The sequence below is a fragment of the Streptomyces sp. NPDC059740 genome, assembly GCF_042733155.1.
Taxonomy (GTDB): domain Bacteria; phylum Actinomycetota; class Actinomycetes; order Streptomycetales; family Streptomycetaceae; genus Streptomyces.
Window position 1 is genome coordinate 57,672 of sequence record NZ_JBHWGP010000020.1, and the last position, 53,645, is coordinate 111,316.

Sequence of the window (53,645 nt, forward strand, 5' to 3'; positions counted from 1 at the left end):
CCGAAGCCCGGCCGGGTGAGCCGACTGCCCCAAGCCCCGCCCGGAGTCCGGGACTTCGTCCTCAACACCCGGGTCGGCGACGACTGGAGCGGGGAGCGCTACCGGCTGCGCAAGTCCGGCGACTTCCTCGCCACCTGGGTGGTCACCGACCCGGACCCCGCCGCCCTGGAACGACGGCTCGACGCCACCTGCCGCCTGGTCGGCGCCGGCTTCGGCTGGGAGGAGACCGAACCGCCCGCTCCGGTCCCGGCCGTCGCCGGCCCGGCCGAAGGAGGGACACGATGACCACGACCACGACGGCGGCCACCGGGCAGCACGGCGCGCTCACGGCCCGGCTGCTCCCGCCCGGCCACCACCGGGCACACCACCGGAGCACCGGCCGGGACGCTCCCGAACTCGTCTGGGACGACCCACGCTGGCTGCGCTTCACGGCACGGACCGACCTCCACGACACACGAGTCCTCCAAGTCCTCGAAGCCGACCGGCCGGTGGCCCTGGCCACACTGCTGATCACCCGCGAACCCGGCGGGCTGCTCTTCTACGACGCCCCGCGGCTGGCCGGCACCCCCTCGCCCATGGCCGAGCCCGACCTCCTCGACGAGACCGAGCGTGCACAGTGGGACCGGCTCACGGCCGCCCTGTCCGAGGGCCGCGCCGACCACTACCCCTCCCTGGCCCTCGCGACCTTCGGCAACCACCACGGCGTGGCCCACGCCCCCGGACGCTCCCCGGAGCAGCGCCGGACGGTCATGGCCGCACTGCCCGCCCTCCTCCAGCAGACGGCGGTCGAACTGGGCTGCCGCAGCACGGCCTTGCTGTACGTGGGCGAGCCGGAGGCGGAGGCGGTGGACGCCGCCGCCACCCGCGACGGCTACCAGGCGACGCTCCTGGGAGCCGAGGCGGTGCACCGGTTGCCCGCGGCCGACTGGGAAGGGTACGTGGCCGGGCTCAGCAGCCGCCGCCGCAGAGGACTGCGCAAGGAGGTCGCCGCGTACGAGCAGGGCGGCTTCCGCACCGTGGCCACCACCGGACCGGCGGCCCTGGACGACAGGGTGACCGCCCTCCAGGTGGCCCACCGGGCGAAGTACGGGCTGCCCGGCGGCCAGGAGCGCGTCCGCCGCGACTTCGCCGCCCTGCGCGAGGAGATCGGCGAGTCCTGCGTCGTCCTCGGCGCCGTCCGCGAGGACCGCCTACTCGGCTTCGCGCTGTACCTCAGGGCGGGCGACTCCCTCTTCCTGCGCACCGTGGGCTTCGCCCCCGAGGCCGACGGCTGCTACCTCGCCCTCACCTACCACGAGTCCACCCGCTGGGCACTGGAGAACGGCATCCGCCGCATCCACTACGGACTCGCCACCTACGAGGCCAAGTTCCAGCGCGGCTGCACGCTGCACCCGCGCTGGGGCTGGTTCGCCTTCCACGGCCCGGACACCGCGGCCTTCCGCGAGGTGCTGGACCTCCAGTCCCGCAGCATCGAACGCCGGCTGGAGCGCGTCGGCGCCCCGGCCACCCCGCTCACCTCCCGCGTCCCCCCGTCCGCACCCACCGTTCACGGAGCCGCACGATGAAGCTCACCCCCACCAGCGACATCTGGATGGACGGCAAGTTCGTCCCCTGGGACCAGGCACAGGTACACGTGCTCACCCCCAGCCTCCACTACGGCTGGGGTGTCTACGAAGGCATCCGCGCCTACCCGACGGACCGCGGCCCGGCCGTCTTCCGGCTGCGCGAACACCTCCAGCGCCTCCACGACTCGGCACGCGTCTACCTGATGGACCCCGGCCACAGCGTCGACGAACTCGTCGAGGCGAGCCTGGAACTGCTGCGCCGCACCGGCCTGGAGGGCGGCTACCTGCGCCCCCTGGTCTACCTGGAGTACGGCACCATGGGTGTCGCCCCGCGCCTGGACAGCGCGCGGGTCGCCATCGCGGCCTGGCCCTGGGGCTCGTACCTGGGGGAGAAGGCCGACCAGGAGGGCTGCCGGCTGATGGTCAGCAGCTGGCAGCGCAACGGCGTGCACGCGGTGCCGCCGCTGGCCAAGGCCACCGGCGCGTACGTCAACTCCGCGCTGGCCAAGGTCGCCGCGATCCGGGCCGGCTACGACGACGCCCTGATGCTCACCCCCGGCGGCCATGTGTCCGAGGCCTCCGCCGCCAACGTCTTCGCGGTGCGCGACGGCGTGATCACCACCCCGCCGGTCAGCGACAACATCCTGCCCGGCATCACCCGGGACACCGTCATCACCCTCGCCCGCGACCTGGGCCACCAGGTGCGGGAGCAGAGCCTGACCCGCAGCGAGCTCTACGTCGCCGACGAGGCGTTCCTCACCGGCACCGCCGCCGAGATCGTCCCCGTGGCCTCCGTCGACGACCGCCCCGTCGCCGAGGCGGGCAGCGGTCCGGTCACCCGGCAACTGCGGCAGGCCTTCCAGGACGTGGTGCACGGCCGGACGGCCGACCCCCACGGCTGGCTCACCCTTCCGTGAACGTCCCCGCCAGCCCCCACCCCGCGAGGTCCACCCGCATGTCCGAGCACGTCCTGGTCATCGGCAGCGGCCGAGACCTGCCCACCCGGCTGCGCCGCGCCCGGGCCGGCACCCGCACCACCGTCATCTGCCGGCTGGACTACCTCTCCAAGCTCCGCGAGACCACCGAACACACCCGGGTCATCGGGGTGAGCCCCGGGGCGCCGGACGCCGAATGGCTCGCACTCGCCGAAGCCGTGCACGCCCGGCAGCCGTTCACCGCGATCGTGGCCTTCGGCGAGCGCGACCAGGACAAGTGCGCCCTCCTCGGGCAGGCGCTGGGCCTGGCCGCGCACACCCCGCGCACCGCGGCCCTCGTCCACGACAAGCACGCCATGCGGGCCCGGCTGCGGGAGGCCGGCATCGACTCCACGGCCTCCGCCGAGGTCGCCGACGTCGACGCACTGCGGGCGTTCCTCGCCGCACACGGCACCCCCTGCATCGTGAAACCGGGCGGCGGCTCCTTCAGCAAGGGCGTCACCCTGGTCCGCGACGCCGGCGAGGCGGCAGCCGCCTTCGCCCGGGCCGGCGGCGAACTCGGGGACGGCTGCGGCGATTCGGTGCTCGTGGAGCAGTTCCACGAGGGCCCGCAGTTCAGCGTGGAGGCGTTCTCGGAGGACGGCGACCACCAGGTCGTCGCGGTCACCCGCAAGTACTCGGACCCGGTGCACTTCGTCGAACTAGGCCACGTCAGCCCCGCACCCCTCACCCCCGCCCAGCACAAGCAGGTCCACGACCACGTCGAACGGATCCTGGACGCCCTCGGCATCACCTCCGGCGCCACCCACACCGAGATCGTCCTCGGCGCGTCGGGACCGCAGGTGATCGAGACGCACGTCCGGATGGGCGGCGACGAGATCCCGGCCCTCGCCCACGACGTGACCGGTGTCGACATCGCCGACTGCCTCATCCGCCACACCCTCGGCGAGAAGGTCCTGCCCGGCATCCGCGCCACCCTCGCCGCACCGCGCACGCCCCGCAGTTCGGCGATCTGGTTCGCCGCCCTGCCCGCCTCCGGAGTGCTCGCCGGGACCACCGGACTGGACGAGGCCCGGGCCGTCCCCGGGGTGACCGAGGTGCAGCTGCTGGTCCCGGCGGAGGCGGCCGTCGGCACCCTGGAGTCCTCCGCCTCGCGGGTCGCCCACGCCCGGGCCGTCGCGCCGAGCGCCGAGCAGGCACTGGGCGCCGCCCGGGAGGCGATCGGCCGCCTCACCTTCCACCTGCGCGTACACGCCGCCGACCAGGAGGCACTGTGACGAGCCCGCCGTTGTCCGGTGCCCCGCCGCACCCCCCGCGCATCACCCTGGCCGACTTCCACGAGGCGGCCCGGGAGGTGCTGCCCACCGCCGTCCTGGACTATCTGGACGGCGGCGCGGCGGACGAGCGGACCGTGCGCTGGAACGCCGAGGCGTACCAGCGGCTGGCCCTGCTGCCCCGGGTCCTCACCGGCACCGCAGGCGTCGACACCCGCTGCACCCTCTACGGCACGGACCTGCCCGCACCGGTGCTGCTGGCCCCGACCGCTGCGCACGGCCTGTTCCACCCCGAGGCGGAAGCGGCGACCCTACAGGGGGCCGCAGCCGCGGGAGCCCTCACCACGGTGAGCACCTTCTCCACCCTGACGCTGGAGGAGATCGGCGCCGCGGCCACCGGTCCGTGGTGGTTCCAGCTGTACGTGCAGCGGGACCGGGCCCTCACCGAGGACCTGGTGCTCCGGGCCCGGGCGGCCGGCGCCACCGCCCTGGTCGTCACCGTCGACACCCCGGTGACCGGCCTGCGGGAACGGGACCTGCGCAACGGGTTCGCGCTCCCCTCCCACGGCATGCCCGCCAACCTGGCCGGCGGCGCCGCGGCACCGGGCCGGAACCCGTCCGAGCCCGCACACGGCGGCATCCACGACCCGCGGATCGACCCCGCGGTCAGCTGGTCCGACCTCGAACGGCTGCGCTCGGTCTGCGGGTTGCCGGTACTGGCGAAGGGCGTCGTACGCGCCGACGACGCCCGCCGGGCCGCCGAGTCCGGGATCGGCGTCTGGATGTCCAACCACGGGGGCCGCAACCTGGACACCGCCGTTGCCCCGCTCACCGCCCTGCCCGCCGTCGCCGCGGCAGTGGACGGCCGGGTCCCGGTCCTCGTCGACGGAGGGGTGCGGCGCGGCACCGACGTGGTGAAGGCCCTCGCGCTCGGCGCGGACGCCGTGGCCGTCGGGCGCCCCTACGTCTGGGGGCTGGCCGCGGACGGCGCCGAGGGTGTCACCGCCGCCCTGAGCGCCCTGCACCGGGAGACCGAACTCGCACTGGCCCTGCTCGGCGTCCCCGACCTGACCGCCCTCACCCCGGACCTCGTCGGCCCGGCCTGGTGAGGTGCCCGCGGACGCCGGGCTGCCGTGCCGGCGGCCGCCTGGACGGCAGGCGTCCCGGCTCGGGCCTCAGCCGCCGGGGGCCGGGCCCGGCCCGGCCCCGGAGGGGGTGCCGTGGCGGACGACGCGGGTGGGGACGGTGACGCGTCGGGAGGCCGGCGGCGCCGTGTCGTGGTGCCCGAGGCGGTCGATCAGCAGACGTGCGGCCCGGCGGCCGATCTCGTCGGCGTCGTAGGAGACGAGAGTCAGCGGCAGACCGAGGATGTCGGACAGGTCGAAGTCGTCGAAACCGGCGACGGGAAGGGTGGTTCCGGCTCGGTACAGGGCCCGGATCGCGCCCTGGCTGATGCGGTTGTTGGTGCAGAAGAGCGCGGTGGGGCGGTGGGCCTGCCCGAGGAGTTCGCCCGTCGCCTGCTCTGCCGTGGCGGAGTCGACCAGGCCCTGGCGGATGAGGGCGTTGTCCGGCTCGATGCCGACTTCTTCGTGCGCTGCCCAGAAGCCGCGCAGCCGTTCGGCGCCGGTGTAGAGCGCCGGCGGGTTGCCGAGGAAGGCGACGCGGGTGTGCCCGTCGGCCAGGAGGCAGGCGGTGGCTTCCCGCGCGCCGTGGAAGTCCTCGACCAGTACGCAGTCGGTGTCGAGTCCGGCGGGCGGTCGCGCGGCGAGAACGACCGGGACGTGCCGCATGGCGTCGGCCAGGTGCTGCTGCCGGCTGCCCGCCGGGACGACGATCAGCCCTTCGACCTGGTGGTCGACGAGTCCGTCGACGAGTTCCGGTTCCCGGTCGGCCTGCTCGCCGGAGTTGCTGAGCAGCATCCGGAACCCGTACTCCGTCGCCACTTCCTGCACGCCCAGCGCGAGGCGTGAGTAGAAGGGGTTGGCGAGGTTGGTGACCACGAGGCCGATCATCCCGCTGCCCCCGAGGCGGAGACTGCGCGCGGTCTGGTTGCGGCGGTAGCCAAGTCGGTCGACCGCCGCGAAGACCCGCTCGCGGGTCGCTTCCGACACGCCGGGGTCGTTCTTCAGTACGCGGGAGACGGTCATGGCGCTGACCTGCGCGAGCTTGCCGACGTCGTGCATGGTCGGCCCGCTGCCCCGGCGAGCGGTCATGGCCCTGTCCCTTCCTCTGGCTGCCTGCATCGGTGCCTGGCCCTCACGGGGCATCCGCCATGCCCCGTGCCCAGCGGGCGACCCCGATCAGGGGCGCCTCCTCGGGCTGCCGGGCGGGCAGGACGGGTACCTCCGCTCTGCCGGCCGCAGCCAGCCCTGCGCTGAGCGCCGGGTGGACCAGGTCCCACGACTTGGCCATGGAGCCGCCGATGACCACCGCGGTGGCCTCGAAGCGGCCGGTCCACGGGGCCAGGGCCTGGCCGAGTGCGTCGAAAGCGTAGCGGAAGGCCTGTGCCGCCGCGGTGTCGCCCTTCTTGGCGCGTGCGGCGATCTCACGGACGTCGGGCAGGGTCTGCTCGCCCGCCGCCGGGGAGAGGCGGGCGTAGTGGGCGCGGATGCCGCGACGCGAGACGGTGTCCTCCAACGGCCGGCCGTGCACCGTCAGGTGGTGCACGTGGCCGCTCGGCGGAACCAGGGGGCCGGAGTGGACAGGGCGGCCGCCGGACAGGAACGAGGACCCGACACCCGTGCCCAGGGTCAGGCAGACGACGCGGTGGTGGCCCGCGGCGGCACCGGAGCCGTACTCGCCCACGGCGAAGGCGTCGGCGTCGTTGAGGAAGCACAGCCGCTCGCACCGGCCGGACAGCCGACTGCGCAGCCCGGCCCCGACGTCGACGTCGCAGAGGGACTCGAACTTCCCCACGGCTGCGAAGCGGCCGATGCCGGTGGTGTAGTCGAAGGGGCCGGGCATCGCCACACCCCAGCCCAGGCCGTGCCCGGTCGGCAGCGCCAGGGCGGCGGAGGCGATGGCGTCGAGGATGTCGTCGGCTTCCGCGTGGGGCTCCAGGGACTCGCGGATCACCGTGGAGGGGACCGGGCGGCCTGTGGCGAGGTCCACGAGCGCGGCGGTGACATGCGTACCGCCGACGTCGAGGACGGGGACCGGCACCGTGGGGGCCACGGTCACGGTTCGACCACCAGCGCCTTGACGATCTGCACCTCGTCGCCGCCCAGTGCGCGGATGCGGTACGGGCCGACCGCGGCGGGGACGGTGACGGTCTCCGCGAAGGCCAGCGTGTGCGTGCGGCCGTCGCGGGTCTCGATGACGGCTCCCTCGCCCGCGGCGACGTTGAGGATGTGGAAGCGGCCCGCGGTGTCGTCGGGAACGGAGGCACCGCGGGCGACGACGAGGCGGTGCACCGCGTAGAACATCTCGGGCAGCGCGCCGATGACCTCCTCGCGCCAGCCCTCTTCGGAGCGGAGCGTACGCGGCTGCTGGACGAGGTCCTTGGTGACGTCCTCCCCGCGCCGGGCGGTGTCCAGGTTGGCGAAGCCGTGTGCGTAGGGCAGCGGCCGGGAGGCGCCGGCGGCGTTCTTGCGCAGCCAGTCGTAGAACCGCAGGGAGTACAGGTAGGGGGTCGCGCTCACCTCCAGTACCAGGTTGCCCGCGCCGGAGGCGTGCGGTGTGCCCGCCGGGATCATGAACAACTGGCCCACCGTCGCCGGGTGCGACTGGACGTGGTCCTCGACTGGCATCGGGACGCCGTTGTCGATGGCGTCCTCCACCTGGCGGCGCATCGTGTCGGGGTCCGCCTCCTCGGTGAGGCCGAGCAGTACCCGGGCGCCGTCCTCACTGGCGGTGACGTAGTACGTCTCGTGCTGGGTGTACGGCCAGCCGAACACCTCCCGCATGTACTGCTCCTGCGGGTGGAGGTGCAGGGACAGGTTGCCGCCGCCCATCGTGTCGAGGTAGTCGAACCGGATCGGGAAGGAGGTGCCGAACCGGCGGTGCACGTCCTCACCGAGCATGTCCTCGGGGTGCTCGACGCACAGCAGCTGGAACGGGACCTCGACCTGGGCCCGGCCCCTCTCGCCGACGAGGACCCCCGCTTCGGGCGCGATCAGCTCGTAGCCGAGCGCCGTGTTGCCGGCCTGTGGAGTGAAGCCGAGTTCCGCCACCGCCCACTTGCCGCCCCACGGGGTGGAGTTGAAGTACGGGCGGGTGCGTACCGGGCCCCGGGCCAGGTGCGCCAGGGTGCTGCGCAGTGCGACACCGTCCAGCGAGGCCGGGCGGGCCGGGTCCTGCACGTCGATCCACCGGTCGACCCGGCCCGCGATCGCGTCGCGGTGCCGGTCCAGGACGGGCCAGTCGGTGTAGAACAGGCGCACCAGGTCGCCGGGCTCGCCGGGACGCCCCAGGTTGACGCCGACCGGCAGCTCGCCCTTCGACACGGCCGCCTCGGCGTAGCGCTTCGGCAGGTCCGCGTACCACAGCACGTCCGGTGCGCACAGCGATGCGCCCGGACCGAACACCACCCTCACCCCGTCCTGCGCAGGCCGCTCGGGCTGCGGAACGGAGTCGAACAGGTCCGCGACCTGCCCCTGGGAGAGCGGGGTGAAGAACGGGTCGCCGGGGGGAACGGGCTGGGCGGCCAACCGCTCCCGGGCCGCCGCCGCGTACTGGTCGCGGACGTCGAGGAGGTCCACCTCGCGGCCTGTGGAGCGCACGGCCGCCGCCAGGCCCTCGGTCAGCGCTGCCCAGTCAAGGGCCGCGGGACCGTCGACTGCCAGGAGGAGCGGGCCGCGCGGCAGGTCCACCGCCGCAGCCGACCAGCCGGCTGCCACCTCCCCGGCGACCGGCTGGTAGCTGGGGAGAGGGTCGTACGAACGCAACACGGACACATCCGCTCCTTACTCGGCTCCACGGCGCCTGACGAGGTTCGTCAACGAGGTCTGGCCAATGAGGTAGTTAACGATAACAGTGCTTGGCTGAAGGTGTTCATGAGCGTCCCGTCGCCTTCTCGCTCTGTAGGCACGTCTTCTACCTGCATGTTTACGAGGGCTTCCCTTGATCTGGATTCTTTTCCGCTTCGGACTCTTGCTGCCGTGCGAATGGTGTCGTTAACCTCACCGCAACACGCAGCGGGTAGCTCCGGGAACTCTCCGGTGTCATGCGTGCCCTGTGACACATCCGGCCAGGTGGACCGAGTCCGTGAAGGGGATCAATGTCAGCATCGGGCAGGACCGGCAGTGCGGCCGCGCCGCTTGCCCGGCGCCGCTTCCTCGCCGGGGCGGCCGCCGGAACGGTCGCCGTGGCGGCGGGAGGCTGCGCCCGGGGGGCGAGCACGTCCGCGCAGCCCGGGACCACCAGCATCTCCAACGACAACGCCACCTGGGACGACGGCTACCGCGCGGCCGGCCGCGAGCTGGCGAAGATCACCGGGTACGCACTCAGACCGCTGTCGAACCCGTCGGTCACTTCCTACCAGCAGGTCGTGCAGATGACCCTGCAGACCTCGAACTCCACCGACCTCGTCAAATGGGCCTCCGGTTATCAGCTCAAGCGTCTGGCGCGAGCCGGCGGGCTCACCGACCTGACGCGCATCTGGGAGGGGTACGCGGCCAAGGGGTGGGTGCGCCGCACGTCGCGGGAGGCCGTGTCCTACCGCGGAAAGGCGATGGGGATTCCGCTGTACGAGTCGTACTACGTGCTCTTCTACAGCAAGCCGGTGTTCCGGAAACTGGGCCTGTCCGCCCCGGGCAGCTGGGCCGGGCTCCTGCACTGCGCCGAGGTCCTCAAGCGCAACGGGATCACGCCGTTCCTGGCGAGCCAGGTGGGCGGCTGGCCCGCGATCGAGTGGTTTCAGGAACTGGTCAGCAAGGTCGACCCCCGCTTCTACCAGCGGCTGGTGGCCGGCGAAGCCTCCTACACCGACGATCCGGCCCGCCGGGCAATGGACATCTGGCACGACTTCCTGCGCAAGGGGTGGATGACCTCGCCCGACTTCGACCAGGCCCGCGGCCCCGGCGCGCTGAAGGAGGGGACGGTGGGCATGTTCCTGCACGGCACCTGGCAGGCGTCAGGGATGTCGGCGGCAGGCATGAGACCGGGTACCGACTACGGAGCCTTCTTCCTGCCGGTGGTGCGGCCCGCCACTCCCGAGAGCGTGATCGCCGAGTCGGGCGTCTTCGCGGTGCCCAGCCGCGCCGCCTCGCACGAGGCCGCGACGGCGAACGTCGCGGCATGGCTCGACCCGTCCGTCCAGCGGGTGTGGAGCGACTTCCTGCAGGACAGTTCCGCCAACCCCCGGGTGCGCTCCAGCAACCCGGTGGTGGCCGGACTCCAACGGGACATCGCCCGCAATCACCGGCTCGCCCTGGTCCGCTACTGGGAGTCCGGCCCGCCCAGCCTGATCCAGGGCAACACCGACGACCTCGGCGGGTTCATGGCCGGGCAGACCTCTCCCGCCGCCACGCTGCGCCGGATGCAGGAGCGCGCACGCGAGGAATGGGCGGCCTGGAAGCGAGACGAAGCATGAGTACCCCCTCCACGACCGACCGCCGACCGGCGGGAGCGGTCGGCGCTCCGGCAGCGCCCGGGAGCGCGAGGCGGCGCTCCCACCCGGCCCGCACCAGGCACAGGGCAGGTGAGCGCCTGGTGGCCGGCGGGTTCCTGGCGCCGGCCGTCCTCCTGGTCGCACTGTTCCTGCTGGCCCCGTTCGGCTGGACGATCTACCGGAGCCTCTTCAGCGACACGCGGACCTCGCCGTTCAGCTGGTTCGCCAACTACGCGCTGTTCGCCTCCGACCCGGCGCTGTCCCGTGCCCTCCAGAACACCCTGATGTGGGTGGCGGGCACGGTCGTGCTCCCCTTCGTGCTCGGGCTCGCCATCGCCTGCATGACCAACGCCGGCCGCTTCTCACGCCTCGTACGGCTGTGCGTCGTCCTGCCCTACGCCTTGTCGGGCTCCGCGGTGGCGGTGGTGTGGAACTTCATGCTCACCACGGACGGTGCCGTCAACCAGGTCCTGACCGGCCTCGGGCTGGACTCGTGGGCCCACGGCTGGCTGCTGACATGGCCCGGCAACACCGTCGTGATGATCCTCGCCAACGCCTGGCAGGCCACGGGCGTGGCCGTCATCCTCTTCCTGGTCGGACTGCAGTCCATCCCGGCCGAGACCCTGGAGGCCGGCGCCCTGGACGGTGCCGGGGGCCGGCAGCAGTTCCGCCACATCGTCCTGCCGCAGCTCCGCCCGGTGTCGATCGTCGTGATCGGTATGAGCCTGGTCAACGGCCTCAAGTCCTTCGACCTGATCTGGGTCCTGACCCAGGGCGGCCCGGGGCGGGCCACCGAGACACTCGCCGTGTCCATGTACAACGAGACCTTCCTGGACCTGCGGCCCGGCGCCGGAGCGGCGATCGCGGTCGTCCTCACCGTGATCGTGCTGGCGGCCTCCTGGCTCTACCTGCGCCGCCAACTCGACGTGAAAGGCGCATGACGATGTCCGCTGGCCGAGTGCTGCGCAACACCGCCCTCGCGATACTGGCCGTGCTGTGGCTGGTCCCCACCTGGCTCCTCGTCGTCAACGCGATGGTGCCCGTGGGGGGTTACTCCGGCAGCCCGCACTGGCTGCCCCGGGACTTCGCGCTGCTGGACAACATGTCCCAGGCCTGGGACAGGGCCGACCTGGGCCCGGCCCTCGGCAACAGCCTCCTGTACGCCGTGGTCAGCGCCGTGGCCGCCGCGGTGGTCGCCGCCTTCGCCGCCTTCGCGACGATCGTCATGCCCGTCAGGCGGCGGTCCTGGTGGTTCTGGGTGATCTACTCCGGCACCCTGCTGCCCCTGCAGGTCTTCCTCCGGCCCCTGTTCCTGTCGTACGCGCACACCTCGCTGTACGACACCCAGACCGGCCTCGTGCTGATCTACACGGCGATCGCGGTCCCGTTCGCCTTCTTCGTCCTGCGCAACCACGCCCTGACGCTGCCGCGGGAGGTCGTGGAGGCCGCACGCATGGACGGTGCGTCGTGGTGGCGGGTGTTCTGGCAGGTCCACGTCCCGCTGACCCGGTCCGCCGTGATCGCGGTGTTCGTCTTCCAGTTCGTGGCCGTCTGGAACGACCTCATGTTCGGCATCACCATGGTCACCAGCCGCAACATCCGGCCCGTCATGGCCGCGCTCGCCGACCTGCAGGGCAACTACTCCAACGTCGGACCGCCCGTCGTGCTTGCCGGCGCCCTCCTGGTCTCGCTGCCGACCCTGGTGCTCTTCTTCTCCGCCCAGCGCTTCTTCGTCAGCAGCCTGAAGATCCACAGCTGAGCCCGCGGGCTGTCCGCGCCCTCCTGAAACGCCGCGAAGGGAACCACACTTGCTGCGATCGCTGCTCATCCGCGCCACCGCTCCCGTCCTCTGCGCCGGCCTGCTCTGGGCCGCCGCCCCCGCCCGTGCCCTCAGCCCCGCACCCACCCGCCCGGTCTCCTCCGAGACCTGGGCCCAACGTGCCACCAGCACCTACCGCGCCCTCCAGCACCACCTCTACGAGGGCCCCGAGGGCCACGGCCTGTACCTGGAGCACACACCCCGCCAACCCGCCGACCCGGACCACTCCTACCTGTGGTCGTTCCGCGAGGCCGCACAGGCAGCCGTCGACATGCAGGATCTCCCGAGCACCGGGGCCTCCTACCGGCGTGACGCGGCGTACCGGCTCGGCACGGCCGAGCTCTACCACACCTCCGGCCCGCGCCCGGGCTACGCCTCGTCCCTGCCCGCCCCCCTGGGCCCCGGCGGCGACGTGTACTACGACGACAACGCCGTGGTCGCCCTGACCCAGCTCGACCAGTACGAGGCCACCGGCGACGCACGGTCCCTGAAGCGGGCCGAACAGGCCGTGCCCGTCGTCTCCCGGGCCTGGGACGGCGACGGCAGCCGGACCTGCCCGGGCGGAATGGACTGGTACGACGCGCCCGGCAACGACATCCGGGCCACCAACGTCACCGCCCTCTCGGCCCAGCTCGCCGCCCGGCTCTACGAACACACCCGCAACCGCGCCTACCTGGAGGCGGCGCAGCAGTGGTACGGCTGGGTGTACTCGTGCATGCGCAAGGCACCCGGCCTGTACGTCAACGACCGCGGTGACGACGGCAGCGTCAACGGGACGCTGTGGACCTACAACTCGGGCTCCATGATCGGGGCCGCCACCGCGCTCTACCGCGGCACCGGTGACGCCGGATACCTGAAGAGGGCCGTGGCGGACGCCCGCGGCTCCCTGGCGTACTGGACCGCCGGCAGCCGCCTGCACGACCAGCCGGCCGTCTTCAACGCCTTCTACTTCAAGGACCTGCTCGACCTGGACTCCGTCCGCCCGGACCCCGCCTACCTGAAGGCCATGAGCGCCTACGCGGACAGCACCTACCGCACCAACCGGGACGCCGCCGGCGGCCTGTTCCGCTTCCAGGCCTCGGGCGGCGGTGACTACGACCCCACCGCGCCGGCCGCGACCCTCGACCAGTCCGCCATGGTCCAGATCTTCGCCACCCTCGCCGATGCCACCCACCAGCGCCGCCGGCCTTCCTGACGCGGCGGACCCACCACCGCACCCCAACGCAAAGGACCTCACGCACCATGCCCAAGCCACCGCTGACCAGGCCGTCCTGGTGGGACGCCGACATCGCCCGCGACATCCTCAAGGAGCGCGTCGCCACCACCGCCGGCCTGGGCGGCCTGCAGGTGCAACTGTCCGGAGAACCCCTGCTGCGCCACGACGGGGCGGGCGGACTGCTGCAGTCCATCCGGCTGCGCGTGCGGCGTCCCGACGGCGCGCCCCTGCCACGGCGCGTCACCAGGGCCCGCGTCACCACCAGCGGGGGTACCCCCGTCCACTGTGAGCTCCTGCCGGGACCGGAGGGCGACGCGCGCCTCCTGGTCCCGGAGGTCGACGCCCCCACCGCCCTGCTGATCGAGCTCCCGGACATCGAAGAGGGCACCCGGCTCGCCTTCGAGGCACGCCCGCAGCGCCACTGGACGTTGCACCTGGTGCTCCACTCCCACCTGGACATCGGCTACACCGATCCGCAGGGCCGGGTGATGGCCGAGAGCCGCGCCTACCTCGACTCGCTCCTCGAACTGTGCCGGGACACCGACGACTGGCCGGACCCCGCCCGGTTCCGCTGGGCCGTCGAAGGGTTCCACTCCTTCCAGGACTGGCAGGCCAACCGGCCCCGGCGCCAGGTGGAGAGCTTCCTGGACCGGGTGCGCGAGGGCCGCCTCGAACTCACGGCCATGCCCTTCAACCTCCACACCGAGACCTGCTCCACCGACGAACTCCACGAACTGCTGCGTCCGGTGGCCGAGTTGCGTGACCGGCACGGCATCGACATCACCACGGCCATGCAGACGGACGTACCCGGCCAGGTGGTGGGCCTGCCCGACGCCCTCGCGGCCAACGGCATCCGCTACCTGTCCGTGGCGCACAACTGGGCGGGCCGCGCCGCACCCCACCTGGTCGGCGGGGAGCACCTTCCCCGCCTGTTCCGCTGGCAGGCACCGAGCGGCAACAGCGTCCTGGTCTGGCGCACGGACACCCCGCACGGCCTGGCCTACATGGAGGGCTCCGTCCTCGGCTTCGACGAGTCCTACGACCACGTCGACGACCTGCTGCCCGCCTACCTCAGCGCCCTGGCCGCCTTCCCCTACCCGCACCAGGGGCGCGGCATCCCCGGCTTCCCCGCGCTCGACCTGCCCGACACGGCCGACCCCTACCCGTGGGACGTGCTGCACCTGCGGGTGCTGGGCAAGTTCGCCGACAACGGACCGCCGCGCCGCATCATCTCCGACACGGTGCGCCGGTGGAACGAGCAGTGGGCGTACCCGCAGCTGCGCGCCTCCCGCAACCAGGACTTCTTCGAGGACGCCGAACAGCGTGTCTCAGACCGCCTGGAGACCTATAGGGGCGACTGGAGCGACTGGTGGGTCGACGGCGTCGGTGCCGGTGCCGCCCCGCTGGCCGCCACCCGGCGTGGGCAGGCGGCCCTCGCCGAGGCGCAGACCGTGGCCGGGTACGCCCACCTGATGGGCGTACCCGGCAGCACGGCCGTCACCGCGAGCGCACCGGAGGTCTACCGGTCCGCCTCGCTCTTCAACGAACACACCTGGGGAGCCGGCGACCCCTGGACGCACGGAGACCACGGTCACGGGTCCGGCGAGAAGCAGTGGCACTGGAAGTACTCCCAGGCCATGCGGGCCCACGACGCGGCCGAGACGCTCCTGGACTCCGCCGCCGCCCTGCTCGGCGAAGCCTTCGCCCCCTGCGCGGACGCCGCGGCGTCCTTCTACGCCGTGAACACCTGCAGTTGGCCGCGGACCGAGACCACGCGGCTCTTCCTGCCGGAGAGCACCGTTGCGCTCAGCGACCCGGTCCAGGTCCTTGACGCGCGCACCGGAACCCCCCTGCCCTTCGCGGAGGAGGCCCAGAGCAACGAGCGCCACCGCGCGGCCGGCCGCTTCCTGCACGTGCCCGTCACGGACATTCCGGCCTGCGGAGCCGTGCGCCTGGACGTCGTGACCGGCGGCGGGGCTCCGGCGCCGGGCGCCGAGGCGGCGGACCCGTCCGCCGGGGCCACCGTCCTGGAGAACGACCACCTGCGCGTCACGGTCGACCTGCGCGAGGCGTGCATCGCCTCCGTCGTCGACAAGGCCACCGGTCGCGAGATGGTGCGCCAGGACGCGGTCGTGGGCTTCAACGGATACGTCTACGACGAGTACGCCACGGCCGGCGCGTTCAACCACCAGTCCAGCAAGACGGTGGCCGACGGCTCGATGCACCTGCTCGCCTCCCGCAGCACCGCCCCGCCCGCGGCTCTCCTCGACCGCACCACGGACGCCACCGGGCAGACCCTCCTCTACGCATGCTCCCCGCCCGGCGCCCGCCGGCTCCGGGTGAGGGTGCACCTTCCGCACCACGCGGCGCGCATCGACATAGAGAACCGTCTAGACAAGACCGCGACGCTCACCAAGGAGAGCGCCTTCTTCTGCTTCCCCTTCGCCCTTGAGGACCCCACCGTGCACACGGAGGCCACGGGCGGTGTCCTGGGAACCGACCGCGAGAGGGTGCCGGGTTCGGCAGCGCACATGCGCGCGGTCCGGCGCTGGATCAGCCTGAGCGACGGCACCCACCACGCCGCGCTGGCAACGGCCGACGCCCCGCTCGTCCAGATCGGCCAAATCGCGATCCCCTACGTCCCCTACCCCGGGTCGCTGTCCCGGGAGGAGCCGGCCACCGTTTTCTCCTGGGTGCACAACAACATCTGGGACACCAACTTCCCCGCCCAGCAGGCGTTCGACCACGTCTTCCGCTACAGCGTCTGTTTCGCCGCGACCGCGGAGAGGGACGCATCGTACGCCGACGAACTCGGCGTACGGGTCGCCGCCGTCACCAGCCACCCGCTGGTACCGGTGCGTCCCCGCGCCAGGACCGGAGCCGGCAGCCCGGCGCAGACGCAGTTCCTGTCCGTGGACGACCCCCGGATACGCCTGGTGGGGGTTACCGTTCCCGGCAGTGGTGCCCTCCTGGTGCGTCTGCAGTCGGTGGCCGGGGTCCCCGTCACCTGCCGCCTCAGCACCCCCTTCACCGTCGCCCGCGCATCGCGCACCACCTACCTGGGCCGGAACCCGCGCGAGGTCGCGCCGGAGCCGGACGGGACCGTCCCGGTGGAGGTACCGGCACTCGGAACGGCAGCCGTTCTCCTCCAGCTGCACTCCGCCGCGACCGGAGGCAGCACAGGGGTGAAGCCGAGCGTGCACGACGCCTGAACCGACAGGCAGCACCATCAGTCCCACCCGGGGGCCGGCCTGCGGGTCGGCCCCCGCTTCTGCCCTCCGGTCCCTGAAGCCTGACCGGCCCGCAGAGCCGAGGCGGGTGCGACGAGGGCGACGAATGCGAGGAGTGCGGGGTCGTTTGTCCGGCGCTTCCGGCCGGCAGTCCTCCCGGAAGCGACGCCGTCGACGGAGAGCTCGTAACACGATCTTGTTGAAGTCTGCTGGTTGGCCGTGACCGGTGTGATGATTCGGCCGTTCGTGAGGGTGTGGGTACTCGACCGTGGACGTGGACGATGAGTTGTGGGCGCTGATTGAGCCGTTGCTGCCGCCGCGGCCGGAGCGGTCTCCGGGGCCGCGGCCGGTGTCGGACCGGCTCTGTCTCCAGGGCATCCTGTTCGTCCTCTACAACGACATAGCCTGGCAACTGCTGCCCTTGGAGCTGGGGTTCGGCTCAGGTCAGACCTGCTGGCGTCGCCTGGACCGATGGCAGAAGGCAGGGGTGTTCGACCAGTTGCACCGGGTCCTGCTTGCCGAGCTGAACGCGGCCGGCAAGCCCGACTGGTCACGTGCGTGCGTGGATGGTTCTCACATCCGCGCGAAAAAAGGGGCGCCGACACCGGCCCGTCGCCGGTCGACCGGCGGAAGACGGGCAGCAAACACCACCTGATATGCGACGGACGCGACACCCCACTCAAGGTCACCACGACCGCGGCCAACGTGAACGACGTCACCCAGACCCTCGCCCTGGTCGACGGGATCCCGCCTGTCGCGGGTCGCCCTGGTCGGCCTCGTCGCAGACCCGACGCCCTGCTCAGCGACAAGGGCTACGACTCCGCCCCAACCGCGACGAACTGCGCAAGCGCCGGATCCTGCCCGTCATCTCACGCAAGAGCTGCCCGAACATCAAGGGCCTGGGAAAGCTCCGCTACGTGGTGGAGCAGACCATCGCGCTCCTCCACCACTTCAAACGCCTCACCGTCCGCTGGGAACGCCGCACCGAACTCCACGACGCCTTCGTATCCCTCGCCTGCGGCCTCATCTGCTGGAGACGACTCAAGAAGATCGTGCGGTCTGATCGTGTTACGCACTCTTATGCACGTACCGAAGGCCTGGGCCGACTATCTCAACATCCCAGAGGACTACCAGGAGGGGATTACCGGGGCCATGCCACGCCGGCGACCCCTGCACTGCGGGCGTGCCCCTACCCGTGGTCCGCTGTGTCTCTTGCGGCGAGTTGTGCATGAGCTAGCGATGCCAGACCAGTCGGTCACACGTGTCCTCAGCCTTGCACAACCGGCGGCGAGGGCGGAGCCCAGGTCACCGGCATGGGGGCGAGTGTTCGCGTATGGGATTCTTGTGCCCTGAGAAGGAAACGTACTTGGGGGAGCAGAAGCACCATGGCCGGCTTTTACAGGGTCGAGCTCGACGCGCTCGGCCGCCTTGTCACTCAGCTGGGCGAGGCCGCGGACGGGATGCGGGACGCAATGCGGGAGTTGAAGGACATCGGTCCCAAGGGGGCGGGCTACGCCGACTTGGAGCAGGCATGTGACGACTTCCAGGACAAGTGGGGCTACGGGATCAAGCTGATCGCTGACGCCACCGGTGGGGTGGCCGAAGGGCTGTCGCAGACCCGCAAGGTCTACCAGCAGCTCGAGGACCAGACCTCGCAGATGTTCCAGTCCGGCGGGCAGGAGGTCGGTAAGTGACGTCGACACCGCACCCGGCGGACGCCGGAGCTCCGGCCGTCTCCGACCCAGAACCGTCTGCCGTCCCCGCGTTCCGATTCCAGCTCCCTCCGGAGTTCCACGAAATCCCGCTCGGCATCGACGTCGACGAGGAGACGCTCGACGCTCAGATGGGCGCGTTCGCCCGGGCTTACTGGGGCGAGCGCGAGGACTTGGAGCCACTGCGCGCGCTGACCGCGGCCCTCTACGGCGTCAACTCGCGGCAGTTGGCGGAGGACGGCGCAGTCCACAGTGCGTTCGGGGTCTTCCCGATTGGGGGCACTGCGGACGGAGCGCAGCCGCCCGAGCGGATCAGCCGCTGCTCGCTGCTGGTCAGCGTCCGCGAACTCGCCAACCCCGACCCCGCCCTGTCCGCCGCGGGGATCGCCGAGATGTTGGCCCGGGGGAGGGACGGCGGGGAGGCAGTACCCGTCGGGCTGCCGGCAGGGCCCGCCGTGGTGCACGTGGCGGGGAGCCGTTCGGTGTGGGAGCGGCCCGAGGGGGAGGTGGAGACGTTCGCCGTGCGGATCGAGCTGTGGATGCCTTTCCCGGACGAAGACCGGCTGTTGCTCTTCTGCATCAGCACGACCGATGTCCAGGACCTGTATCTGTACCAGGCCGTGCTGGCCGACATCGCCGACACCATCACCTTCGCCGGCGACGGTGCGCGGGACCGCGACCAGAGCCGAGAGGACGCCCTGGTCATGGCCTCCGCCACGACTCCGAAAGCCCCCGCCAACCCCTTCGGATGACCGCGTCAGGAGGACGTGACCGCATGAGCACCAGGACCTATGACGCCCTCGGGTTCGACCCGGCACCGGGCATACCCGAGTCGGTCCAGCGCGTCGCCACCGTACTGAGCCGGGTGGGCAACCAGCTCGACGAGGCACGCGGAACGCTGAGCAAGGTGGGGCGCCAGAACGGCATCTGGGAGGGAGACGCCGCCTCAGGCTTCGCCCGGAAGGTCGGCGAGCTGCCGAAGTACCTGGCCGACGGCCACGGTTCACTCATCGACGCCGCGCATGCGATGAACGGCTGGCACAACAAGCTGACGGAGTTCCAGTCGCTGGCGGGCCGGTACGAGTCAGAGGCCCAGGAAGCGCGGCGACAGCTGAAGGAGGCCGAGGCCGATCCCGATTTGAGCTTGGCGGGCCTGACCTTCGGCACCGAGGAGGCTCTGGAGGCGGCGCAGAAGCGTCTGGACGGGGCGACCCGGCGGCTCGACTCCGCGAGGGAGAGCCTGAACCACATCATCAAGAAGGCCCAGGACCTCCTGGACGAGCACGGCCGGGCTGCCCGCGAGATCATCGAGGCGATCCGTCGAGCCGCCGAGCGGGCTCCGGACGAGCCGGGGCTGTTCGACCGTTTCATGGACGCGCTCGAGGGACTCGGCGACAAGATCAAGGAGCTCGCCGATGACGTCTGGAGCTGGATAAAGGACCACGCAGACGACATCTACAAGATCGGCGACTGGTTGGGCATGGCGGCGGCCGCCTGCGATGTGCTGGCCATCGTCTTCTCCGAGACGGGCATCGGGGCGCTCGTCTTCGAGGGCCTCGGCCGGGCTCTGAACACCGGTGCCCTGGCGGCCCACGCGGTGGGCTGGGCCGCGGGTGCGAAGAAGGGGTCATGGACGGACATCGGGCTCGACCTCGCAGGATTCGTGCCGTTCGGGGACCTCATCAAGGGCGGAAAAGCGGCCGTGGGAGCCTTCAAAGGGGTGGAGATCGCCGCGGACTCCTTCAAGGCGACGGAACGCATCGGCGACATCGCGGCGAAGGCGCGGAACGCCGAAGTGTTCCTGGAGTCCAAAAAGCTGCTCGGAGTGTTCGGTGAGGGCAAGTCCGTCTACCGAGCCACGGCCGACACCTTCAAGGACCGTTTCGCCATGGCCGCCGACCGCGTCTTCAACGACGCCACCCGCTACGAAAGGCCGCTGACCAGCCCAGTCAAGTGGCTGGACCAGCACGTCTTCCCCAAAATCATCGACAAGACGCCACTGAGCAAGATCCCTTCGCTGGCCGACGCCGTGAAGCTCGGTGAGAACGGCAAGACCTTCATCGACCCCACCTCCTGGGTCTCACGCGGCGCCGAGACCGCCTGGCGGGTGCACAAGTTCGCCGGGGCCGCGGAGAACGCGCTCTCAGACGAGGTGCACGGGAAGTACGACCAGGTCAAGGGAATGATCCACGGAGCGTTCGGATGATCGCCACGATGACTGACTCCGGCCGTGCCTGGGCGCCCAGGAAGCCGAAATCCCTCGTGCGCATCTGGTCGCGCTACATCGTCCAGTGGCTGTGGGGACCGCCGCTCTGGTTGCTCGTGCGCCTTCCGATCATCCTCCTCACGGTGCTCGAGGTGGACGTACAGGGCACTGGCTCGAGCGGATCCTTCGGACGGCCCCGTTGGCGTCGGCGCATGTGGATCGATCGGGAGCGGCTGCGCCTGGACCGGGCCACCGATCCGCGGCAGCAGGAGGAGGAACTGCGCCGGCTCCTCACTGACCACCTGCCGCCCTGCCTGGCCCAGCCGGGGACGGGGCGCATAACACCTCCGCGCTCCGGCAGTACCTACCGCTTCGCCAGGGACGGCGGCGACCGCCCCGTGGTGAGGACGGCGGACGGTGGCCTCGACCTCTCATGCGGCGGTGGCCTGTACCACCTCACCATCGAGGACTCCCACTACCGGGTCATCGGCGCGGGACGCGCCCTGGAGATAGCCCGCGCCGAGTTCGGATGGGTCCCGGCGGACGGGGTGGAGAAGAACCTGCCGCAGCAACTACAGCTGCGTTGCCCATAAGGAACGATCCGGCCACCACCTCACCGGCGCACATTCTTCCGGTCCCCATTCCCCGCCCCGCACCGGGCGCCCTCCCGGCTTTCGGAGAATGTCGGATATCCGTCTGGTGAGGCGGAAACTCCGGCGAGTATCGTACGGCGCGCGCTGCTCGCGATCGCGGTCGGTGAGGTCGGCGGTGGGGGCGAGTGCACCGTGATTGAGCTGCAGAGAAGCCGCGTGCGAAACTCTCCCACCCGAGAATTAGGGAACACGCGTTCGCTTTTTCCGGCCTGCGGTGCCGGTGGCGCGACTCCGCAATCCCCAGACGCCTCTCAGCGGTCCACAGCAACAGCGGTGGACCGCTTTTCTGCTTTTCCGTGAGGTTCCCCGACCGAGACGTGCGGGGCAGGCGTGAAACGAGAAACGGATGCTTCGTTCCATGACGAGAGAAACATGGAGTGTGATGCGATGAACCGGGTCGGCAGAGACCCGCGCCGTTCGGAGACGGGGCTCGTGGAGCCACTGGCGCGCATCGGGTTGGCTGTTCTCCTGCTGGCCGGCGGCGCCGTGGCGGCGTCGGCCGGACCGGCAGGCGCCGCGTCCGCCGACGGGACGCTGACGGTCGAGGTGCTGCGTGACTTCTTCGGCACCGGCGTGATCAACGCGACGATGGACGTGCCGCAGCGCGGCATGCAGGTGGAGATATCCGACCCGACGGGGCACACGGTCACCGGCGTCACGGACGCCACCGGGAAGGCGGTGGTCTCGCAGTCGGCCGTGCTGAGCGGCGGCCGGTACCGCGTCGACGTCACCGTCCCGGCGCCGTACCGGGACTACCTCCGGGCAGCGCCGGCCTCGACGGCCGAGAACCACTTCGACAGCTTCACCTCGTTCGTGGACGTGTCCGGAGGCAAGGACGCCACGGTGGTGACGGGCGTGTGGGACCCGGCCGACTACACGCTGCCGGACACGCGGTACTTCGTCCCCGTCCAGAGCGGCGCCGGCGGGAACGACGACCGGGCCCTGGTGGCGTTCGGTACGAAGGACCGGGGCACCTGTCCCACCGACGTGGCGTGCCCGGCCACGCTGGCCACCAAGGACCAGGTGGGGACGACCTTCGGGCTGGCGTACGACACCTCGCGGAGCAGGCTGTTCCAGAGCGCGTTCGCCCGCCGGTACGCCCCGTACGGGCCAGGGGGCGGCGGCGCGATCTACACCGTCCCGGTCGGCGGCCAGGGCACGCCGCAGCTGTTCGCACAGGTGCCGGGCGCCACGGTGACACCGCACGCCACCGCCGACCTGAACAAGGACGCCGGATTCACCGACGCACCGGGCAAGGAGAGCATCGGCGGCCTGGCCCTGTCGGAGGACGGGTCCACCCTGTACGCGGTGAACCTGCGCACCCGCGCACTGGTGAGCTTCGACGCGACCGGTGCCACCGCTGCGGCGCCGGAGTCGACGGTCCCGATCCCGGACCCGGGGTGCGCGAGCCCCGGGGACTGGCGGCCGTCCGGTCTCCAGGTCCACAACGACACGCTGTACGTCGGCGGCGTGTGCAGCGCGGAGAGCACCCAACAGCGCGGTGACCTCAAGGTCTTCGTCTCCGCCTACGACGGCAAACGGTTCACCACGGTGCTCAGCCACCCGCTCACCTACGAACGCGGCAGCGTCTACGGCTCGGGTGACAAGGCCACCCACTGGAACCCGTGGAACACCGGCCTGGCCACCTGGGACGACCGGAAGTCGGGCTCCGTTTTCATCGATCCGCAGCCGGAGCTGGCCTCCCTCGCCTTCACCCGCGACGGATCGATGGTCCTGGGCTTCCGCGACCGCTTCATGGACGTGCTCAGCTGGGGCGGACTCGACCCCCGCCCGGGCAACGACGCGGCCGAGAACGGCATGTCCGGTGGTGACATCACCATGGTCTGCGCCACCCCCACCGGTGAGTACCAGTGGGAGGGCACCGGGAGTTGCCCCAACCACGCCACCCCCGCCGACAGCGGCGGCCAGGCCGCCGGTGTCGTCGAGTACTTCCCCGGCGACTCCTTCGCCAACGCGCACCAGGAGACCGCGCTGGGCTCGGTGGCCTACATCCCGCAGCAGCAGTGGGTCGTCAGCACGGAGTTCGACCCGGTCGTCAACGTCGCGACCTCGGGGACCGGGTACCACGACGTCACCACCGGCCAGGGCCCGGGCAACGACCCGACCGGCAACGGGTTCCAGTTCGTCAGCGCGCAGCAAGGCGGGTTCGGCAAGGCCGGCGGACTCGGCGACATCGCCTACGCGGCGGCGAACGCACCGGTCCAGATCGGCAACCTCGTCTGGTTCGACGGTGACCACAACGGGGCCCAGGACCCGGCGGAGGTGCTGCTGCCGGGAGCGACGGTCAACCTGCTGGACGCGGACGGCAAGCAGGTTGCCACGACCCGGACCGATGCCGCAGGCGAGTACTACTTCGGCGGTGTCGGCGCCGAGTACCAGCTCACGCCGGGAGCGAAGTACACGGTGCAGTTCGACGTGTGCACCGCGGACACCGGCCAGGTGCCGAGCCGGCCCACAGCCGACGAACTGCGCTTCACGCTTCCGCGGGCCGGTACCGACCGGGTGCACGACTCCGACGTGACCCCGCCGACCAGCGGGCGGCTGTGCAACGGGTACGCGCCGGTCACGGCCCCGGCCAGGGCCGGCGGCGTCGACCACACCATCGATGCCGGGGTCTACGTCCCGAAGGCATCCCCGACACCCACACCGACACCCACGCCGACCCCCGCCCCGACCTCACCACCGGCCGCCACGCCCCCGTCGCCCGCGCCGGGCGGACCGGCCCCGGCCGGGGGGAGCGGAGGCGCGCTGGCGGCCACCGGTGTCGCCAGACTGCCGGAGATGCTCGGCCTCGTCGGCCTGCTCGTGGGTGGTGGCCTGGTCGTCGTGGTGACGGGCCGCAGGCGTCGCGCACGGGCACACTGAGCGCCCCGCACCACCAGTGGCCTGCCCGCCGGCTGTCCGGGCGGCGGGCGGACCACGACCGGGGCCGGCCACGGGGGCCGGCCCCGGCGTCGTCGTCCGCCCCGGTACCACCGAGCGCCACCGCGACCGCGCGGTGACCGATCAGCGTGGTGAGGGAGAGGGAGAACCGGAAAAGTGTCACGGTCGAACGGTGTGCGAAACCGGCAGGACCCGAAGAACCGCGCGGCCGGCCGGCGCCGGTGGCTGCGCCCCCGCCGGGTGGTCGCCGCCCTCGGCACGGCGGTGGCCGTCGCGGTGGCCGCGCTTCTCATCGCCGGCAGCGGCTCCGACCCCGGCGGTCCGCGCACGCCGACCTCGGACGAAGCGGACCGCCTGGCCATCACACGGTTCCGCAACTACCAGGCGCACGGCCGCGCGGTGACGATCACGGTGCCGGGCACCGCCGGAGAACTGGTCGTCACCGCCTCCGTCGACTACCGCGACAAGCGCGGCTACGGCGTGGTGCACGGCACCGGGCGCGACACCTCCAGCGACGGGCTGATCGCGTGGACGACCACCTCGGTGTCCGTCCTCCCGATGACCGGTGCCCCGGCGCACGCGCCCGCCTCACCGCCCCGGTCGGGCTGGTACGCCCGCCCGCTCCAGTCGTCCGGCAGCTCGCTGGACAGCTCGCTGGCCATCGTGCTCAGCCTCGGCAGCGACCGGCCGGACAACGCCCAACTGCTGCCGCAGAACGGCGCCGCCTGGTGGGGACGGGACCGGGTGGACGGGCACCGGGTGGACGTCATGACCGGCCCGTCCTCCCGCGACCGCTCCGCGACGGCGGGCAACGTGCGCTACTGGATCGGCGCGGACGGCACCATGTACCGAATCAGCGTCAGCGTGGGTTCCGCCTCGCAGGAGGTGGTGGTCGACTTCGGCACCCGGAAGTACCACCCGGTCGGAGCGCTCCCCAAGCCACCCTGACGCGGTAGCCGGCGCGCACGCTCAGGGCGTCCGCACCCGCGCGCCCGCCGCGAGCAGGGAGGCCGGCGGCAGCGGGATGTCCGCCGTGTCCGGTAGGTCAGGAACAGCCGGGACGGCGGTGGCGCCCGCCGTGGTGGCGTGGGGGAACTCCGGCTGCGGCGGGACCTCTGCGACCTCGGTGAACGGGATACCGCCGGGCGCGGTCGGCATCGCCCAGCTGCCCGCCGGTGACGGCGACTTCTTGGGAACCGGGCAGGACGCGGTACTCGTGAGCCGGTCCGGCACCGTGGTGCGCACACCGACGTTGCCGCGCAGGCAGTTGCCCCGTCCGCGGGTGGCGGTGGGGAAGGTCCAGCCCACGTCCACCCCGTTGCCGGCGAAGGAGTTGTCCACGACCTGGTTGCCGTCCGGAGCCAGGTCGGCGCTCGCGGTGATCACCAGGCCGGCGTTGCTGTTGCCGGTGATGCGGTTGCGGAGGAACCGGTTGTCGCTGCCGCCGTCGACGCCGATGCCGATGCCCCACCCGCCGTCGGCCTGCTCGGGGGTCGCCTTCTGCTGGTTGGCCGCGATCAGGTTGCCCGCCACGACGGCCTGTCGCTGCGGGAGCAGCTTCTCCTGGTGGTCGGAGTCGGTGGTCAGCCCGACCCGGTTGCCGGTCAGTCGGTTGCCGACCACGTACATGTCCCCGCCGGCGTTGGTGCCTTCGTAACCGACCGCGTTGAGCTCGGCGATGTTGTCCCGCACCACGACGTGACAGGGCCTGCACTGGCCGACGTAGATGCCCGAATCGGCTCCCCCCGAGGCGTACGAGTCCTCGATGACACCGTTCTGTGCGGAGAACGCGTAGATGCCGTACAGGCCGTTGCGGGTCGCGCTCACGTGGGAGACGAGGAACGACTTCAGGAAGGTGACCGGCTCCGCGCCCGTGTCGTAGCCGCCGGAATGCCCCGGCAGACCGGCGACCGCCTTCGCCGAACCGGTGACCAGCACCCCGTTCTGCGTGTTCTCCCGCACGGTCAGGTTCTCCACGGCAACCCCCGGCGCGGTGACCACGACACCGTTCGGCTGCCGCAACCGCCCGTCGATGACGACCTTGTCCCGGGACTCGCCACGCAGAGTGACACCGGGCGTGGCGAGCCTCACCGACTCGTGGTACACGCCCCGGGCGACCAGCACCAGGTCACCGCGGTGGGCGAGCGACACCCCGGCGGAGATCGTCGGGGCGTCGGCCGGCACGCGGATCGTCACGTGTGCACCGGAGGGCCGCCGGCCGCCACCTGCCCCGTCGTCGCCCGACCCGCAGCCGGCCAGGACGCAGGTCAGCGTGGACAGCAACGCGACCACCAGGGCAAGACGGAGACCAGGCATGACCACATCCTGGCACGAAGCCAAGCCGGCACGAAGGGCGACAACTCGCCGTCATGGGGCGGGATATGGCATTCTTCGCGCTGTGAGCCGAGCCGACTCCCGCCCGTCACGCCGCGCGTTCGTCCGGGCCACCGGGGCCGTGGCGGCCACCGGCCTCGCCGCCGGGTGCGAGACGCCCGCTGCTCGGCCGGGCCGGCCCCCTTCTGCCCCGCCCGGCACGGGGGTCACGCCCACCGGCCGCCACCAGGCAGGCATCACCCTCCCGCAACCGGCCCAGTCCAACCTCCTGGCGGTGGTGGCCGACCTCGACGAGGCGGCGGCCCCCGGCCCGCTGCTCGCCGACCTCGGCAACCTCGTCCGCACGCTCACCGCGGGCGCCGACCCGCGGCTGCTGGGACTGCCGCCGGGCGATCTCACCGTCACGATCGGGGTGGGACCACGGCTGGTGCGCACGGCCGGTGCGGCCCTGCCCGGCGCGGCCGACCTCCCCGGGTACTCCCGCGAGGAGATGGCTCGCCAGGCACGCGGCGGGGACCTGCTGCTGCAGATCTGCGCCGGCGACGCCCTGCTGCTCCCCGTCGTCGCCTCCGCGCTCCTGGCGCAGGCGGGTGACCGGGTACGCGAACGCTGGCGGCAGTCCGGGCAGCGCGGCCCGGTCACCACCGTGGGCCACGGGGTCTCCGCGCCCCGGAACCTGCTCGGTTTCGTCGACGGCATCGTGGGCCCGCACACGACGGCCGAACGCCGGCGCCACCTGTGGCTGTCCGGACCGGCCCCCGTCGCGGGCGGCACGATCGCCGTGGTGCGGCGCATGGAAATCGACCTGCCGCGGTTCGCCGCGCTCTCCGTCGCCGACCAGGAGGCCGCCCTCGGCCGCCGCCGGGCCACCGCCGCGCCCCTGTCCGGCGGCACCGCGGCCTCGGACCCGGACCTCGGCGCCAAGACACCCGACGGGCGCTACCTCGTCCCGGCCGACTCCCATGTCCGCCGGGCCAACCCCCGCGCGGTCGGTGTCGGCCTCATGCTGCGCCGCTCCTACAGCATCGACCAGCCCGCCCCCGGCCTGCTCTTCATCAGCTTCCAGAACGACCTGCGCACCTTCACCCGCACCCTCGCGCACATGGAGGGTTCCGACGCGCTGCTGCGGTACACCACCACCACCGCCGGCGCGACCTTCCTCGTCCTCCCCGGGTTCGACGAGCAACTGCCGCTCGGAGCGCGGTTGTTCGCCTGAACCCGGGCAAGGGGTGGCGAGGGGCGGGAGGCGAGGGGGCCGGGCGGCCGGCGGGTGCAGGCGGGCGGACGTCCGCCGCGCCCGCCCGTGGTGGAGGATGATCACCAGGACAAAGCCCGACTGGGAGGCGCCCGCCATGATGACCGTAGACCTGCACCCGATCTTCCGGAACAACCGCGACATCGAACTGACGCTGAGGCAGACCATGTTCAAGGCAGCCCATGCGGGCGAGGAGACGATCCAGTTCATCCCGGGCAAGGGCGAGGGGAAACTCAAGCAGCGCGTGCTGGCGTTCCTCGCCCAGAAGCACATCAGGAAGCTCTACCACTCCGTCGAGGCCGACCCGGGCAACAGCGGCCGCGTCCTGGTGCACATGACCCCGCCCCGGAAGTAGGGCCCGGCCCTGGTCACCCACCACCGCCGCCGCCCCCGCGCGCGCCGCCGCCCCTCCGCGATCGTCCCGGACCTCCCGCCCGGTGGGGGCCGACCGCCGGCCACCACCGGGCCCTACGGCGACAGGAGCCACACCGCCGTGTCGGGAGGCAGGGCGTCGCCGTCGAGCGGGCCGCTGCTCAGCAAGGGAGGACCGGACCGGGGCAGTGGGGCGAGAGGCACCGCCTCGGGACCGAGGTTGACCACACAGGTCAACTCCCCGCGGCGGAAGGCGAGGACCGGGGAGCCGGGATCGGACAGCCAGGTGGGCGGGGCGGTGGGGTCGGGCGCCGGATGCCTGCGGCGCAACCGCAGGGCCGCCCGGTACAGGGCGAGCGTGGAGGCGGGGTCCTGCTGCTGCGCGGTAGCGGTGAGGCCGGCCCAGTCGGCGGGCTGCGGCAGCCAGGTGTCCTCGGGGGGCGCCGTGGTGAATCCGTAGGGAGCGCGGTCGCCGGACCAGGGCAGGGGCACGCGTGCGCCGTCGCGTCCGCGTTCGCTGTGGCCCGAGCGCTCCCACAGCGGGTCGCGGATGCGCTCGACGGGTATCTCGGCCTGAGGCAGGCCCAGTTCCTCGCCCTGGTAGAGGTAGGCCGACCCCGGCAGCGCCAGCATCAGCAGGGCGGCGGCGCGGGCGCGGGCCAGGGAGCCGAGGCGGGTGACGGGGCGGACGGCGTCGTGGCTGGAGAGCAGCCAGGTGACGGCGGCGCCCGGGACGGCGAAGGAGCCGTCGACGACGCGCCGCAGCTGAGTCGCGTCCCAGGGGGTCTCCAGAAAAGCGAAGTTGAAGGCCTGGTGCATCTCGTCGGGACGGACGTAGCGGCTGAGGCGGGCCGGGTCGAAGACGGCGGACTCGGCCACCATCACCCGCTCGTGCGGGGGGACGGCGCCGGGCGGGGCGGGATGTGTGTCGAGCAGGGTCCGCCACGCGCGGTACAGCGGGTGGAGCTCCTCCTGGTCGTAGTACGGCATCAGGTGGTTGCGCAGGGGGTCGCGGTGCTGGCCGGGTCCGGCGTCGGGCAGCCCCTCCGCCTTGAACAGGGCGTGGGCCACGTCCACGCGGAAACCGTCCACCCCCCGGTCCAGCCAGTACCGCAGCACGCCGGCGAAGGACTCCCGGACCTCGGGGTTGCGCCAGTTGAGATCGGGCTGTTCGGACGCGTGCAGGTGGCAGTACCACTCGCCGTCGGCGACCCGTGTCCAGGCCGGGCCGCCGAACGCCGACTGCCAGTTGTTGGGCGGGAGTTCACCGGCGGCCCCCCGCCCGGGGCGGAAGAGGTACCGCTCCCTCGCGGCCGAGCCGGGCGCCGCCGCCAGCGCCTCCCGGAACCAGGGGTGCTGGTCGGAGGTGTGGTTGGGGACGAGGTCCACGATCAGCTTCAGGCCCAGCTCGTGGAGGCGGGCCGTGAGCCGGTCCACGTCGGCGGTGGTGCCCAGGTCCGCGGCCACGGCTGTGTGGTCGGCGATGTCGTAGCCGCCGTCGGCCAGGGGGGAGGGGTAGAACGGCGTGCACCACACGGCGTCCGCCCCCAGGTCCCGGATGTGCTCCAGGCGCAAGGTCAGGCCGGGCAGGTCGCCGATTCCGTCGCCGTCGGAGTCGGCGAAGGCGCGGGGGTGGACCTCGTAGCAGACCATGTCCTGCCACCAGCTCATGCGGGCGCTCCCGTCAGGTCGGGGCCGGCCGGCACGGCCTGTTCGGTGCCGGTGCGGGCGGCGATCGTGGCGGCCTCGGCGACGGCGACGGCGTGCACACCGCCGACCTCGTCCGCGACGGGGCGGGTGCCCTCGTCCACGGCGCGGACGAGGTCGGCCAGGGCGGCGCGCACGCTCTGCCGGTACACATACGGTTTGCGGGCCTCGCCCCCCAGGTCGAGGACGGCGCGGACGTGGTGGGGCACCGTGCGTTCCTCACTGCGCCCGCGGGCCGGGGCGGCGGGGCCGGCGTTCCGTGCGACGTGGACGGTGATCCGCTCCTCGCCGTGCGGGCGGAAGCCGTCGACGGACAGCAGTCCGGACGCCTCCTGGGGGAGCTGCTCCCAGCGCAGCGCGTCCGCCTCGTCGGTCCACGCGGAGATCTGCGCACGGACGGGTATCCAGCCGCTGATCCTCGTCTCCGCGAACCCGTGGTCCAGACGCATCAGTTGCCGCTCGGCGCGGTGGGCGTGGGTGAATGAGTGCAGGTGGGAGGCGAGGACGCCGCCGGGGTGGACGACGTCGGCGCTGACCGTGTCGACCGGGCCGCCGGGCCGGCTGAGGGCGGTGGCCCGCACGCTGAGCGGGTCGGAGCCGAGCAGGGCGCGGGCGGCGTCGAAGAAGTGGACGCCGTGCTCGACGAAGATGCCGCCGCTGCGGGCCGGGTCCCAGAACCAGTGGCCGGGGTCGAGGTCCTCGTCGGCGGCGTCGTTCTCGAAGAGGAAGCGGCGGGCGGGCGCGAGCAGCCCCCGCCCGGTCAGCCGCTGCACCGCCCGCAGCAGCGGGTTGTAGCGCAGCACGTGGTCCACGACCAGGACGCGTCCGCCCCGGCGGGCCTCCTCGGCGACCCCCGCGGCGTCCTCGGCCGTGGTGGCGAGGGGCTTCTCGACGAAGACGTGGCGACCCGCCCGCAGCGCGGTGCGGGCCGTCGCGGCGTGGGTGGCGGGTGGCGTGGCGATCAGGACCGCGGACACGTCGTCCCGTTCCAGCAGGTCATCGAGACAGGCCAGCGCCGGGACGCCGTGCCGTGCGCCGAGTCGCCCGGCGCGCTCGCGCGAGGGGTCGGCGACGGCGGTGAGGCGGAGCCCGGGCAGGCCCGCGGCGGCGTCCAGGACGAACTCGGCGAAGGAGCCGCAGCCGAGGAGCCCGATGCCCAACGGCGGTGGTGCGCCGCTCATGCGGTGCGCTCCAGGAGGGCGACACCGATGTGGGCGTCCGCCATGCCGTAGAAGACGTACAGCTTGCCGTCGACCTCCTCGACGGCCGTGGGGAAGACGACGTTCGGCACGGTGCCCGAGAGTTCCTCCTCGGTCTCCGGCGCCATCAGCGGCTCGTGGGAGCGGGCCAGCACCCTGGAGGGGTCGGCGGGGTCGAGGATCATGGCTCCCGCCGCGTAGGAGACGTTCTGGTTCTGCGCCCACGGGTCCTCGATGGAGCCGGACACGCCGTGGTGGATCAGCAGCCAGCCCTCGGGGACGCGGATCGGGGCCGGGCCGCCGCCGATCTTCAGCGACTCCCAGGGGAACTCCGAGAGGGCCAGCAGGCGGTGGTCGCGCGGGCGGGTCAGGGCGCGGAGATCGGCCTCGGCCTCGGCGACGGGCACGTAGCTGATCCAGATGCCGGGCCGCTCGTCGGTGACGCCGGCGGGCAGGTGCACGCCCTCGCCGGGCCGGAACCAGCCCAGGTCCCACATGGGACGGTGCAGCATCGCGTAAGCCGGCTCGCCGTCCGGGCCCGGGACCGGCTCGGGGAAGTGGACGACGTCCTTGTTGGGGAAGAGGTTGAGGTCGGTGTCGAGGTCCGGCTGGTAGGCGAACTGGACCGGTCCCAGACGGGTCCAGTCGGTGAGGTTCTGAGAGACGGCGAGCGCCGGTTTGGGGCCGAGCGGGCCGTAGGCGACGTAGCTCATGACGTGCCTGCCGAGCGAGGGGACCCAGGTGATGCGGGGGTCCTCGACACCGGCGTTGTTCTTGCCGCGTTCCCAGCCCTCGTCGGGGGAGAGGACGACGCCACGGCGCTCGACGCCCGCGGGGACGCCCGCCTCGTCGAAGGTGACCTCGGCGAGGCCGACACGGGAGACGTTGCCCTCGGCCACCAGGCGGGGCAGCAGGTGCAGCCGTCCGTCCGGGGTGCGGCCGGAGGCGGGGTTGAGGACGCCCTCGGCCTCGTTCTCCTCACCGGGCAGCGCAGACATGACCACGCCCTTGCGGACGAGGCGGTAGGGGATGGCGGTGGTGCTCATGGGGATCAGCCCTTTACTCCGGAGTCGATGTCGGTGGTGGTGAAGTGGCGCTGGAACAGGAGGAACAGGACCACCGCGGGGACGGCCAGCACACAGGCGCCGGCCAGCAGGGCGCCGGCCGGGTTGGCGACCGTGCCCTGGAGGTTGGAGAGGAAGCTCGCGAGGGAGACGGCCAGCGGCTGCATGTCGGCGTCCTTGGTGACCAGGAACGGCCACAGGAACTCGTTCCACGGTCCGATGAACGTCAGGAGCAGGGCGGTCAGGACGGCGGGCCGGGCCATCGGCAGGGCGATCTTCCACAGGATGCGCAGTTCGCTCGCGCCGTCGATGCGGGCCGCCTCGAAGAGGGAGGGCGGCATCTGGCGGAAGAACTGGCGGAAGAGGAAGACGGCCGTCGAGTTGACCGCGAACGGCAGCATCATCCCGAGGTAGTTGTCGCCGAGGCCGTAGTCGCGCACGACGAGGACGTACAGCGGCAGGGTGAGGAGCTGGAAGGGGACCATCTGCACCAGGAGCAGTGCGGCGAAGACCGCTCCCCTGCCGCGGAAGCGGAGTTGGGCCAGCGCGTAGCCGGCGAGCACTCCGAAGACGAGGGTGCAGACCAGGACGCCGATCGTCATCACGCCCGAGTTGAGCAGCGAGCGGCCCAGTGAGATCGCGCCGTTGACGGCGGTGTAGTTGGCGCCGGTCAGGCCGGTGGGGACAGCCGCCGACAGGTCGCCGGCCGTCGTGGTGCGCAGCGAGCCCACGAGCATGTAGTAGAAGGGGAAGAGGAAGACGAGCGCGCCGAGGGAGAGCAGGAGGTGGCGAACGGCCTTCCCGCCGCGGCGCCGGGCCGGTGCGGAGGGGGTGGCGGTCATGTCAGTCGCCCTTCTCGGTGAGCTTGCGGGCGAGGAGCGAGACGACCATGACGAAGGCGACGAGGACGACGCCCAGCGCTGCTGCGAAGTCGGGGTGCCCCTGCTCGATGCCCTTCTGGTACATCAGCAGCGTCGGCGAGGTGGAGGCGTGGTCGGGTCCGCCGCCGCCGGTCAGCAGGTAGGGCTCGCTGAAGAGGTTGGCGCCGGTGATGACCGCGTAGATCACGACGAGCGTCGTCGCGGGACGGACGCCGGGCACGGTCACCGAGAGGAACTGCCGCACGCGGCCCGCGCCGTCCATCGCCGACGCCTCGTACAGCTCCCTGCCGACGTTCTGGAGCGCGGCGAGGTACAGCATCACGAAGAAGCCGAGCTGCTTCCAGGTGACGAAGACGGCGATCATCGGCATTGCCAGGTGCGAGTTCACCAGCCACGACGGGTCGGGGGCGTGCGACCCGAGCAGGTGGTTGACGAAGCCGTCGGAGCCGAAGAGGAACTGCCAGACGGCGACCAGGGCGACGCTCGCGGTCACGTAGGGGAGGTAGAACGCGGCGCGGAAGAAGGCGCGGCCCGGTATGCGGGCGTTGAGCGCCGTGGCCAGGACCAGGGAGACGCCCACCGTGAGCGGCACGTTGATCACGAGGAAGACCAGGATGTTCAGGAACGCCCGGCCGACCACGGGGTCGGTGAAGACGTCCCGGTAGTTCGACAGGCCCACCCAGGGGGAGTCGATGTCGGTTCCGGGGGCGGTGAAGTAGAACCGGTGGAAGGAGATCCAGACCGTGTAGACCAGGGGGACGGCGAAGACGACCAGCAGGAACAGTACGTACGGCGACACGAACAGGGCGCCGACGCGGGAGGCGCCCCGCCTCCCGCGACCGGTTCCGCGCCGGGCGGATGCGCCTTCACGTGCGGTGGCGGGCGCCGACCGAGGATTGACGCTCATGACGGGTCCCCGTACTCCTTCAGCAGGTCGGTGATCTCCGAGGCGGCGTGGCGCAGCCCCGAGCGGGTGGACTGCCGGCCGAAGACGACCGACTTCGTCCACTCGTCGCGGAAGGCCTGCCAGATGTCGACCGAGCCCGCGACATTGGGTACCTCCACGACACGCCTGGCCTGTTCGGCGAAGGCCCGGTACGTCGGGTGTGCCGCGAAATAGGCGGCGTACGTCCCGGTCAGGTCCTCGCGCATCGGCATCTGGCCGGTCGCCTTCAGGAACTTCCCGTCCTGCCCGGCGGAGGTGGCGAACTTCAGCACGTCCCAGGCCGTGGCCCGGTTCCGGCAGGAGCTGAACATCGCCGCGGACTTCTCGTCGCTGAAGGAGTACTCCTTCCCGCGGCCGTCGGCGGTCGGCACGGGCGCGACACCGATGTCGACGCTGTTCTTGTACGCGGCGACGGCCCACGGACCGACCGTGGCCATGGCGGCCTTCCCGTCGTTGAGCGCGTCGCCGGGGTAGGCCTCCTGCGGCGCCAGCTTCTCGGCGTAGAGCTTGCGCCAGAACGCCGTGACCTGCCGGCCGGCGGACGAGTCGAACGTGGGCCGGCCGTTCTCGATGAGCTGCCGGCCTCCGCTCTGCGCGGCGAACGCCGGGTAGAAGTCGTACCAGGGCTGGAAGAAGTCACTGCTGGGCGTCGGCCAGATCGCCGCCTTGGCGGCGCCGCTGCGGACGAGCCGGCGGGAGGTGTCGAGGAACTCGCGGTAGGTGGCCAGCTTCGGGTGGTCCGGGTCGAGGCCGGCCCTGGCGAACAGCTTCTTGTTGTAGAGGATCATGACGGGGTCGCTCTTCCACGGCAGTTGGTAGAACCTGCCGTCCGGCGAGCGGTACTGGTCGGTGAGGCCGCCGCCGCGCCCGGTGATGTACTTCTCCCCGTCGGGGAAGTCGCTCAGGGACACCAGGCCGTTCTGCTTCTGGAAGGTCGGCACCGCGGCGGGTGAGGTGTTGAAGACCAGGCAGGCCGTCGTTCCCGCGATGATCGAGGCGCTGATGGCCTCCTCGGACGTCTTGCCGGCCGGGATCTGCTGCGCGGTGACGTGCTGGTCGGGGTGGCGCCGGTTCCACGCGGCGACCATCGCCCTGCCCCACTGCACCTCCTGCGCGTTGTTGGAAAGCCAGACCGTGATCGGCCCGCGCGACGTGGCGGCGGCGGCCGGATCCGGAGCCGGCCGGCCGCAGGCGCTCACCGTGCCCGCGAGGGCGAGCACGAGCAGTGCGTACGCCGTTCTCCTCAGCATGATTGATCTCCGAACTGTTCACGCGTGGCCTCGTCGCCACACGGAATCCCCGGTCGGTGTCGACCCGACCGGTGCTTGTCCCCTGGCGTCACCCGCGGGGTGCGGGCCCGATCGACGCGCGGGGCACGAACTGGGCGGGCGGCAACTGCACGTGCGCAGCGGTGCCGTCGGCGATCACCGCGTCCAGGGCGCGGGCAGCGGCCTCCCCCCAGCCGCGGGCATCCGCACGTGCGGAGGCGAGCGGCGGGTAGCTGTACCGCGTCAGGGGAGCGTCGTCGTAGCCGACCAGTGACACCTGCTCCGGTACCCGGACACCCAGCTCCTGGGCCACGGAGAGCCCGGCCATCGCGGCGAGGTCGTTGCCGTAGACGATCGCGGTCGGCGGCTCGGCCCTGCCCGACAGCAGTTCCCGGGTGGCCTGCGCGCCGCCCTCGGGGGTGAACCCGCCGGGCAGTACCGGGCCTTCGGGCAGCCCGAGGGCGCGCAGGGTGGTCTCCCAGGCCCGGCGGCGGCGCCGGGCGTGGAGCAGGTCCTGGGGCCCCTCCACGTGGGCGATGTGCCGGTGCCCCAGTTCCGCCAGGCGCCGGACGGCGGCCGCGTAGGCCGGTTCGTCGTCCAGGCTCACCGCGGTCAGGCCGCCGCCCCACTCGGGCTGGCCCACCACGACGGCCGGCAGGCCGACCTCCCGGACCAGCGGAGGCCGCGGGTCGTCGCGACGCAGGTCGGTCAGCAGGACGCCGTCCACCTGCTGCTCCGCGGCGAGCCGCCGGTAGACGTCCTGCTCCCGCTCCGGGGTGGTCACGTGGACCATGAGGCCGTCGCCGCGCCGGCCGAGGACGGCCTCCACCCCGGCGATGAAGGCGGGGAAAAAGGGGTCGGCGCCGATCTGCTCCGGGTCGCGGGCCAGGACGAGGCCGTAGGCGCCGGCCTTGCCCAGGGAGAGCGCACGGGCCTGGCGACTGGGTGTCCACCCCAGCCCCTCGGCGGCGGCGAGGACCCGGGCCTTCGTCCCCTCGGCGACCCCCGGGCGGCCGTTGAGGACGAAGGAGACGGTGGCGCGCGAGACACCCGCACGACGTGCGACATCCGCGATGGTGGGCTTGCGTCCCATGGCGCCTGAACTCCCTGTCGGCGGGCCGCGGACGGCCCGCTGTCAAACCGGTTTGAACGACTGGACGGGGTCAGCCAAACCGGTTTGAGCCGGTGGCGTCAAGGCTTCAGGCGGTGTGATCTGCGTCGCTCGCCGGGCGGTGAGGAGCGGCGGCGGCGCGCCGGGGCCGGCGTGGGCGGGCGGGGCGGCGCCGGGTTGCGGACGCCGCCGGGCCCACCGAGGCGGCGTGCAGACCGGAACCGCGTGGCTGAAGAACGGCGCAAGGTGTGCGTTAGCGCAAGGGGCGAGCATCCTCGGTGACCGACTGTCATGTCGCGGAAGGAGTGAGGCGATGAGCACCCGCCGGCCCAACGTCCTGCTGAGGGGCGGTCCCGCCGCCCTGACCGAGACGGACCGACTGCGGCACGTGGAGAACCGTGACGAACGTGTCAGGGTTCGGCACGGCAGCGGGTTCGAGCACTTCGAGGCCACGGAGGAGACCGTCATGACCGACCAGGGCCACCTCCAGGTCTTCGAGTGGAGCTACCGGACCCGTATCGCCGAGTAGGACCGCCCCGCCCGGGGAGCACGTCGCTCCGCAGACCGGCCCCACCACCGGCCGTACGGGCGGCGGCAGGTGGCGGCACACAGCCCGCCACCTGCTGCGACGTCTGCCGGAGCGCGGAGGGGCGGGAGGCCGCCGGGCCACCCGGGTAGGTACTTTCCCTTATTGCCCGCCTCCCGGCCCCCTGCGATCGTTCTGCGCGTGCCGGTGCGAACCACCGTGCACGCAGCGGGAAGTGACAAGGGGGGCGCATGCGGTACGAGATCCTGGGATCGCTGAGGGTGGTACACGACGGAGAGGTGCGGAACCTCAGCGCGAGAAAGAAGGAGACGCTCCTGGCGGCCCTGCTCATCCGGGCCGGGCAGGTCGTCTCCAAGGACCAGCTCGTCGACGAGCTGTGGGGGGAGACCCCGCCCCGCAGCGCGTCGGCGGCACTGCACGTCTACGTCTCACAGCTCCGCAACTTCCTGCGGGGGCACGGGGCGTCACCGTCGCCCATCGTCACCCGCGCGCCGGGGTACATGATGGAGGTCGCCGAGGGGCAGACGGACTTCGCCACCTTCCGCCGGCACCTGGCGCGGGGCAGACAGGAGGCGAGTGCCGGCGCCTGCGAGAGGGCCGTGGCGTCCTTCGAGGCGGCGCTCGGGCAGTGGCGCGGACCCGCCCTGGAAGGGCTGGGGAAGGGACGCATCGTCAGCGGTTTCGTCACCTGGGCCGAGGAACTGCGGTTGGAGTGCCTGGAGCGGTGGGTGGCCTCGACCCTGGTCCTGGGACGCGACCAGGAACTCATCGGCACGCTGCACTCCCTCGTGTGCGAGTACCCGCTGCACGAGGAGTTCTACCTGAGCCTGATGACGGCCCTCAACAACGTCGGACGGCGTGCGGACGCCCTGCGGACCTACCGCCGGGCCCGCGACGTCCTCCACACCGACCTGGGCATCGATCCCTGCCGGCGGCTGCGGGACCTGCACCAGACCATTCTCCGCGCCGAGGAACTCCCGCGCGGACAGGGCGTCCTGGCCCGCTGAGGGCCGACCGCGCGGCTTTGGTGCGGAGTGCGCCGGTGGCCGGACGCCGGTGGTGGCGGACAGGGCGCAGACCCTCGCCTGCCGCTACCGCCCACCCGTGCCGAGGCGGCGAGGGACCGCAGCCTCCCTGGTGCCTCCCCACTGCCCGACGCCCCGGCGCGCCCCGCCCTCCCGAGCCCTGCGCCGGCGCGGGGAGCAAGGCAGGGCAAGGACTCCTCAGGGGTCCTTGCCATATGCCCGCCCGGGCCGCGTGGTCTGGCACCGCACCTCGCGGCGTTGCCGAAAAGCCCTGGTAGCTCCGCTACGAGGACTCTCCGGCGCCTTGCGATGCACGGCACCAGACCACGCGACCTCATCGGACGCTCATATGGCAAGGCCCCCTTAAGGGGTGCTTTGCAGGACGCCGCGATGCTGACGGCCCCGGTGGGACGGGCGGGGTCGGATCGCCCGTCCCGCAGTGACTTCGAAGGGACCAGCATGGGCGAGACCCTCACCCACCTCCGGGCCGTGGCGTCGGCACTGCCGGGCTCACCGGTCGACAACTCCGCCCTCGCCCGCGCCTTCGGTGCGTCGGCGGCCTTCGAGGGCTGGGTGGACGCCTTCATCGGTACCCGCAGCCGGCACCTGGCCGTCGACCTGGAGACCGGTGAACGCTACGCCACACTCGCCGACCTCGCCGAGACGGCCGGGCGCCGGGCGCTGACGGCGGCCGGCACCGAGCCCGGTGAGGTGGACCTGGTCGTGATGGGCACCTCGATGCCCGACAGCCTGCTGCCGACCACCGTCAACATGGTGGCCGACCGCCTCGGCATCGACGGTGTCCCCAGCTTCCAGCTGCAGTCCGGATGCACCGGGGCGATGCAGGCGCTCGACGTGGCGCGCCAGATGCTCCTCACCGGCCGCCACCACACCGCCCTGGTGCTCGGTGGCGACGTCTGCGCCAAGCACGTCGACCTCGACGTCGACGTGGCCGCCCTCCAGCCCAGCGAGCTGGTCAACACCGTCCTCTTCGGGGACGGGGCCGGAGCGGCGGTGCTGTCCACCCGGCCGTCGCCGGACGCCGCCGTGCTGCGCCGGGTCCTGGTCCGCCTGGTGGGCCGCGGGCGCCGCCCCGGCCAGGTGGTCGAGTGGTTCGGCATGGGGGACAAGGATGAGCAACGCTCCGCCGTGCACGAGGACTTCAAGGCCATCGAGGAGCACGTACCCCGGCTCAGCGCGGAGACGCTGACCGAACTGGTCGAGGCGGAGGGCTGGAAGCCCGACCAGGTCGACTACCTCCTGCCGCCGCAGCTCTCGGTCCGGATGACCGACCGCATCGTCGAGCACCTGGCACTGCCCACGGCCACCGCCGTCAACTGCGTCGCGGACACCGGCAACACCGCCAACGCCCTGCCCTTCCTCCAGATGGAGCGGCTGTTGCCGCGCATGGAGCGCGGAGAGCGTGCCGTGGCGGTGGCGATCGAGTCCAGCAAGTGGATCAAGTCCGGCTTCACGATGGAACGGGTGTGAGGGCCGTGGCCCAGGAGCACACCGCCGCCGAGGCCCCGTCCGGCACCCGCGAAGCACCCGACCGGACCCTGACCCGCCTCCACCACGAGGGGCTCCTCGCACGCCGCTACCCCGAGGTGCGGGGGCTGCTCCGCGAGGTGCCGGAGGAGCGCCTCACCGGCCTGGGGCACCTGCTGGCCCGGCTCGACGTGGACGAGGTGCTCGCCCACCACCCCGAACAGCCCGTCCTGCGACTGGCCGTGACGGGCCACGGCACGCCCGCGGGACTGGTGGAGGCGGTGACCGCCGAGACCGCCCGGCACGGACTGCTGACCCGCCACCACGTCGCCGACTTCGGCACCTACGTGCAGGAACTGACCGACCCCGGCAGCGAACTGCACCGCAGCAGGCCCGACATCGCGGTGTGCCTGCTCGACCCGCGGACGGTGCTGGACGAACTCCCCGTGCCCTGGACACCCGAGGACCTCGAACGGGTCCTGGACGCCAAGGCCGCGCTGCTGGACCGGCTGGCCGCGGCCTTCGCCGGGGCGGGCAGCGGCACCCTGGTGCTCAACACCGTCCCGCTGACCCGCGAGGTCACCCACGCCCTGGTGGCCGCCCGCGACCGGGCCAGGGCCGCCGCCGCCTGGCACGAGTGGACGGCCCGGCTGCTGCGGCTGGGCGAGCGCCACCCCCGCCTGCACGTCGTCGACCTCGCCCCGCTGCTCGCCGAAGGCCTGCCGGCGCAGGACCCGCGGCTGAGCGCCTACGCCAAGGCCCACCTCTCCCCGGCGCTGGTGGCCGGCCACGCCAGGGAGATCGCCCACCTGGCCCGCCGGATCACCGGCCGTACCCGCAAGTGCCTGCTGCTGGACCTGGACGGCACCCTGTGGGGCGGGGTGCTGGGCGACGACGGTCTTGAGGGCATCGAGCTGGGGGAGGGCTACCGCGGCGAGGCGTTCGCCGCCTTCCAGCGTCTGGTGCGCCAGCTGGGGTCGCAGGGCGTGCTGCTCGCGGTGGTCAGCAAGAACGACGAGGAGCCCGTGCGGCGCGTGCTGCGCGACCACCCCGCGATGGTGCTCGGCGAGCAGGACTTCGTGGCCGTGCACGCCGGCTGGCACCCCAAGCCGGAGAGCATCACCGCCCTGGCCGGCCGCCTCAACCTCGGCACCGACGCCTTCGTTCTCGTCGACGACAGCACTTACGAGTGCGCACTGGCCCGCCACGAACTCCCGGAGGTCGAGACGGTCCAGCTCGGCACCGACCCCGCCCTGCACGTGTCCGCGCTGCTGCGCGAGGGCTGGTTCGACGTCGCCGAGCTGACGGGTGAGGACCGTGCCCGCACCGACGCCTACCGGGCGGAGGCGGCCCGCCGCGACTTCCTGGACTCGGCCGACGGCGTGGCGGACTTCCTGCGGGGGCTGGGCGTCGAGGTACGCCTGTCCGCCATGTCGCCCGCCGAGGTGGCGCGGGTCTCGCAGATGACGCTGCGCACCAACCAGTTCAACCTGACCGTGGAGCGCCTTCAGCCCGCGGCGGTACAGGAGTACGCCCAGGGGCCGGGCCGGTCGGTGCTGACCGTGCGTTCGGCCGACCGGTTCGGTGACAACGGCGTCGTCGGGGCCGTCTTCTGCCGGCGCGAGGGCGCGGTGCTCCACCTGGACAACTTCCTGCTCAGCTGCCGGGTGTTCGCCCGCGGCATCGAGCAGGCGTGCCTGTCGGCGGTGCTGCGGGCGGCGCGTGACACCGGCGCCGAAGAGGTCCGTGCGACCTACCGCAGCGGGCCGAAGAACGCCAAGGTGGCGTCCTTCTACCCGCGGCACGGGTTCACCGAGTGGGCCGGCGGACCGGCGGGGACGGTCTTCCGGCACGACCTGGTGGACGTCCTCGCGACCCCCGAGCACATCAGGCTGACCGAGGACTACGAGAGGACACGGACGTGAAGACCATCGACGACTTCGTCACCCTGGTCCGCGACGAGATCGGGCTGCCGGTGACGGCCGAGCACCTCGACACCGCCTTCGACGGCGTGCCGGACTGGGACTCACTGCACCTGCTGAGACTGGTCGCCGTCCTGGAACGGGAGACCGGACGCACCCTGTCCTTCCCCGACGTCCTGGAGGCCACCGACCTGAACTCCCTCTACCGCCTGGCGGTGGCCGGGTGACCGCGACCGTCCCCCTGCCGCGCCGCCGCCGCCACACCCTGCACTTCCTCTCCTACGCCCGCGCCCAGGCCCCCGTCCACCTCGACACCGAGGTGGACATGACGGCGGTGGCGGCGCACCGGACGGCGGCACGCTCCGCGGGCCGGCGCTACTCGTGGACCACGTACCTGCTGCACTGCGCGGGCCGGGTGCTGGCGGACCACCCCGAGGCCAACGCGGTCCTCACCGGCCGGGTGCTTCCGCGGATCACCCGCGGCGAGTCGGTCGACGCCAAGATCGCCCTGGACCGGCGGCTGGACGGGCACCGCGTGGTGCTCTCCGCCGTCCTGCCGGACGTCCAGCACGCCGGCCTCGACGCCCTCCAGGCCCAGGTGGACGGTCTGCGCGAGGGCGACCCGCACACCATGCCCGAGTTCGCCGGCACCCGCCTGCTGCACCGGCTGCCGCTGCCGCTGGGCGCCGCCGCCTTCCGCGCCGCCCTGCGCTCCCCGGCCGGCCGACGCCGCCGCATGGGGACGTTCGCCCTCTCCTCCCTCGGCCACACGGCGGTCGACGGCTTCCACTCCGCGGGAGGCACCACGGTGACCCTCAACACCGGCCGGGTGAGTGAACGCGTCGTGGTGCGCGGCGGCGCACCGGCGATCGCGCCGGTGATGCGGCTCGACCTCACCTTCGACCACCGCGTCATCGACGGCGCGGAGGCCGCCGAGGTCCTCACCGGCATCCGCGACGCGCTGGAGGGCTTCGCGGACGCGCCACCGGAGGCCACCGCGGCCCCGGCGGACGGAGTGCGGGGCAGGGCATGAACGACGTCGCCGAACTCAAGCACTTCGCGCTCACCCACGCCCGGGCCCAGAACCTCGGTGACACCGGGGAACTGCTGGCCCGGATCACCTCCGACGAGGGGGAGGAGCCCGGCTCCTGGGCCGGGGAGTGGCGCCGGCGCGGTGACGCCCTGCACGCCCGGGGCCGGCTGCTCGACGCGGTGCGCCACTACAACATGGCCCGCTTCCCCGGCGTGGACGGCCCCGCGCGGCGGGGCGCCGCGGACGCCGCGGTACGGGCCTTCGCCCACTGGGCGGCGGACCACGGCGTGGAGCGCCTGGAGGTCGGCCCGCCCGGGGAGCGCGTGGCGTGCTGGGCCGCCGGACTCTCCCGCTCGGCGCCGAGGCCGCTCGTCCTGGTGTGCGGCGGCATCGTCAGCCCCAAGGAGCAGTGGGCGCCCGCACTGTCGGCGATCCGCCGCGCCGGCCTGGCGGGCGTCGTCACCGAGATGCCGGGGGTCGGTGAGAACCAGACGGTCTACGGCCCGCAGTCCTGGCGGCTCTTCCCCCGCCTGCTGGACGCCGTGGCCGACCGCGCCGACGTCGCGCGCAGCTGCGCCATGGCCCTCAGCTTCAGCGGCCACCTGGCGCTGCGGGCCGCCGCCGAGGACCCGCGGATCCGCGGCGTGGTGACGGCCGGCGCACCGGTCAGCGCCTTCTTCACCGACGAGGAGTGGATCCGCGCGCTGCCCCGGGTGACGGTGGACGCGCTCGCGCGGCTGAGCCGGACGACGCCGGACCGGCTCACCGAGGTCCTCTCCGAACTGGCGCTGAGCAGCGAGGAGTTGGCAGCGCTGCGGATTCCCGTCGCCTACAGCGCCAGCCTCCGCGACGAGATCGTGCCCGCGGCCGACCTCGCACTGCTCCGCCGCCACGTCCGGGACCTGCGAGTCGTGGCGCACGACGACGTGCACGGCGCTCCCTCCCACGTGGCGCAGACCCGGGTCTGGGCGCTGCTCAACGTGGTGCGGCTCCAGCGCGGCCCGGGCGTCAGGACCGCGCTGCTGGCCGCGGTGCTCGCCGCACTGCGGGCACTGCCCCGGCGGCCCTGAGCCGTGGCACAGCACCCGGGGCCCGCCCGCGACGCGCCCCGGGTGCCGCGCCACCGGGTACCTCAGCCGTACTCCGCCAGCCGGCGCACCAGTTCCGTGCGTGAGGCGACCTGCAGCTTGCGGTAGATGCGGGTGAGGTGGACGTCGATCGTCTTCGGGCTGACCCCGAGTGCCTTGGCGATGTCCCGGGTGCGGATGCCGGTGCCCGCAAGGTCCGTGACCTCACGCTCGCGTTTGGTCAGCACCGACAGCGACTGGGCAGGTCCGGCGCACCACACCCCGGGCCCGCTGCCCGCCGTGCACGCCGAGTGCAGGCGCTCGGCGTCCGCACCCAGCCGCTCGCCGCCGTAGCGCCGGGCCAGCCGGCGGGCGGTGGTCAGCATCTGCCGCGCCTGCCCGGTGAGCGCAGCGGAGCCCCCGCACTCGGCTCCGAGCAGGAGTACCCGCGCCTGCTGGTTGACCTGTCCGGCCTGCTCGAACCGTTCGGCGGCCTCCCGGTAGAGCCGGGCCGCCTCCGCCCGCTCCCCGCGACTGCGCTGCACGTGGGCCCGGGCGGCCAGGGCGTAGGCCGCGGAGAGCGGGCCCGGCACGGTGTGCGCGGCGGCGGCGGCCGAGTCCGCCCAGGGCAGGGCGCTCAGGCCGGCCGCCACCGAGGCCGCCGTCAGCAACTCGTACGCGCCCGGGCGCAGCACCACGGGCAGCCCGGGCAGCGCGGGCCCGCCGCAGCAGGACACCAACGAGGAGAGCGCACGCCCGGGTTCGCCGTGCCACCAGGCCACCTGCGAGAGGACCAGGGCGCTCTCACCGACCCAGCCGTGGGAGCCGGGCGGCGCCGACCGGGCCGCCTGCTCGGCCAGCAGCGCGGCCAGCGGGACCCGGCCGGCACCGGCCCACCCCGTGGCCAGCGACCGCAGGGACAGCGCGATGCCGCGCAACCGGTCGGCGCCCAGCTCCGACGCGGCCTGCTCGGCCTCCTCCGCGGCCTGCCGGGCGGCGCGCAACGGCCCGGTGCACAGCGAGGCGGAGGCCAGGCCGGTCAGGAGGACGGGCAGCAGGTGGCGGTGGCCGGCGGCGCGCAGCAGCGCCACGCCCCGCTCGAAGTGCCGGCGCGCGTCGTCGAACAGGCCGAGCAGCAGCTCCGCACGCCCCAGCAGGGCCAGGTACTCGGGGTGGTGCCGCAGCCGCTGCGCGGCGATGCCGTCCAGGACGGCGGCCGCCTCCGCCACCGTGGACCGGGCGGACGGGGTGTCGCCCGCCAGCCCCTGGCACAGGCCGAGGAGGGACAGCGCCCCGCCCAGGGCACAGGGGTCCTCGTGCGCCCTTGCCACCCGGACGGCCCGCCGGCCCTGGCGCAGCGCGGGCGGCCGGCCGGCCAGCAGCCCCGCCAGTCCCTGCACGGCGTACAGCATCACCGCCTCCACCGGCTCGGGGGAGTCCGCGCCGGGCGGCGTCTCCCCGAGGGCGGCCGCCTCGGTGTGGTGGCCCAGCAGGCTCTCCACCATGACGTGTACGGCGATCAGCGACAGGCGCGCCTCGCAGGGCCAGGCCCGGACCGCCCCGGCGAACCGCTGGAAGATGCTCCTGGCCTCCCCGAGTTCACCGGCGAAGGTCAGTGCGCACGCCAGGAGCAGGGACAGCCGCAGGTTGTGCGCCGCCTGGGGGGCCGGGTCCTGGTGCAGCACGCGCAGCGCGGTGCGCAGCCAGCGGACCGCGTACCGGGGGGCGCACCACAGCGCCTCACGCGCCGCGCGTTCCAGCAGGTCGAGGTCGCCGGGCCCGGCCGCCTCCCGGAAGTGCTCCAGATGGTGCGCCAGTTCCAGCGGGCCGGCCCCCCGCTCCGCCAGCAGCCGGGCGGCGCGGCGGTGCGCGTCGGCACGCCACAGGGGGGCGATGTGGCGGTGCAGGACACCGCGCAGCGCGGGGTGGCGCAGTACGTAGACCGGGCGGCCGTCGGTGGTGCTGAGGAGGTCCCGGCGGTGCAGCTCCTCCAGAGCGGGGCCGGTGGCCTCCTCGGGCAACCGGGCGACGCGGGACAGCGCCGCCCGGTCGTACCCGTCGCCCAGCACGGTCAGGGCGTGCAGCACGGTGCGCTCCCGCGGGCCGAGCGCCGCCGTCTCCCCGAGAAGGGACAGGGAGTGCTCACCACCGGACGGCGCCGCCCCGGCCCGGTCGGCAGCAGTCTCCCGCCGGGCCGGCCCGGCGCCCGGCAGCATCGGTTCCACGCCTTCCGCCAACAGCGCCAGCAGGTAGGACGGGTTGCCGTCGCTGCGCCGGTGCAGCGGTGAGACCTCGGGGTCCTGCGGGGAGCGGCACAGTATCTGCGCGCTCTGCCGGCGCGTCAGGGGACGGAGTGCCACCTCGCGCACCGTGCCGGTCTCCACCCCGTGGGCCAGCGCGCTGCGCAGCCGGCCCGGGCTCTGCCGCGGCCGGTGCGAGAGCACCAGCAGCAGCGGCAGGTCCAGGGGGCTGCGCATGAGGTCGGCCACCAGCTCGACCGAGTCCGGGTCGGCCAGGTGGAAGTCGTCCAGGAGCAGCACGAGTCCGGTCCCGACGCAGCGGTGGAGGAACACCCGGACACCGAGGCGGGAACCGGACAGGGCCTGCGCCACCAGGGCCCGGTCCGGGGTACCGGGCCCGGTGGGAGCCCAGGCCCCGCCACCGGCGAGCGCGGCCCCCACCTCGTCGGCCAACCGGCTGGCCAGCAGCGGGGCGAAGGCGTCCCACGGGTGGGCGTTCGGGGTGTCGACGCAGCAGGCGCTCAGCGCGCGCACGCCGGAGGAATCCGCGGTGCGCAAGAATTCGGCCAGTAATCGCGTTTTACCTGACCCCGGTTCACCGGAAATGACGAGAAACGTGTTGCGGCCTTCTCCCAGATGGTGCAGGGCGTTCCGGAAAACGGCCAATTCGGTGTGGCGGACGAAAGGTTGCCGAGGGCTCGCAGTGGACGGTGGTGCGCCCATCGTGACAGGTACTCCTCACGGTGCCTGGGGAACGACATACCGAGGCGCGATCACCCGCCGTTGGAGGACCGGCCGAACCGGACGCGCAGAGAGCCGCCGGCAGCCCCGGCCGGCTTCTCTCCTCTGAACTGCTGGAAACGTCGTCGTTCCCCGCGACGGCCTGGTGGCTCCGCTGCGCCTGCGCCGTTCCTCCAAAACCGGACCAACCGTCTCACCGACGTATCGAAAAGTAGCCCCGCCCCTTCTCCGGGGTCAAGCACCGGCGATTTCGTTGACGCTTTCTTGGGGATCGGTCCGAAACCACCCCGGGTATCGCGCGGGCCGCTGCCGCAAAGCCGGCGTTTAGCACGGCTTTACGGGTGTGCCGGACGATCACGGCACGGTACGGCCGCCGTGTGGCCTGCCCGCCGAAGACCGTCAGGGAGCCGATCCGCAATGACGAACGAACAGAAGCTCACCGACTACCTCAAGCGGGTCACCGCCGAGTTGCACCGCACCAGGCAGCGGCTGGAGGAGGCGCAGGCCGCCGACGCCGAGCCGATCGCCGTGGTCTCCATGGCCTGCCGCTTCCCCGGCGGGGTGCGCACCCCGGAGGACCTGTGGCGGCTGGCCGTGGACGGGGTGGACGCCATCACGCCCTTCCCCGCCAACCGCGGGTGGGACCTGGCCGCGCTCCACAGCGCCGACCCCGACCGCCCGGGGACCTCCACCGTCCGCGAGGGCGGCTTTCTGCACGAGGCGGACCTCTTCGACAGCGAGTTCTTCGGCATCAACCCCCGCGAGGCGCTGGCGACCGACCCGCAGCAACGGCAACTGCTGGAAGTCGCCTGGGAGACGCTGGAACGCGCCGGGACGGAACCCGGTTCGCTGCGCTCCAGCGCCACCGGTGTCTTCGTCGGCGCCTTCTACAACGACTACGCCTCCCGCGTCCGCAGCAAGCCCGCCGACCTGGAGGGCTACCTGGCCAGCGGGAACACCACCAGCGTCGCCTCGGGCCGGATCGCCTACACCCTCGGCCTCGAAGGACCCGCGCTCACCGTGGACACGGCGTGCTCCTCCTCCCTGGTGGCACTCCACCTCGCGGGACGGGCCCTGCGCCGCGGGGAGTGCGACCTGGCGCTGGCCGGCGGAGCCACCGTCATGGCCTCACCCGCCGCCTTCGTCGAGTTCAGCCGGCAGGGCGGCCTGGCCCCCGACGGCCGCTGCCGGCCCTTCGCCGACGACGCGAGCGGCACGGCCTGGGGCGAGGGCGTGGGCATGCTCCTGCTGGAGCGCCTGTCCGACGCCCGCCGCCACGGACACCCGGTGCTGGCCGTGGTCCGCGACAGCGCCGTCAACCAGGACGGTGCCAGCAACGGCCTCACCGCCCCGAGCGGGCCCGCGCAGGAACGGGTCATCCGGCAGGCCCTGGCCGGCGCCGGACTGCGCCCGCACGAGGTGGACGTGGTCGAGGCGCACGGCACGGGCACCACCCTGGGCGACCCGATCGAGGCCAGGGCGCTGCTAGCCACCTACGGCCGCGAGCGCGACACCCCGCTGTGGCTGGGCTCGGTCAAGGCCAACATCGGCCACACCCAGGCCGCGGCCGGCGTCGCCGGCGTCATCAAGATGGTCCAGGCCCTGCACCACCGCGTACTGCCCCGGACCCTCCACGCCCAGAACCCGACCCGCCACGTCGACTGGTCCTCGGGATCGGTTCGGCTCCTGGAGGAGTCGCAGGACTGGCCGGACCCGGGCCGCCCCCGGCGGGCCGGCGTCTCCTCCTTCGGCATGAGCGGCACCAACGCGCACGTCGTCCTGGAGGAGGCGGCACCGGACGACGCGGCGCACCGGGAGCAGCCGGCGGCGCCCGCGGACGCCACGTCCCCGCAGCCCGTCCGCGCGGTGCCCTGGACGCTCTCCGCGCACACGCCGCAGGCCCTGCGCGAACAGGCCGCCCGCCTCGCGGACCACCTGGCCGACCGGCCCGAGGACGGCCCTGCCGAGGTGGCCCGGGCCCTGGTCCGCACCCGCACCAGGTTCGCCCACCGCGCCGCCGTCGTCGGCGGCAGCAGGGCGGAACTCCTGGACGGCGTGCGCGCCCTCGCCACCGGGCAGCCCGCCCCGCAGCTGGTCCGCGGGGTGGCGGAGCGCACCACCCGACCCGTCTTCGTCTTCCCCGGCCAGGGCTCCCAGTGGCAGGGCATGGCCGCCCGCCTCCTGACGGAGTCGCCGGTGTTCGCCGCCCGCGTCCAGGAGTGCGCCCGGGCACTGGAGCCGCACACCGACTGGTCCCTCCTGGACGTGCTGCGCGGCGAAGGGGCGGCTGCCGGCCTGGAACGGGTCGACGTCGTCCAACCGGCGCTGTTCGCCGTCATGGTGTCCCTCGCCGCGGTCTGGGAGCACCGCGGAGTGCGGCCGGCAGCGGTCGTCGGGCACTCGCAGGGCGAGATCGCCGCGGCGTGCGTCGCCGGTGCCCTGGACCTGGCCGACGCCGCCCGCGTGGTGGCGGTCCGCAGCCGGGCCCTGCGGTCGCTGGCCGGCACCGGCGGCATGGTCTCCCTCGCCGCCGGCCCCGAGGACGCCGCCTCGCTGCTGGCCCCGTGGTCCGGCGCGCTGCACGTGGCGGCGCTGAACGGTCCGGAGAGCACCGTGGTCGCCGGGCGCGCCGAGGCACTGGAGGAACTGCTTCAGGCGTGTGCGGCCGGGGACGTGCGGGCCCGGCGCGTACCGGTGGACTACGCCTCCCACACGCCGGAGATGGAGCCGCTGCGCGAGCGCCTCGCGGACCTGCTCGGGGACGTGCCCGCCCGGCGGACCACCGTCGACTTCGTCTCCACCCTGGAGGGCGGGCCGCTGGCCGACACCACCGCCCTGGACGCCGACTACTGGTACCGCAACCTGCGCAACCCGGTCCGCTTCGGCCCGGCCGTCCACCTGCTCGCCGAACGCGGGCACACCGTCTTCCTGGAGGTCAGTGCGCACCCGGTGCTCACCACCGCCGTGCAGCAGACCCTGGAGCGCGCGGGGGTGGCGGGAACGGCGACCGGCACCCTGCGCCGCGACCGCGGCGGCGCGGACCAGATCGTCGCGGCGGCCGCCGAGTTGCACGTGGCGGGCGCGGAGGTCGACTGGGAAGCGGACCTGGCAGCGGCCACCGCACGCCACGTCGACCTGCCGACCTACCCCTTCCAGGGCCGGCGGTTCTGGCTGGAGGACACCGGTGCGCCCCTGGACGCCGCGGGCCTAGGCCAGACCGCCGCCCAGCACCCGCTCCTCGGCTCGGCCGTCGAACTCGCCGACGGCGGACTGGTACTCACCGGCCGGATCTCCGCCGGCACCCATCCCTGGCTGGCGGACCACCGGGTGGCGGGCCGGACCCTGTTCCCCGGGACGGGCTTCGTCGAGCTCGCCCTGCGGGCCGGGCGCCAGGCCGGCTGCCCCGGCCTGGCCGAACTCACCGTCGAGGCACCCCTGGTGCTGCCGGAGACGGAAGCGGTGGCCCTACGGGTCACGGTCGGGCCGGCGCAGGCCGACGGCGGCCACCAGGTCACCGTCGACGCCCGCACGGTGGGCGGTGACGAGGACGGACCCTGGACGCGGTGTGCGCTCGGCACCCTCACCGCCGCCGACTCCGCCCCCCGGTCCCAGCCGCCGGCCCCGTGGCCGCCCGCCGAGGCCGAGGCCGTCGACCTCTCGGACGCCTACGACCTGCTCGGCGACGTGGGACTGGAGTACGGCCCGGCCTTCCGGCGCCTGCGCGGCGCCTGGCGGCGGGGCGAGGAACTCCTCGCCGAGTGCGCCCCCGCGCCGGAGAGCGACCCGGCAGGATTCGGCGTGCACCCGGCCCTGCTGGACTCCGCCCTCCACCTCAGCGCCCTGTCGGCCCTCACCGCCGGGGAACGCACGGTCCGGCTGCCGTTCGCCTGGAGCGGGGTGACCCTGCACGCGCCCGGCGCCGAGGCCACCCGCGCCCGGTTGACGCCCGCCGGGCCCGACGCCGTCGCGGTGGAGCTCCTCGACGCCCAGGGCGCACCGGTACTGAGCGTGGCCGCGCTGCGCACCCGTGAACTGCCCGACGCCGCCCTGCCGGACGTCTCCCGCTCACTGCTGCGCACCGACTGGGTGCCCGCCGCCGAACCGGGCACCGAACCCGCGCCCTGGACACTGGCCGAGGGCTACCAGGAGCTGCGGGCGCTGACGGAGCCGGCCGCGGTGGTCGTGGTGCGGGTCCCCGCCCTCCCGGCGGCTGCGGAACCGGACGGCGCGGCCGTGCGGTCACTGCTCACCGAGACCGTCGAGGTGCTCCAGTGGTGGCTCGGCCGGGAAGACCTCAACGGCTCCCGCCTCACCCTGCTCACCCGGGGTGGGGCCTGCCTGCCGCAGGACGGCACCGCCACGGACCTGACCGCCTCCGCGCTGTGGGGCCTGCTCCGCGGCGTCCAGGCCGAACACCCCGGCCGCTTCTCCCTCCTCGACCTCGACCCGGCCGCAACCGGCGACGAGGGCCTCGCCGCGGGCCTCGCGGTGGCCGAGCCGCAGGTGGCGGTCCGCGCCGGCCGGGCGCAGGTGCCGCGGCTGGTGCGCACGCCCGCCCCGGCCCCCGGGGACGACGCGGCGGCCCAGGCCCGCTTCGGCGAGGGCACGGTGCTGGTCACCGGCGGCACCGGTGGGCTGGGGGCCCTGACCGCCCGCCACCTCCTCTCCCGGCACGGAGTACGGGACCTGCTGCTGGTCAGCCGCTCGGGCCCGGCGGCCGAGGGGGCCGCCGCCCTGGTGGCGGACATCGAGGCGGCGGGCGGCCGGGCCACTGTGGCGGCCTGCGACTGCGCCGACGCCGAGGCGCTCGCCCGGGTGCTGGCGCAGATACCGCAGGACCGTCCGCTGACCGCCGTGGTGCACGCCGCGGGTGTGGGTGACGACGCCGTGCTCACCTCGCTCACCGCCGCACACGTGGACCGGGTGGTACGGCCCAAGGCGGACGCCGCCTGGAACCTGCACCGGCTCACGGCGGACCTGCCGCTGGCCGCCTTCGTCCTGTTCTCCTCGGCCGCCGGCGTGCTCGGTTCGGCGGGCCAGGCCCCCTACGGCGCGGGCAACGCCTACCTCGACGCCCTCGCCGCCCACCGGTCCGCCGCCGGGCTCCCCGCTCTCTCCCTGGCCTGGGGGCTGTGGGAGCAGGACAGCGCCATGACCAGCCACCTGGGAGAAGAGGGCCGCCGCCGGCTGACCCGCGCCGGACTCGTCCCGCTGTCCGCCGCCGAGGGCCTCGCCCTCCTGGACGCCGCACCGGCCACCGGCGGACCGGCCGTGGTGGCGGCCCGGCTGGACCTGCCGACCGTCCGGGAGGGCCTGCGAGGGGGAGTGCTGCCGCCGGTCGTCGGCGGCCTCGTCCCCCACCACGCGGTGGCAGCGGGCACACCGTCCTCCTGGCGCGAGCGCCTCGCCGCCCTCCCCGCCGAGGAACGCCCCGCGGCCCTGACCGCCCTGGTGCGCGCCCAGGTGGCGGCGGTGCTCGGGCACGGCTCGGCCGACTCGGTCGCCGCCGACAGGGTCTTCAAGGACCTCGGCTTCGACTCGCTCACCGCGGTGGAGCTCCGCAACCGGCTGGCGGCCGAGACCGGCCTGACCCTCCCGGCCACCCTGGTCTTCGACCACCCCACCACCGCGGCCCTGGCCGCACACCTCCTGCCGCTGCTCGCCCCGGACCACCGGCCGGCGGCCGGCGGCGACCGGCCGGGCACCGTCGCCGACCCCGGGGAGCCGGTCGCCGTGATCGGCATGGCGTGCCGCCTGCCGGGCGGCGTCCGCTCGCCGGAGGACCTGTGGCGCCTGCTGAAGGAAGGCCGGGACGCCACCGGGGACTTCCCCACCGACCGCGGCTGGGACGTGGAGTCCCTCTACGACCCCGACCCCGGGAAGGCCGGGCGGGTCTCGACCCGCAGGGGCGGATTCCTGCACGACGCCGCCGACTTCGACCCCGAGTTCTTCGGCATGAGCCCCCGTGAGGCCCTGGCCACCGACCCGCAGCAGCGGCTGCTCCTGGAGACGACCTGGGAGGCGTTCGAACACGCCGGCATCGATCCGCACAGCCTGCGCTCCAGCGCGACCGGGGTCTTCACCGGCGTGATGTACGACGACTACGCCTCCCGCATCCACCCGGTGCCCGCCGAGTACGAGGGCTTCCTCGGCACGGGCAGTGCGGGCAGTGTGGCCTCCGGCCGGGTGGCGTACACCTTCGGCCTCGAAGGGCCGACGCTGACGGTGGACACCGCCTGCTCCTCCTCCCTGGTGGCCACCCACCTCGCGGCGCAGTCGCTGCGGGCCGGCGAGTGCTCCATGGCGGTGGCCGGCGGGGTGACGGTCATGGCCACCCCCGGGGTGTTCGTCGAGTTCAGCAGGCAGCGGGGGCTGGCACCCGACGGACGGTGCAAGTCCTTCGGCGATGCGGCCGACGGCGCCGCCTGGGCCGAGGGCGCCGGTGTACTGGTGCTGGAACGCCTCTCCGACGCGCGCCGCCACGGCCACCCGGTGCTGGCGCTCATCGCCGGGTCGGCCGTCAACTCCGACGGGGCGAGCAACGGGCTGACCGCGCCCAACGGCCCGTCCCAGGAGCGGGTGATCCGCCAGGCGCTGGCGGCGGCCGGCCTGACCACCGACGACGTCGACGCGGTGGAGGCGCACGGGACGGGGACGGCGCTGGGCGACCCCATCGAGGCCCAGGCGCTGCTGGCGACCTACGGTCAGGACCGCAGTGCGCAGACGCCGTTGTGGCTGGGGTCGGTCAAGTCGAACCTGGGCCACACCCAGGCCGCCGCCGGCGTCACCGGCGTGATCAAGATGGTCCAGGCCCTGCGCCACGGCGAACTCCCCAGGACGCTGCACGTGGAACAGCCCACCACCAAGGTCGACTGGGGCGCCGGGCAGGTGGCGCTGCTGGCGGAGCCGGTGCCGTGGCCGGAGCTGGGGCGGCCCCGGCGGGCGGCGGTGTCCTCCTTCGGCATCAGCGGCACCAACGCCCACCTCATCCTGGAGCAGGGCCCCACCGAGCCGGCACCCCAGGAGGCCGCGGCGCCGGAGCACCCGGTGCCCTGGGTGCTCACCGCACGCACCGACCAGGCCCTGCGTGACCGGGCACGGGACCTGGCAGCCCGGATGGCCGACACGGACACCCCCGACCCGGTGGGCGCCGCCCACGCCCTGGCGACCACCCGCACCGTCTTCCCGCACCGCGCCGCGGTCGTGGCCGACAGCCACGACTCCCTCGTCGAAGGGGTGCGTGCGCTCGCCGCCGGCCGGACCGCCCCCGGGCTGCTGAGGCACGACGCCGGGGTGTCGGTGGGTGGTGGGCTCGGTGTGGTGTTTGCGGGTCAGGGGTCTCAGCGGGTGGGGATGGGTGGGGTGTTGCGGGAGCGGTTCG

The 53,645-nt window shown here is 73.1% G+C and carries 38 protein-coding genes and 1 pseudogene (1 of these 39 only partly in view); 27 read left to right on the top strand and 12 right to left on the bottom strand.

Translation table 11 applies throughout. From position 1 onward, the window contains the following. The 5 genes in view from ACFV3R_RS22060 to ACFV3R_RS22080 are tightly spaced (at most 38 nt apart) and all read left to right on the top strand, a layout consistent with a single transcriptional unit that may run on beyond the window. Nucleotides 1-285, top strand: partial view of an acetyl-CoA carboxylase biotin carboxylase subunit family protein gene (locus tag ACFV3R_RS22060; RefSeq protein ID WP_385585607.1) — the 3' portion only. The gene continues 978 nt to the left of window position 1, outside the view; only the last 285 of its 1,263 coding nucleotides appear in the window; its start codon lies beyond the left edge, outside the window; the stop codon is at nucleotides 283-285. Beyond that, nucleotides 282-1,565: a GNAT family N-acetyltransferase gene (locus ACFV3R_RS22065; protein ID WP_385585610.1), complete on the top strand. Its 1,284-nt coding sequence runs from the start codon at nucleotides 282-284 to the stop codon at nucleotides 1,563-1,565. Before ACFV3R_RS22060 ends, ACFV3R_RS22065 begins: the two co-directional genes overlap by 4 nt. After that, complete coding sequence (locus ACFV3R_RS22070) at nucleotides 1,562-2,482, top strand: branched-chain amino acid transaminase (RefSeq protein ID WP_385585613.1); 921 nt, start codon at nucleotides 1,562-1,564, stop codon at nucleotides 2,480-2,482. The genes ACFV3R_RS22065 and ACFV3R_RS22070 overlap by 4 nt, the downstream gene beginning before the upstream one ends. 38 nt (nucleotides 2,483-2,520) lie before the next feature. Next, the gene (locus tag ACFV3R_RS22075; protein WP_385585616.1) at nucleotides 2,521-3,777 is read left to right on the top strand and encodes an ATP-grasp domain-containing protein; all 1,257 of its coding nucleotides are present in this window, start codon (nucleotides 2,521-2,523) and stop codon (nucleotides 3,775-3,777) included. Next, nucleotides 3,774-4,883 carry an alpha-hydroxy acid oxidase gene (locus ACFV3R_RS22080; RefSeq protein WP_385585619.1) on the top strand — a complete coding sequence of 370 codons (1,110 nt, stop codon included), beginning with the start codon at nucleotides 3,774-3,776 and terminating at the stop codon, nucleotides 4,881-4,883. The genes ACFV3R_RS22075 and ACFV3R_RS22080 overlap by 4 nt, the downstream gene beginning before the upstream one ends. Nucleotides 4,884-4,949: 66 nt before the next feature. Here the strand turns inward: ACFV3R_RS22080 and ACFV3R_RS22085 are convergent, their stop codons facing one another. The 3 genes from ACFV3R_RS22085 to ACFV3R_RS22095 are packed head-to-tail and all read right to left on the bottom strand — an operon-like array spanning nucleotide 4,950 to nucleotide 8,669. Beyond that, nucleotides 4,950-5,987 carry a LacI family DNA-binding transcriptional regulator gene (locus ACFV3R_RS22085; protein WP_385585622.1) on the bottom strand — a complete coding sequence of 346 codons (1,038 nt, stop codon included), beginning with the start codon at nucleotides 5,985-5,987 and terminating at the stop codon, nucleotides 4,950-4,952. Nucleotides 5,988-6,030: 43 nt separating this feature from the next. Further along, nucleotides 6,031-6,954 carry an ROK family protein gene (locus ACFV3R_RS22090; protein WP_385585625.1) on the bottom strand — a complete coding sequence of 308 codons (924 nt, stop codon included), beginning with the start codon at nucleotides 6,952-6,954 and terminating at the stop codon, nucleotides 6,031-6,033. Continuing rightward, nucleotides 6,951-8,669 (bottom strand): class I mannose-6-phosphate isomerase, encoded by a 1,719-nt coding sequence (locus ACFV3R_RS22095; RefSeq protein ID WP_385585628.1) that lies wholly within the window; start codon nucleotides 8,667-8,669, stop codon nucleotides 6,951-6,953. Before ACFV3R_RS22095 ends, ACFV3R_RS22090 begins: the two co-directional genes overlap by 4 nt. 323 nt (nucleotides 8,670-8,992) lie before the next feature. Here ACFV3R_RS22095 and ACFV3R_RS22100 point away from each other — a divergent pair, with 323 nt between their 5' ends. The 12 genes and pseudogenes from ACFV3R_RS22100 to ACFV3R_RS22155 all read left to right on the top strand — a co-directional run bounded on the left by ACFV3R_RS22100 (nucleotide 8,993) and on the right by ACFV3R_RS22155 (nucleotide 25,012). After that, nucleotides 8,993-10,306 (top strand): ABC transporter substrate-binding protein, encoded by a 1,314-nt coding sequence (locus ACFV3R_RS22100; RefSeq protein WP_385585631.1) that lies wholly within the window; start codon nucleotides 8,993-8,995, stop codon nucleotides 10,304-10,306. Further along, complete coding sequence (locus ACFV3R_RS22105) at nucleotides 10,303-11,265, top strand: carbohydrate ABC transporter permease (protein ID WP_385585634.1); 963 nt, start codon at nucleotides 10,303-10,305, stop codon at nucleotides 11,263-11,265. The genes ACFV3R_RS22100 and ACFV3R_RS22105 overlap by 4 nt, the downstream gene beginning before the upstream one ends. Then, complete coding sequence (locus ACFV3R_RS22110; protein ID WP_385585636.1) at nucleotides 11,262-12,083, top strand: carbohydrate ABC transporter permease; 822 nt, start codon at nucleotides 11,262-11,264, stop codon at nucleotides 12,081-12,083. The genes ACFV3R_RS22105 and ACFV3R_RS22110 overlap by 4 nt, the downstream gene beginning before the upstream one ends. A gap of 49 nt (nucleotides 12,084-12,132) precedes the next feature. Next, the gene (locus tag ACFV3R_RS22115) at nucleotides 12,133-13,338 is read left to right on the top strand and encodes a glycoside hydrolase family 76 protein (protein ID WP_385585639.1); all 1,206 of its coding nucleotides are present in this window, start codon (nucleotides 12,133-12,135) and stop codon (nucleotides 13,336-13,338) included. A gap of 47 nt (nucleotides 13,339-13,385) precedes the next feature. Beyond that, complete coding sequence (locus ACFV3R_RS22120) at nucleotides 13,386-16,571, top strand: glycoside hydrolase family 38 C-terminal domain-containing protein (protein WP_385585642.1); 3,186 nt, start codon at nucleotides 13,386-13,388, stop codon at nucleotides 16,569-16,571. A 286-nt stretch (nucleotides 16,572-16,857) separates the two neighbouring features. Further along, nucleotides 16,858-17,638, top strand: a pseudogene (locus tag ACFV3R_RS22125) (IS5 family transposase); the annotation flags it as partial. 336 nt (nucleotides 17,639-17,974) lie between these two features. After that, nucleotides 17,975-18,283 (top strand): hypothetical protein, encoded by a 309-nt coding sequence (locus ACFV3R_RS22130; protein ID WP_385585645.1) that lies wholly within the window; start codon nucleotides 17,975-17,977, stop codon nucleotides 18,281-18,283. Then, entirely contained in the window at nucleotides 18,280-19,053 is a 774-nt protein-coding gene (locus ACFV3R_RS22135; protein ID WP_385585648.1) for a hypothetical protein, read from the top strand. Before ACFV3R_RS22130 ends, ACFV3R_RS22135 begins: the two co-directional genes overlap by 4 nt. Before the next feature lie 23 nt (nucleotides 19,054-19,076). Next, nucleotides 19,077-20,507 carry a putative T7SS-secreted protein gene (locus ACFV3R_RS22140; RefSeq protein ID WP_385585650.1) on the top strand — a complete coding sequence of 477 codons (1,431 nt, stop codon included), beginning with the start codon at nucleotides 19,077-19,079 and terminating at the stop codon, nucleotides 20,505-20,507. 8 nt (nucleotides 20,508-20,515) lie between these two features. After that, nucleotides 20,516-21,100, top strand: a complete 585-nt coding sequence (locus ACFV3R_RS22145) for a hypothetical protein (RefSeq protein WP_385585655.1) — start codon at nucleotides 20,516-20,518, stop codon at nucleotides 21,098-21,100. A 546-nt stretch (nucleotides 21,101-21,646) separates the two neighbouring features. Next, nucleotides 21,647-24,046, top strand: coding sequence for an SdrD B-like domain-containing protein (locus tag ACFV3R_RS22150; RefSeq protein WP_385585714.1), 2,400 nt, complete (start codon nucleotides 21,647-21,649; stop codon nucleotides 24,044-24,046). A gap of 294 nt (nucleotides 24,047-24,340) precedes the next feature. After that, entirely contained in the window at nucleotides 24,341-25,012 is a 672-nt protein-coding gene (locus ACFV3R_RS22155; protein ID WP_385585717.1) for a hypothetical protein, read from the top strand. A 21-nt stretch (nucleotides 25,013-25,033) separates the two neighbouring features. Here ACFV3R_RS22155 and ACFV3R_RS22160 read toward each other — a convergent pair whose 3' ends face one another. After that, the gene (locus tag ACFV3R_RS22160; protein WP_385585720.1) at nucleotides 25,034-26,248 is read right to left on the bottom strand and encodes a right-handed parallel beta-helix repeat-containing protein; all 1,215 of its coding nucleotides are present in this window, start codon (nucleotides 26,246-26,248) and stop codon (nucleotides 25,034-25,036) included. A 214-nt stretch (nucleotides 26,249-26,462) separates the two neighbouring features. On the opposite strand from ACFV3R_RS22160, the gene ACFV3R_RS22165 reads away from it, so the two are divergent. Then, nucleotides 26,463-27,614 (top strand): Dyp-type peroxidase, encoded by a 1,152-nt coding sequence (locus ACFV3R_RS22165; RefSeq protein WP_385585658.1) that lies wholly within the window; start codon nucleotides 26,463-26,465, stop codon nucleotides 27,612-27,614. Between the two features lie 97 nt (nucleotides 27,615-27,711). After that, entirely contained in the window at nucleotides 27,712-28,008 is a 297-nt protein-coding gene (locus ACFV3R_RS22170; protein ID WP_385585660.1) for a Smr/MutS family protein, read from the top strand. 113 nt (nucleotides 28,009-28,121) lie between these two features. Here the strand turns inward: ACFV3R_RS22170 and ACFV3R_RS22175 are convergent, their stop codons facing one another. From ACFV3R_RS22175 to ACFV3R_RS22205, 7 genes are all read right to left on the bottom strand, one after another. Further along, entirely contained in the window at nucleotides 28,122-29,696 is a 1,575-nt protein-coding gene (locus ACFV3R_RS22175) for an alpha-amylase family glycosyl hydrolase (RefSeq protein WP_385585663.1), read from the bottom strand. After that, on the bottom strand, nucleotides 29,693-30,913 hold the full coding sequence (locus ACFV3R_RS22180; RefSeq protein ID WP_385585666.1) for a Gfo/Idh/MocA family protein: 1,221 nt from the start codon (nucleotides 30,911-30,913) through the stop codon (nucleotides 29,693-29,695). The genes ACFV3R_RS22175 and ACFV3R_RS22180 overlap by 4 nt, the downstream gene beginning before the upstream one ends. Continuing rightward, complete coding sequence (locus ACFV3R_RS22185; protein WP_385585668.1) at nucleotides 30,910-31,977, bottom strand: glycosidase; 1,068 nt, start codon at nucleotides 31,975-31,977, stop codon at nucleotides 30,910-30,912. Before ACFV3R_RS22185 ends, ACFV3R_RS22180 begins: the two co-directional genes overlap by 4 nt. Before the next feature lie 5 nt (nucleotides 31,978-31,982). Further along, nucleotides 31,983-32,837, bottom strand: coding sequence for a carbohydrate ABC transporter permease (locus tag ACFV3R_RS22190; RefSeq protein WP_385585671.1), 855 nt, complete (start codon nucleotides 32,835-32,837; stop codon nucleotides 31,983-31,985). A gap of 1 nt (nucleotide 32,838) precedes the next feature. Continuing rightward, nucleotides 32,839-33,783 carry a carbohydrate ABC transporter permease gene (locus ACFV3R_RS22195; protein WP_385585674.1) on the bottom strand — a complete coding sequence of 315 codons (945 nt, stop codon included), beginning with the start codon at nucleotides 33,781-33,783 and terminating at the stop codon, nucleotides 32,839-32,841. Then, nucleotides 33,780-35,072 (bottom strand): extracellular solute-binding protein, encoded by a 1,293-nt coding sequence (locus ACFV3R_RS22200; protein WP_385585677.1) that lies wholly within the window; start codon nucleotides 35,070-35,072, stop codon nucleotides 33,780-33,782. The genes ACFV3R_RS22195 and ACFV3R_RS22200 overlap by 4 nt, the downstream gene beginning before the upstream one ends. An 88-nt stretch (nucleotides 35,073-35,160) precedes the next feature. Further along, entirely contained in the window at nucleotides 35,161-36,183 is a 1,023-nt protein-coding gene (locus ACFV3R_RS22205) for a LacI family DNA-binding transcriptional regulator (RefSeq protein ID WP_385585680.1), read from the bottom strand. Between the two features lie 331 nt (nucleotides 36,184-36,514). Here ACFV3R_RS22205 and ACFV3R_RS22210 point away from each other — a divergent pair, with 331 nt between their 5' ends. The 7 genes from ACFV3R_RS22210 (at nucleotide 36,515) to ACFV3R_RS22240 (ending at nucleotide 43,286) form a co-directional block, all read left to right on the top strand. Next, nucleotides 36,515-36,730, top strand: coding sequence for a DUF5988 family protein (locus tag ACFV3R_RS22210; RefSeq protein WP_385585684.1), 216 nt, complete (start codon nucleotides 36,515-36,517; stop codon nucleotides 36,728-36,730). 248 nt (nucleotides 36,731-36,978) lie between these two features. After that, entirely contained in the window at nucleotides 36,979-37,755 is a 777-nt protein-coding gene (locus ACFV3R_RS22215; protein WP_385585688.1) for a BTAD domain-containing putative transcriptional regulator, read from the top strand. A gap of 477 nt (nucleotides 37,756-38,232) precedes the next feature. Continuing rightward, the gene (locus ACFV3R_RS22220; protein ID WP_385585691.1) at nucleotides 38,233-39,264 is read left to right on the top strand and encodes a 3-oxoacyl-ACP synthase III family protein; all 1,032 of its coding nucleotides are present in this window, start codon (nucleotides 38,233-38,235) and stop codon (nucleotides 39,262-39,264) included. Continuing rightward, complete coding sequence (locus ACFV3R_RS22225) at nucleotides 39,261-41,186, top strand: HAD-IIIC family phosphatase (protein ID WP_385585694.1); 1,926 nt, start codon at nucleotides 39,261-39,263, stop codon at nucleotides 41,184-41,186. Before ACFV3R_RS22220 ends, ACFV3R_RS22225 begins: the two co-directional genes overlap by 4 nt. Beyond that, nucleotides 41,183-41,410 carry an acyl carrier protein gene (locus tag ACFV3R_RS22230; protein ID WP_385585697.1) on the top strand — a complete coding sequence of 76 codons (228 nt, stop codon included), beginning with the start codon at nucleotides 41,183-41,185 and terminating at the stop codon, nucleotides 41,408-41,410. Before ACFV3R_RS22225 ends, ACFV3R_RS22230 begins: the two co-directional genes overlap by 4 nt. Then, on the top strand, nucleotides 41,407-42,216 hold the full coding sequence (locus tag ACFV3R_RS22235) for a 2-oxo acid dehydrogenase subunit E2 (protein WP_385585700.1): 810 nt from the start codon (nucleotides 41,407-41,409) through the stop codon (nucleotides 42,214-42,216). The genes ACFV3R_RS22230 and ACFV3R_RS22235 overlap by 4 nt, the downstream gene beginning before the upstream one ends. Next, a complete protein-coding gene (locus ACFV3R_RS22240) occupies nucleotides 42,213-43,286 on the top strand; it encodes an alpha/beta hydrolase (RefSeq protein WP_385585703.1) in 1,074 nt (357 codons plus the stop codon). The genes ACFV3R_RS22235 and ACFV3R_RS22240 overlap by 4 nt, the downstream gene beginning before the upstream one ends. A gap of 62 nt (nucleotides 43,287-43,348) precedes the next feature. Here the strand turns inward: ACFV3R_RS22240 and ACFV3R_RS22245 are convergent, their stop codons facing one another. Then, nucleotides 43,349-46,246: an AAA family ATPase gene (locus tag ACFV3R_RS22245; RefSeq protein ID WP_385585706.1), complete on the bottom strand. Its 2,898-nt coding sequence runs from the start codon at nucleotides 46,244-46,246 to the stop codon at nucleotides 43,349-43,351. A 435-nt stretch (nucleotides 46,247-46,681) separates the two neighbouring features. On the opposite strand from ACFV3R_RS22245, the gene ACFV3R_RS22250 reads away from it, so the two are divergent. Then, nucleotides 46,682-53,645 (top strand): type I polyketide synthase (locus ACFV3R_RS22250; RefSeq protein WP_385585709.1); only part of this gene is annotated, 6,964 nt, incomplete at its 3' end.

Bases quoted from the DNA above. Each gene is read 5' to 3' on its own strand.
- ACFV3R_RS22240 (WP_385585703.1), top strand. From the start codon at position 42,213: ATGAACGACGTCGCCGAACTCAAGCACTTCGCGCTCACCCACGCCCGG.
- ACFV3R_RS22120 (WP_385585642.1), top strand. From the start codon at position 13,386: ATGCCCAAGCCACCGCTGACCAGGCCGTCCTGGTGGGACGCCGACATC.
- ACFV3R_RS22185 (WP_385585668.1), bottom strand. From the start codon at position 31,977: ATGAGCACCACCGCCATCCCCTACCGCCTCGTCCGCAAGGGCGTGGTC.
- ACFV3R_RS22075 (WP_385585616.1), top strand. From the start codon at position 2,521: ATGTCCGAGCACGTCCTGGTCATCGGCAGCGGCCGAGACCTGCCCACC.
- ACFV3R_RS22205 (WP_385585680.1), bottom strand. From the start codon at position 36,183: ATGGGACGCAAGCCCACCATCGCGGATGTCGCACGTCGTGCGGGTGTC.
- ACFV3R_RS22220 (WP_385585691.1), top strand. From the start codon at position 38,233: ATGGGCGAGACCCTCACCCACCTCCGGGCCGTGGCGTCGGCACTGCCG.
- ACFV3R_RS22200 (WP_385585677.1), bottom strand. From the start codon at position 35,072: ATGCTGAGGAGAACGGCGTACGCACTGCTCGTGCTCGCCCTCGCGGGC.
- ACFV3R_RS22085 (WP_385585622.1), bottom strand. From the start codon at position 5,987: ATGACCGCTCGCCGGGGCAGCGGGCCGACCATGCACGACGTCGGCAAG.
- ACFV3R_RS22190 (WP_385585671.1), bottom strand. From the start codon at position 32,837: ATGACCGCCACCCCCTCCGCACCGGCCCGGCGCCGCGGCGGGAAGGCC.
- ACFV3R_RS22065 (WP_385585610.1), top strand. From the start codon at position 282: ATGACCACGACCACGACGGCGGCCACCGGGCAGCACGGCGCGCTCACG.
- ACFV3R_RS22210 (WP_385585684.1), top strand. From the start codon at position 36,515: ATGAGCACCCGCCGGCCCAACGTCCTGCTGAGGGGCGGTCCCGCCGCC.
- ACFV3R_RS22070 (WP_385585613.1), top strand. From the start codon at position 1,562: ATGAAGCTCACCCCCACCAGCGACATCTGGATGGACGGCAAGTTCGTC.
- ACFV3R_RS22215 (WP_385585688.1), top strand. From the start codon at position 36,979: ATGCGGTACGAGATCCTGGGATCGCTGAGGGTGGTACACGACGGAGAG.
- ACFV3R_RS22140 (WP_385585650.1), top strand. From the start codon at position 19,077: ATGAGCACCAGGACCTATGACGCCCTCGGGTTCGACCCGGCACCGGGC.
- ACFV3R_RS22105 (WP_385585634.1), top strand. From the start codon at position 10,303: ATGAGTACCCCCTCCACGACCGACCGCCGACCGGCGGGAGCGGTCGGC.
- ACFV3R_RS22110 (WP_385585636.1), top strand. From the start codon at position 11,262: ATGACGATGTCCGCTGGCCGAGTGCTGCGCAACACCGCCCTCGCGATA.
- ACFV3R_RS22195 (WP_385585674.1), bottom strand. From the start codon at position 33,783: ATGAGCGTCAATCCTCGGTCGGCGCCCGCCACCGCACGTGAAGGCGCA.
- ACFV3R_RS22175 (WP_385585663.1), bottom strand. From the start codon at position 29,696: ATGAGCTGGTGGCAGGACATGGTCTGCTACGAGGTCCACCCCCGCGCC.
- ACFV3R_RS22145 (WP_385585655.1), top strand. From the start codon at position 20,516: ATGACTGACTCCGGCCGTGCCTGGGCGCCCAGGAAGCCGAAATCCCTC.
- ACFV3R_RS22130 (WP_385585645.1), top strand. From the start codon at position 17,975: ATGGCCGGCTTTTACAGGGTCGAGCTCGACGCGCTCGGCCGCCTTGTC.
- ACFV3R_RS22100 (WP_385585631.1), top strand. From the start codon at position 8,993: ATGTCAGCATCGGGCAGGACCGGCAGTGCGGCCGCGCCGCTTGCCCGG.
- ACFV3R_RS22170 (WP_385585660.1), top strand. From the start codon at position 27,712: ATGATCACCAGGACAAAGCCCGACTGGGAGGCGCCCGCCATGATGACC.
- ACFV3R_RS22180 (WP_385585666.1), bottom strand. From the start codon at position 30,913: ATGAGCGGCGCACCACCGCCGTTGGGCATCGGGCTCCTCGGCTGCGGC.
- ACFV3R_RS22245 (WP_385585706.1), bottom strand. From the start codon at position 46,246: ATGGGCGCACCACCGTCCACTGCGAGCCCTCGGCAACCTTTCGTCCGC.